At 67.3% G+C, this 57,671-nt stretch carries 45 protein-coding genes and 1 pseudogene (1 of these 46 cut by a window edge); 6 read left to right on the top strand and 40 right to left on the bottom strand.

The features are described from left to right. From rpsC to ABD260_RS09550, 13 genes and pseudogenes are all read right to left on the bottom strand, one after another. Positions 1 to 111 carry the beginning of a 30S ribosomal protein S3 gene (gene rpsC / locus ABD260_RS09610; RefSeq protein WP_344233042.1) on the bottom strand. Its footprint begins 753 nt before the window's first position, so only the first 111 of its 864 coding nucleotides appear in the window; the start codon lies at positions 109 to 111; its stop codon lies beyond the left edge, outside the window. A gap of 112 nt (positions 112 to 223) precedes the next feature. After that, positions 224 to 709, bottom strand: a pseudogene (gene rplV, locus ABD260_RS09605) (50S ribosomal protein L22); the annotation flags it as partial. 55 nt (positions 710 to 764) lie between these two features. Continuing rightward, the gene (rpsS, locus tag ABD260_RS09600; RefSeq protein WP_131361012.1) at positions 765 to 1,046 is read right to left on the bottom strand and encodes a 30S ribosomal protein S19; all 282 of its coding nucleotides are present in this window, start codon (positions 1,044 to 1,046) and stop codon (positions 765 to 767) included. 18 nt (positions 1,047 to 1,064) lie between these two features. Then, entirely contained in the window at positions 1,065 to 1,898 is an 834-nt protein-coding gene (gene rplB, locus ABD260_RS09595) for a 50S ribosomal protein L2 (RefSeq protein WP_344233041.1), read from the bottom strand. Further along, on the bottom strand, positions 1,898 to 2,203 hold the full coding sequence (rplW, locus tag ABD260_RS09590; RefSeq protein WP_130384643.1) for a 50S ribosomal protein L23: 306 nt from the start codon (positions 2,201 to 2,203) through the stop codon (positions 1,898 to 1,900). The genes rplB and rplW overlap by 1 nt, the downstream gene beginning before the upstream one ends. Then, a complete protein-coding gene (gene rplD, locus ABD260_RS09585; RefSeq protein ID WP_344233040.1) occupies positions 2,200 to 2,913 on the bottom strand; it encodes a 50S ribosomal protein L4 in 714 nt (237 codons plus the stop codon). The genes rplW and rplD overlap by 4 nt, the downstream gene beginning before the upstream one ends. Continuing rightward, on the bottom strand, positions 2,910 to 3,569 hold the full coding sequence (gene rplC, locus ABD260_RS09580) for a 50S ribosomal protein L3 (protein WP_184840559.1): 660 nt from the start codon (positions 3,567 to 3,569) through the stop codon (positions 2,910 to 2,912). The genes rplD and rplC overlap by 4 nt, the downstream gene beginning before the upstream one ends. A gap of 16 nt (positions 3,570 to 3,585) precedes the next feature. Then, positions 3,586 to 3,894 carry a 30S ribosomal protein S10 gene (gene rpsJ / locus ABD260_RS09575; protein WP_012923688.1) on the bottom strand — a complete coding sequence of 103 codons (309 nt, stop codon included), beginning with the start codon at positions 3,892 to 3,894 and terminating at the stop codon, positions 3,586 to 3,588. A gap of 361 nt (positions 3,895 to 4,255) precedes the next feature. Next, positions 4,256 to 5,449, bottom strand: coding sequence for an elongation factor Tu (tuf, locus tag ABD260_RS09570; protein WP_344233039.1), 1,194 nt, complete (start codon positions 5,447 to 5,449; stop codon positions 4,256 to 4,258). Positions 5,450 to 5,524: 75 nt separating this feature from the next. Next, on the bottom strand, positions 5,525 to 7,636 hold the full coding sequence (gene fusA, locus ABD260_RS09565) for an elongation factor G (RefSeq protein ID WP_344233229.1): 2,112 nt from the start codon (positions 7,634 to 7,636) through the stop codon (positions 5,525 to 5,527). 70 nt (positions 7,637 to 7,706) lie between these two features. After that, positions 7,707 to 8,177 (bottom strand): 30S ribosomal protein S7, encoded by a 471-nt coding sequence (gene rpsG, locus ABD260_RS09560; protein ID WP_184840555.1) that lies wholly within the window; start codon positions 8,175 to 8,177, stop codon positions 7,707 to 7,709. After that, positions 8,177 to 8,551 carry a 30S ribosomal protein S12 gene (gene rpsL, locus ABD260_RS09555; RefSeq protein ID WP_141854829.1) on the bottom strand — a complete coding sequence of 125 codons (375 nt, stop codon included), beginning with the start codon at positions 8,549 to 8,551 and terminating at the stop codon, positions 8,177 to 8,179. The genes rpsG and rpsL overlap by 1 nt, the downstream gene beginning before the upstream one ends. A gap of 337 nt (positions 8,552 to 8,888) precedes the next feature. Then, positions 8,889 to 10,256 (bottom strand): nuclear transport factor 2 family protein, encoded by a 1,368-nt coding sequence (locus ABD260_RS09550; protein WP_344233038.1) that lies wholly within the window; start codon positions 10,254 to 10,256, stop codon positions 8,889 to 8,891. 406 nt (positions 10,257 to 10,662) lie between these two features. Here ABD260_RS09550 and ABD260_RS09545 point away from each other — a divergent pair, with 406 nt between their 5' ends. Then, complete coding sequence (locus ABD260_RS09545) at positions 10,663 to 11,688, top strand: type IV toxin-antitoxin system AbiEi family antitoxin domain-containing protein (RefSeq protein ID WP_344233037.1); 1,026 nt, start codon at positions 10,663 to 10,665, stop codon at positions 11,686 to 11,688. Positions 11,689 to 11,898: 210 nt separating this feature from the next. Here the strand turns inward: ABD260_RS09545 and ABD260_RS09540 are convergent, their stop codons facing one another. From ABD260_RS09540 to ABD260_RS09460, 17 genes are all read right to left on the bottom strand, one after another. Beyond that, complete coding sequence (locus tag ABD260_RS09540; RefSeq protein WP_344233036.1) at positions 11,899 to 15,759, bottom strand: DNA-directed RNA polymerase subunit beta'; 3,861 nt, start codon at positions 15,757 to 15,759, stop codon at positions 11,899 to 11,901. 68 nt (positions 15,760 to 15,827) lie between these two features. Then, positions 15,828 to 19,310 (bottom strand): DNA-directed RNA polymerase subunit beta, encoded by a 3,483-nt coding sequence (gene rpoB, locus ABD260_RS09535; RefSeq protein WP_344233035.1) that lies wholly within the window; start codon positions 19,308 to 19,310, stop codon positions 15,828 to 15,830. 265 nt (positions 19,311 to 19,575) lie between these two features. Beyond that, a complete protein-coding gene (locus tag ABD260_RS09530) occupies positions 19,576 to 20,313 on the bottom strand; it encodes a hypothetical protein (RefSeq protein ID WP_344233034.1) in 738 nt (245 codons plus the stop codon). After that, positions 20,313 to 20,813 carry a hypothetical protein gene (locus ABD260_RS09525; RefSeq protein WP_344233033.1) on the bottom strand — a complete coding sequence of 167 codons (501 nt, stop codon included), beginning with the start codon at positions 20,811 to 20,813 and terminating at the stop codon, positions 20,313 to 20,315. Before ABD260_RS09525 ends, ABD260_RS09530 begins: the two co-directional genes overlap by 1 nt. After that, entirely contained in the window at positions 20,810 to 22,099 is a 1,290-nt protein-coding gene (locus tag ABD260_RS09520) for an MCE family protein (protein WP_344233032.1), read from the bottom strand. Before ABD260_RS09520 ends, ABD260_RS09525 begins: the two co-directional genes overlap by 4 nt. After that, a complete protein-coding gene (locus ABD260_RS09515) occupies positions 22,096 to 23,325 on the bottom strand; it encodes an MCE family protein (protein ID WP_344233031.1) in 1,230 nt (409 codons plus the stop codon). Before ABD260_RS09515 ends, ABD260_RS09520 begins: the two co-directional genes overlap by 4 nt. Further along, complete coding sequence (locus ABD260_RS09510) at positions 23,322 to 24,509, bottom strand: MCE family protein (RefSeq protein WP_344233030.1); 1,188 nt, start codon at positions 24,507 to 24,509, stop codon at positions 23,322 to 23,324. The genes ABD260_RS09515 and ABD260_RS09510 overlap by 4 nt, the downstream gene beginning before the upstream one ends. After that, a complete protein-coding gene (locus tag ABD260_RS09505; RefSeq protein WP_344233029.1) occupies positions 24,509 to 25,522 on the bottom strand; it encodes an MCE family protein in 1,014 nt (337 codons plus the stop codon). Before ABD260_RS09505 ends, ABD260_RS09510 begins: the two co-directional genes overlap by 1 nt. Then, positions 25,519 to 26,550, bottom strand: a complete 1,032-nt coding sequence (locus ABD260_RS09500) for an MCE family protein (protein WP_344233028.1) — start codon at positions 26,548 to 26,550, stop codon at positions 25,519 to 25,521. The genes ABD260_RS09505 and ABD260_RS09500 overlap by 4 nt, the downstream gene beginning before the upstream one ends. A gap of 160 nt (positions 26,551 to 26,710) precedes the next feature. Then, on the bottom strand, positions 26,711 to 28,039 hold the full coding sequence (locus ABD260_RS09495) for an MCE family protein (protein ID WP_344233027.1): 1,329 nt from the start codon (positions 28,037 to 28,039) through the stop codon (positions 26,711 to 26,713). Continuing rightward, entirely contained in the window at positions 28,036 to 28,866 is an 831-nt protein-coding gene (locus ABD260_RS09490; RefSeq protein WP_344233026.1) for an MlaE family ABC transporter permease, read from the bottom strand. The genes ABD260_RS09495 and ABD260_RS09490 overlap by 4 nt, the downstream gene beginning before the upstream one ends. Position 28,867: 1 nt before the next feature. Then, positions 28,868 to 29,641, bottom strand: a complete 774-nt coding sequence (locus ABD260_RS09485; RefSeq protein ID WP_344233025.1) for an MlaE family ABC transporter permease — start codon at positions 29,639 to 29,641, stop codon at positions 28,868 to 28,870. Further along, positions 29,638 to 30,585, bottom strand: coding sequence for an ABC transporter ATP-binding protein (locus tag ABD260_RS09480; RefSeq protein WP_344233024.1), 948 nt, complete (start codon positions 30,583 to 30,585; stop codon positions 29,638 to 29,640). The genes ABD260_RS09485 and ABD260_RS09480 overlap by 4 nt, the downstream gene beginning before the upstream one ends. Positions 30,586 to 30,785: 200 nt before the next feature. Next, positions 30,786 to 31,175 (bottom strand): 50S ribosomal protein L7/L12, encoded by a 390-nt coding sequence (rplL, locus tag ABD260_RS09475; protein WP_184840526.1) that lies wholly within the window; start codon positions 31,173 to 31,175, stop codon positions 30,786 to 30,788. A 63-nt stretch (positions 31,176 to 31,238) separates the two neighbouring features. Next, on the bottom strand, positions 31,239 to 31,847 hold the full coding sequence (gene rplJ / locus ABD260_RS09470) for a 50S ribosomal protein L10 (RefSeq protein ID WP_344233022.1): 609 nt from the start codon (positions 31,845 to 31,847) through the stop codon (positions 31,239 to 31,241). Between the two features lie 243 nt (positions 31,848 to 32,090). Beyond that, positions 32,091 to 32,405, bottom strand: a complete 315-nt coding sequence (locus ABD260_RS09465) for a hypothetical protein (protein WP_344233021.1) — start codon at positions 32,403 to 32,405, stop codon at positions 32,091 to 32,093. A 1-nt stretch (position 32,406) separates the two neighbouring features. Beyond that, positions 32,407 to 38,670, bottom strand: coding sequence for an RHS repeat domain-containing protein (locus ABD260_RS09460; protein ID WP_344233020.1), 6,264 nt, complete (start codon positions 38,668 to 38,670; stop codon positions 32,407 to 32,409). Positions 38,671 to 38,900: 230 nt separating this feature from the next. On the opposite strand from ABD260_RS09460, the gene ABD260_RS09455 reads away from it, so the two are divergent. Beyond that, a complete protein-coding gene (locus ABD260_RS09455; protein ID WP_344233019.1) occupies positions 38,901 to 43,007 on the top strand; it encodes an RICIN domain-containing protein in 4,107 nt (1,368 codons plus the stop codon). On the opposite strand, the gene ABD260_RS09450 is transcribed toward ABD260_RS09455, so the two are convergent. The 5 genes from ABD260_RS09450 to ABD260_RS09425 form a co-directional block, all read right to left on the bottom strand. Next, positions 42,994 to 44,178 carry an MFS transporter gene (locus ABD260_RS09450; protein ID WP_344233018.1) on the bottom strand — a complete coding sequence of 395 codons (1,185 nt, stop codon included), beginning with the start codon at positions 44,176 to 44,178 and terminating at the stop codon, positions 42,994 to 42,996. The genes ABD260_RS09455 and ABD260_RS09450 overlap by 14 nt on opposite strands. Further along, positions 44,178 to 44,987 carry an IclR family transcriptional regulator gene (locus tag ABD260_RS09445; protein ID WP_344233017.1) on the bottom strand — a complete coding sequence of 270 codons (810 nt, stop codon included), beginning with the start codon at positions 44,985 to 44,987 and terminating at the stop codon, positions 44,178 to 44,180. The genes ABD260_RS09450 and ABD260_RS09445 overlap by 1 nt, the downstream gene beginning before the upstream one ends. 823 nt (positions 44,988 to 45,810) lie before the next feature. Then, a complete protein-coding gene (locus tag ABD260_RS09435; RefSeq protein WP_344233015.1) occupies positions 45,811 to 46,215 on the bottom strand; it encodes a RidA family protein in 405 nt (134 codons plus the stop codon). 15 nt (positions 46,216 to 46,230) lie between these two features. Further along, complete coding sequence (locus ABD260_RS09430) at positions 46,231 to 46,965, bottom strand: IclR family transcriptional regulator (protein WP_344233014.1); 735 nt, start codon at positions 46,963 to 46,965, stop codon at positions 46,231 to 46,233. Next, a complete protein-coding gene (locus ABD260_RS09425) occupies positions 46,962 to 47,948 on the bottom strand; it encodes a sugar kinase (protein WP_344233012.1) in 987 nt (328 codons plus the stop codon). Before ABD260_RS09425 ends, ABD260_RS09430 begins: the two co-directional genes overlap by 4 nt. A 132-nt stretch (positions 47,949 to 48,080) precedes the next feature. On the opposite strand from ABD260_RS09425, the gene ABD260_RS09420 reads away from it, so the two are divergent. The 3 genes from ABD260_RS09420 to ABD260_RS09410 are packed head-to-tail and all read left to right on the top strand — an operon-like array spanning position 48,081 to position 51,674. Then, entirely contained in the window at positions 48,081 to 49,385 is a 1,305-nt protein-coding gene (locus tag ABD260_RS09420) for a type III PLP-dependent enzyme domain-containing protein (protein WP_344233010.1), read from the top strand. A 1-nt stretch (position 49,386) separates the two neighbouring features. After that, positions 49,387 to 51,018 carry an N-acyl-D-amino-acid deacylase family protein gene (locus tag ABD260_RS09415; RefSeq protein ID WP_344233009.1) on the top strand — a complete coding sequence of 544 codons (1,632 nt, stop codon included), beginning with the start codon at positions 49,387 to 49,389 and terminating at the stop codon, positions 51,016 to 51,018. A gap of 23 nt (positions 51,019 to 51,041) precedes the next feature. Beyond that, positions 51,042 to 51,674: a bifunctional 4-hydroxy-2-oxoglutarate aldolase/2-dehydro-3-deoxy-phosphogluconate aldolase gene (locus ABD260_RS09410; protein WP_344233008.1), complete on the top strand. Its 633-nt coding sequence runs from the start codon at positions 51,042 to 51,044 to the stop codon at positions 51,672 to 51,674. Positions 51,675 to 51,938: 264 nt separating this feature from the next. Here ABD260_RS09410 and ABD260_RS09405 read toward each other — a convergent pair whose 3' ends face one another. The 3 genes from ABD260_RS09405 to ABD260_RS09395 are packed head-to-tail and all read right to left on the bottom strand — an operon-like array spanning position 51,939 to position 54,620. Beyond that, on the bottom strand, positions 51,939 to 52,658 hold the full coding sequence (locus tag ABD260_RS09405; RefSeq protein WP_344233007.1) for a DUF4097 family beta strand repeat-containing protein: 720 nt from the start codon (positions 52,656 to 52,658) through the stop codon (positions 51,939 to 51,941). Further along, positions 52,658 to 53,302 (bottom strand): response regulator transcription factor, encoded by a 645-nt coding sequence (locus tag ABD260_RS09400; RefSeq protein WP_344233006.1) that lies wholly within the window; start codon positions 53,300 to 53,302, stop codon positions 52,658 to 52,660. Before ABD260_RS09400 ends, ABD260_RS09405 begins: the two co-directional genes overlap by 1 nt. A 40-nt stretch (positions 53,303 to 53,342) precedes the next feature. Further along, on the bottom strand, positions 53,343 to 54,620 hold the full coding sequence (locus ABD260_RS09395) for a sensor histidine kinase (RefSeq protein WP_344233005.1): 1,278 nt from the start codon (positions 54,618 to 54,620) through the stop codon (positions 53,343 to 53,345). A 165-nt stretch (positions 54,621 to 54,785) separates the two neighbouring features. Here ABD260_RS09395 and ABD260_RS09390 point away from each other — a divergent pair, with 165 nt between their 5' ends. Further along, a complete protein-coding gene (locus ABD260_RS09390; RefSeq protein ID WP_344233004.1) occupies positions 54,786 to 55,310 on the top strand; it encodes a hypothetical protein in 525 nt (174 codons plus the stop codon). A 12-nt stretch (positions 55,311 to 55,322) separates the two neighbouring features. Here ABD260_RS09390 and srmL read toward each other — a convergent pair whose 3' ends face one another. Together srmL and ABD260_RS09380 are read right to left on the bottom strand one after the other, a co-directional pair. Then, complete coding sequence (srmL, locus tag ABD260_RS09385) at positions 55,323 to 56,417, bottom strand: PheS-related mystery ligase SrmL (RefSeq protein ID WP_486327067.1); 1,095 nt, start codon at positions 56,415 to 56,417, stop codon at positions 55,323 to 55,325. A 772-nt stretch (positions 56,418 to 57,189) separates the two neighbouring features. After that, positions 57,190 to 57,671 (bottom strand): hypothetical protein (locus ABD260_RS09380; protein WP_344233002.1); only part of this gene is annotated, 482 nt, incomplete at its 5' end.

The following is a 57,671-nucleotide window of genomic DNA, read 5'->3' as shown; positions in this document are numbered from 1 at the left end:
CTTGACGTCCTCGCCCACGTAGTCCTTGTACAGCTTGTCGGCGTACCAGCGGCTCTTGTGGTCGGTGCTGATGCCGAGACGGAACCCGTGCGGGTTTACCTTCTGTCCCACGTCAGGACTCCTTCTTCTCAGCGGTGGCCTTCTTGGCGGCCTTCTTCGCGGTCGCCTTCTTGGCCGGCTTCTCCGCGGCCTCGTCCTTGGCCGGCTTGTCGGCAGCCTTCTTGGCCGCCTTCTTCGCCGGGGACTTCGCCGCCGAGTCAGCGGTCTTCTTGGCCGCGGCCTTCTTGGCCGGTGCCTTCGGAGCCGCCTCCTCGGTGACCCGCGGCTCGACCACGACGGTGATGTGGCTGGTCCGCTTGTCGATCCGGGTGGCCCGGCCCTGGGCGCGGGGACGGTGACGCTTCAGCGTCGGTCCCTCGTCGACCAGAACCTTGGACACGACCAGGTCGGTCCGGCTCAGGTGCTCGGTGCCCTCGGCGTTCGCCGCGGCGCTGTCGACGACCTTGTACACGGTCGCGGCAGCGGCCTGCGGGGCGAACTTCAGAGTGGCGAGTGCGTCGTCGACGCCCAGACCGCGCACCAGATCACCCACGCGGCGCGCCTTCATCGGCGTCACGCGGACGAAGCGCGCGACCGCGAAGGCCCCGGGCTGCTCGCCCAGCAGGCTCTCGCGACGGGCGCTGACCGCCCTACGCTCTTGAACGCTCATGATGTTCGAATCTCTCCGTAGGTTGCTTTCGCTTCGTCACTGTCCCTCATCGGGATCAGCGACGCCGTGACTTCCGGTCGTCCTTCTCGTGACCCTTGAACGTGCGGGTCGGAGCGAACTCGCCGAGCTTGTGCCCGACCATCGCGTCCGTCACGAACACCGGTACGTGCTTGCGGCCGTCGTGCACCGCCAGCGTGTGGCCGATCATGTCCGGCACGATCATCGATCGGCGGGACCAGGTCTTGATGACGTTCTTGGTGCCCTTCTCGTTCTGCACCTCCACCTTCTTCATCAGGTGGTGGTCGACGAACGGGCCCTTCTTCAGGCTGCGTGGCATTCTGGCCGGCTCTCCCTATCAGCGCTTCTTGCCGGCCTTGCGGCGCCGGACGATCATGCGGTCGCTTTCCTTGCGGGTGCGGGTCCGGCCTTCCGGCTGGCCCCACGGGGACACCGGGTGGCGTCCACCCGAGGTCTTGCCCTCACCACCACCGTGCGGGTGGTCGACCGGGTTCATCGCGACACCGCGGACGGTCGGGCGCTTGCCCTTCCAGCGCATCCGGCCCGCCTTGCCCCAGTTGATGTTCGACTGCTCGCCGTTGCCGACCTCACCGAGGGTGGCGCGGCAGCGGACGTCGACCATCCGGACCTCGCCGGACGGCATCCGCAGGGTGGCCATCCGGCCTTCCTTCGCGACCAGCTGGATGCTGGCACCGGCGGAGCGGCCCATCTTGGCGCCACCGCCCGGCCGCAGCTCGACCGCGTGGACGGTGGAACCGACCGGGATGTTGCGCAGCGGCAGGTTGTTGCCGACCTTGATGTCCGCGGCCGGACCGTTCTCGACGATCGTGCCCTGCTTCAGGTTGGCCGGAGCGAGGATGTAGCGCTTCTCGCCGTCCACGTAGTGCAGCAGCGCGATCCGGGCGGTGCGGTTCGGGTCGTACTCGATGTGCGCGACCTTGGCCGGCACGCCGTCCTTGTCGTACCGCTTGAAGTCGATCAGCCGGTACGCCCTCTTGTGACCGCCACCGTGGTGCCGGGTGGTGATCTTGCCCGAGCTGTTCCGGCCGCCCTTCTTCGGCAGCGGACGCAGCAGCGACTTCTCCGGGGTCGAACGGGTGAGCTCGACGAAGTCGGCCACGCTGGAGCCACGGCGGCCCGGCGTCGTCGGCTTGTACTTGCGGATTCCCATTACGACTGGCCTCCGAAGATGTCGATGCGGTCGTCACCCTTGAGGGTCACGATCGCCCGCTTGGTGTCCGGGCGCTTGCCGAAACCGGACCGGGTCCGGCGGCGCTTGCCCTTGCGGTTGAGAGTGTTGACGTCGCTGACCTTGACCTTGAACACCTTCTCGACCGCGAGCTTGATCTCGGTCTTGTTGGCGTCCGGCGCGACCTCGAACGTGTACTTCTGCTCGTCCAGCAGGCCGTAGCTCTTCTCGCTCACGACCGGCCGGAGCAGCACGTCGCGAGGATCCTTGTTGACTCCGTGGCTCATGCTCCCGCCTCTTCCTTCAACGCCGTCTCCTCGGCTTCAGTCGACGTGGCGACAGCCTTCACGGACTTGCGGCGCGAAGCGCCGGCCGCGACGAACGAGTCGAGGGCGGCCTGGGTGAACACGACCGCGTCGCTGCAGAGAACGTCGTACGCGTTCAGCTGGTCGGCGGCGATCAGGTGCACGTGCTGCACGTTGCGCAGGCTCAGCCAGGTGAGCTCGTCCGCGCGGTCGACGACGACCAGTGCCTTGCCCGGGTCGGTGACCTGGCCGAGCACGTTCAGCGCCGACTTGGTGGACGGCTTGTCGCCCTCGACGAAGCTCTCGACCACGAACACGTGGCCGTCGCGGGCCCGGTCGGACAGCGCGCCGCGGAGCGCGGCGGCGATCATCTTCTTCGGGGTGCGCTGGCTGTAATCCCGCGGCACCGGGCCGTGGACGACGCCACCACCGGTGAACTGCGGCGCCCGGGTCGAACCCTGACGGGCCCGGCCGGTGCCCTTCTGGCGGTACGGCTTGGCGCCACCGCCGGACACCTCGCCCCGGCTCTTCGCCTTGTGCGTACCCTGGCGGGCCGCGGCCAGCTGGGCCACCACTACCTGGTGGATCAGCGGGATGTTGACCTGGACGTCGAACAGCTCGGCCGGAAGCTCGGCGGAACCCTTCTTGGTGACCTTGTCGCCCTTCACGGCGACGACGTCGACGGTGCTCACTTCTGGGCTCCCTTCGCGGCGTTGCGGATCAGCACCAGACCGCCCTTGGGGCCGGGGACCGCACCCTTCAGCAGGATCAGGCCGCGCTCGGTGTCCACCGCGTGCACGCTGATGTTCTGCGTGGTGACCTGCTCGGCGCCCATCCGGCCCGCCATCCGCAGGCCCTTGAAGACCCGGCCCGGGGTGGCGCAGCCGCCGATGGAACCCGGCGAGCGGTGCTTCTTGTGCACACCGTGGGTCGCGCGCAGGCCGTGGAAGCCGTGCCGCTTCATCACACCGGCGAAGCCCTTGCCCTTGCTGGTGGCGGAAACGTCGACCCGCTCACCGGCCTCGAACGCCTCGGCCTTGATCTCCTGGCCCAGCGTGTACTCGCTGGCGTCGGCGGTGCGCAGCTCCAGCAGGTGCCGCCGCGGGGTCACGCCGGCCTTGTCGAAGTGGCCGCGCAGGGGCTTGGTCACCTTGCGCGGGTCGATGTCGCCGAAGGCGATCTGGACGCCGTCGTAGCCGTCCCGGTCCGCGGTGCGGACACCGGTGACGACGCAGGGCCCGGCCTGGATCACGGTGACGGGGACGACACGGTTGTTCTCGTCCCAGGTCTGGGTCATGCCGAGCTTGGTGCCCAGCAGACCGCGCGTGTTCTTGGTAGCAGTGCTCATTGGCTGTACGCGTCCCTCAGAGCTTGATCTCGATGTCGACACCGGCCGGCAGGTCGAGACGCATCAGCGAGTCGACGGTCTTCGGCGTGGGGTCGATGATGTCGATGAGCCGCTTGTGGGTGCGCATCTCGAAGTGCTCGCGGCTGTCCTTGTACTTGTGCGGCGAGCGGATGACGCAGAACACGTTCTTTTCCGTCGGCAACGGCACCGGGCCAGCAACCTTCGCACCAGTACGCGTCACCGTGTCGACAATCTTGCGTGCCGAGCTGTCGATGACCTCGTGGTCGTAGGCCTTCAGCCGGATGCGGATCTTCTGTCCCGCCATCGCTTCGCTTCGTCCTTCTCTATCGTCTTCGTCTTGTCGCTCCGACCCCCGCGGTCGGGTGTGTCGCGTGCGCGGCACGCGCGTGACTCACCGCTTCGTCGACCTGGGGTGGAGATCGGGGCCCGGTCTCGGACCGGAACCTCGGCAAGGTCTCCGGTCCGGCGCACCAGCCAGATCAAGAAGATCTGGGGCGCACCCCGGCGGCCTCGCCTGAGCAACCTGAATAGTGTGCCAGAGATTGACGCCGAAACGCCAATCGGGGCCTTACGACCCGGTCCGGCACCACCTGAGCGCCGGACCGGGGCGCAAAGCAGAGGTCCGCGGGGGCTCGCTGTGCTGAGCCCTCGCGGACCTCGTCAGATCACTTGATGATCTTGGTGACCCGGCCGGCGCCGACGGTGCGGCCACCTTCACGGATCGCGAACTTCAGACCGTCCTCCATCGCGATCGGCTGGATCAGCTCGACCGCCATGTCGGTGTTGTCGCCCGGCATGACCATCTCGGTGCCCTCGGGCAGCGTGACGACACCGGTGACATCGGTGGTACGGAAGTAGAACTGCGGGCGGTAGTTCTGGAAGAACGGCGTGTGACGGCCGCCCTCCTCCTTGGACAGGATGTAGACCGACGCCTCGAAGTTCGTGTGCGGGGTGGTCGTACCCGGCTTGATCACGACCATGCCGCGCTCGACGTCCTCGCGCTTCGTACCACGCAGCAGCAGACCGACGTTCTCACCGGCCTGACCCTCGTCCAGCAGCTTCCGGAACATCTCGATACCGGTGACCGTGGTGGTCTGCTTCTCCGGACGGATGCCGACGATGTCCACGGTCTCGTTGACCTTGATGACACCGCGCTCGATCCGGCCGGTGATGACCGTACCGCGACCCGTGATGGTGAAGACGTCCTCCACCGGCATCAGGAACGGCTTGTCGATCTCGCGCTCCGGCTGCGGGATGTACTCGTCGACCGCGTTCATCAGCTCGAGGATCGACTCGCCCCACTTGGCGTCGCCGGTCAGGGCCGGGTGCGCCGCGACGCGGACGATCGGCGCGTTGTCGCCGTCGAACTCCTGCTCCGAGAGCAGCTCCCGGACCTCGAGCTCGACGAGCTCCAGGATCTCCTCGTCGTCGACCATGTCGCACTTGTTCAGGGCGACGACCATCGCCGGCACGCCGACCTGACGGGCGAGCAGCACGTGCTCACGCGTCTGCGGCATCGGGCCGTCGGTGGCGGCGACGACCAGGATCGCGCCGTCCATCTGGGCCGCACCGGTGATCATGTTCTTGATGTAGTCCGCGTGACCCGGGCAGTCGACGTGGGCGTAGTGCCGGGCCTCGGTCTGGTACTCGACGTGCGCGATCGAGATGGTGATACCGCGCTGGCGCTCTTCCGGCGCCTTGTCGATCTGATCGAAGGCCGATGCCTCGTTCAGGTCCGGGTACTTGTCGTGCAGCACCTTGGTGATCGCCGCGGTAAGCGTGGTCTTACCGTGGTCGATGTGACCGATGGTACCGATGTTGACGTGCGGCTTGGTCCGCTCGAACTTCGCCTTCGCCACTGGGGCCCTCCTGGATAAATGTTGACTACGCCGTACGCCGACGCGCTTTGGGTGTGGTGGCCAGAAACGAGTGGGTTACTCGCCCCGGGCCTTCTTGATGATCTCTTCCGCCACGTTCTTCGGAACCTCGGCGTAGGAATCGAACTGCATCGAGTAGGACGCGCGGCCCTGCGTCTTGGAACGCAGGTCACCGACATACCCGAACATCTCCGACAGCGGCACCAGGGCCTTCACAACCCGGCTGCCACCGGGGCCTTCGTCCATCGACTGGATCTGGCCACGGCGTGAGTTGAGGTCGCCGATCACTTCACCCATGTAGTCCTCGGGGGTGGTGACCTCGACCGCGAACATCGGCTCGAGGATGACCGGAGTCGCCCGGCGGGCGGCGTCCTTGAAGGCCATCGAACCGGCGATCTTGAAGGCGAGCTCGGAGGAGTCGACGTCGTGGTACGCGCCGTCGGTCAGCGTGACCTTGACGTCCACCATCGGGTAGCCGGCCAGGACGCCGAACTCCATCGCCTCCTGGGCGCCCTCGTCCACCGACGGGATGTACTCCCGGGGGATGCGGCCACCGGTGACGGCGTTGACGAACTCGTAGCCACCCTCGCCACCGGCCTCGACCGAAGTCGGCTCGATGTTGATGATCACACGCGCGAACTGACCCGAACCACCGGTCTGCTTCTTGTGCGTGTAGTCGACCTTCTCGACCTTCTTCTTGATCGTCTCGCGGTACGCGACCTGCGGCTTGCCGACGTTCGCCTCGACCCGGAACTCACGCTTCATCCGGTCGACCAGCACCTCGAGGTGCAGCTCGCCCATACCGGCGATGATGGTCTGGCCGGTGTCCTCGTCGGTCCGGACCTGGAAGGTCGGGTCCTCCTCGGCCAGCCGCTGGATCGCGACACCCAGCTTCTCCTGGTCGGCCTTCGACTTCGGCTCGATCGCGACCGAGATCACCGGGGCCGGGAACTGCATCGACTCCAGTACGACCTGCTTGACCGGGTCGCACAGGGTCTCACCGGTGGTGGTGTCCTTCAGGCCCATCACCGCGACGATGTGACCGGCGCCGATCGAGGCGATCTCCTCACGCTTGTTCGCGTGCATCCGGTAGATCTTGCCGATCCGCTCCTTGCGGCCCTTGGTCGGGTTCAGCACCTGGGTGCCGGTCTCGAGCTTGCCCGAGTACACCCGGATGAAGGTCAGCTTGCCCAGGTGCGGGTCGGCCGCGATCTTGAACGCCAGCGCCGAGAACGGCTCGTCGTCGGCCGGCTTGCGCAGCACGACCTGCTCCGGGTCCTTGACGTCGTGGCCCTCGATGGCCGGGACGTCGATCGGGCTCGGCAGGTAGGCGTTGATCGCGTCCAGCAGCGGCTGGACACCCTTGTTCTTGAACGCCGTGCCGGTCAGTACCGGGGTCAGCTTGCTGGCCAGGGTGGCGCGCCGGATACCGGCGACCAGCTGCTCCTGGGTCGGCTGCTCGCCCTCGAGGTACTGCTCCATGATCTCGTCGTCGGCCTCGGCCAGCGTCTCGATCAGCTTGTCGCGCCACTCGGCGGCGATCTCGGTGTGCGACGCCGGGATCTCCTCGACGGTGTAGTCCTCACCCATCGTGGTCTCGCCGCGCCAGGTCAGCGCGCGCATCCCGATCAGGTCGACGACACCGATGAAGTCGGCCTCGGAGCCGATCGGCAGCTGCAGCACCAGCGGCACCGCGGCCAGCCGGTCGACGATCATGTCGACACAGCGCATGAACTCGGCACCGGTCCGGTCCAGCTTGTTCACGAAGCAGATCCGGGGCACGCCGTACCGGTCGGCCTGACGCCACACGGTCTCGGACTGCGGCTCCACGCCGGCCACGCCGTCGAACACCGCGACCGCGCCGTCCAGCACGCGCAGCGAGCGCTCCACCTCGACGGTGAAGTCGACGTGTCCGGGGGTGTCGATGATGTTGATGGTGTGGTCTTTCCAGGTGCAGGTCGTCGCGGCGGACGTGATCGTGATGCCGCGCTCCTGCTCCTGCTCCATCCAGTCCATCGTGGCGGCGCCGTCGTGGACCTCACCGATCTTGTAAGTGATACCGGTGTAGAAGAGGATCCGCTCGGTCGTCGTCGTCTTACCGGCGTCGATGTGGGCCATGATCCCGATGTTGCGGACCTTGGCCAGGTCGGTGGTGATTTGTACGGCCACCTCGGTGGTCTGCCTCTCGATTCTGTACTGCGTCAAAGGGGTGAACGCTGGGTCCGGATCGGACCCGGGATCACCAGCGGTAGTGGGCGAAAGCCTTGTTGGCTTCGGCCATCTTGTGCGTGTCCTCGCGGCGCTTCACCGACGCACCGAGACCGTTGGACGCGTCCAGGATCTCGTTCATCAGGCGCTCGGACATGGTCTTCTCGCGACGGGCCCGCGAGTACGACGTCAGCCAGCGCAGCGCCAGCGTGGTCGACCGGCCCGGCTTGACCTCGATCGGCACCTGGTAGGTGGCACCACCGACGCGGCGGCTCTTCACCTCGATGCTCGGCTTCACGTTGTCCAGCGCACGCTTCAGCGTGATCACCGGGTCGGTGCCGGTCTTGGTACGGGTGCCCTCGAGCGCGCTGTAGACGATGCTCTGCGCGATCTGCTTCTTGCCGTCGACCAGGATCTTCGAGATCAACTGGGTGACGAGCGGCGAACTGTAGACCGGGTCGATGATGACCGGGCGCTTCGGGGCCGGGCCCTTGCGCGGCATTAGCTCTTCTCCTTCTTCGCGCCGTAGAGGCTGCGAGCCTGCTTCCGGTTCTTCACACCCTGGGTGTCGAGCGAACCGCGGATGATCTTGTACCGGACACCCGGGAGGTCCTTCACCCGGCCACCGCGAACGAGCACGATCGAGTGCTCCTGCAGGTTGTGGCCGACACCGGGGATGTACGCGGTGACCTCGATGCCACTGGTCAGGCGGACACGTGCAACCTTCCGAAGGGCCGAGTTCGGCTTCTTCGGCGTGGTCGTGTAGACGCGCGTGCACACACCACGACGCTGAGGAGAACCCTTCAGGGCCGGCGTCTTGTTCTTCGACACCTTGTCCTGGCGGCCCTTGCGGACCAGCTGCTGAATGGTGGGCACCGCGTAGCTCTTTCTGTCGTCCGGCTGGGTTTGCTGCTGTTACCTGACCCCCGCGGTCGGGTGTGTCGCGTGCGCACGAGCAGACCGAAGCCGTAATCTTCCAGACTGTCGGCAGGAGTCCCGTGCCACGCGGCCCGACCCGTGGACGAGGGGCACGCATGACGGCCCAGGAAAGACCCCGGGCACGATCGTTAAGACTAGCGGCTGCCTCAAGCACGGTCAAAATGACTGATCGACCGGGACCGAGACCTTCCCGCGATCTCAGTGTACAGGGCCTCCGGCGGAGCGCTCGGCAAGCGCTTCCAGAGGCCCTCGACAGGTACCGCCCGACACCCCGTCAGGCGCGGAACTCGACGTCGGTGATCTGGCCGTCGACGACCCGGTACAGCGCCAGCTGCGGCACCGCTTCGCCGTCGTCGTGGCTGATCACGTGCTCGACCACCCACTCCCCCAGCATCAGCCGCTCGACGATCTCGGTCTTGCAGCGGCCGGCCTCGAAGCGCGGCCGGTGGTACTCGCGCAGGAACCGGCGGCCCTTCAGTTCGGACCCGTCGGCGCGCTGAATCCGGGCCGTCGGCGAGTACGTCGCGAGGAACGCTTCCAGGTCGTGCGCCGCGTACGCCGCGTGCTCCCGGGCGACGATCCGCGCCGCCGGGGTCTCGGTGCTGACGGCAGCCGCCGTGGCCAGGCCCAGATCGGCCAGTGTGGGCTGTGCGGGCGCCGGGACGACGGTTGGGGTGACCGGCTCCGGAGCGGCCGCAGGAACGGCTGTGGGAGCTGCCACGGGAGCTGTCGCGGGGGCCTGCTGAGTAGCGGGTTCAGCAGGAGCCGCCGGCTTGACCGTGACCGCGGTCTTCACTGCCGCGGGCGTACGCCGGGTGGTGGTCGTCGTGGTCGTCGCGGCCGTCGTGGCCGTCTTCCGGGCTGCGGCCGGCTTCTTGGCCGGGGGTGGTGGGACGAGGAGCTTGCCTTCGTCACCGGGCTCCTCGCCGAGGTGGGCGATCGCCCAATCCAGAGCCTTGGTGACGGCGGCGCGTGATTCTTCGGTGTGGTCGAGCATGTCGAACCCGTGGTGCCCTTTCGGTACGTCGATGATGTCCAGCGCGGCGCCTCCCGCGGAAACGAACTCCGCGACCGGACCGTCGAGCTCCTCAGACTCGAGTCCGGCTCTGGTCAGCAAGACCGGCAGGTCCTTGTGTTTGCCGACTACTTCAGCGGCATTAACCAACTCGTCGACACCGGGCGGGGTGGCGAGCCGGGGGTAGGTCAGGGCGACGAACCGCAACCAGTCGGGGCGGCTGTCCAGCCACTCCCCGGCCAGCAGGCCCGCGCCCGAGAAGAACCACAACCCGACCCGATCGGGGTCGACCCGTGGATCGGAACGCAGCACGCCGACCGCGGCCTCCACCTCGTCCGCGGCCGTGACCAGCCGGTCCAGACCGCGAATCAGGCTGTGGTCGACCACCGCTGTCACCACGCCAAGCCTGGCGGCAGCGGTCGCATAACCCTTGTAGACCGGCCAGTCCCGAGGCAGCACCTCGAGTCCGTCCGGGCCTGGTCCCCCGTGCACGAAAAGAATCGCGCCGCCTCGGGCGGTACCGGGCGGGCGATACAGGTCGAGCTCCCCCAAGCGATCGACCCTTACATCGGAACCTTCCAGAACCCCCAAGACGAAAGGCCGCAAGTAGGCCGGCAGATCCGTCATGCACCAATCTTGGCGCATCCCGCCCCCACTTTCAGCCGCCACCCCGAGTGTCTCGTCCAGACCGCACCTGCACCACGAGACCGGACCCCCCTCACCTCACCTCACACTCCGACCCTTTCCCTCATACACCCCCACCCCCGGCCCCTTCCCCGCAACGACAGATCCTCCCCAAATCGGTTTGGGGAAGACCTCGCCTCGAACCGGGGAAGCCCGTCCCCCCATCCCAGGGTGCGCATCTCCCCAAACCGGTTTGGGGAGATGCGGTTGGAGCAGTTGGGTGGGGGTGCAGGTGGGCGAGAGCGGGCGGGGATGTGCACAGGGTGTGAATTCGTGGCTGGGAGGAGGGGCCGGCGGGTGCATGTTCCCTCGTAGTGGGTCGGCGGGCGGCCCATCGAGAGGAGTTGCGATGCGGAACGTTGCGTGGGCCTCAGCCGCTGGTCCACCGATTGAGGCAGCCGAGGGGCCGAGCCGGTCGTTCGGGGAGCTGTGCGCGCGGCAACAGGGCGCCTTCAGCAGATCTCAGGCGATCGCGCACGGGATCACGGACAAGGTGCTTGCCCGCCGGTCGCGAGTGCGGCAGATCCAGCAGATCCATCGCGGTGTGTACGCCGAATTCACCGGACCACTGCCATGGGCGACCAGGGTCTGGGCGGCCTGGCTCGTGTACGGCCCGGATGCCGCTCTCACCGGCGCGACGGCTTTGCAGTGGTACGGCGTCGATGGCGCTGCGGGCGATGATCGCATCCACCTCGCGCTACCGCATTCACACCGGGCCATCCAGCGGCCTGGAATTCTCGTTACCCGGCATCGCGGTTACGAGACACAATTGCACGGCGCCCGGACACCACCGATCGTACGGCTGGAAGTCGCGGCCCTCGTGCGTGCGAGCGCCGACCCGAGCACGTCCCGGCAAGCTGCCCTGCTACTCGATGTCTGCCGGCAACGCGCCACCACTCCCGAGCGTCTGCTCGCCGAACTCGACCTGCTCACCAGGCTGCCCGCTCGCCAAGTGCTTCGGCGGATTGTGCTGGACGCGGCGGACGGGGTGCAGTCGTTCCTGGAACGGATCTACCTGCGCGATGTCGAACGAGCCCACGCCCTGCCACCGGGTCGGCGTCAAGTCCGTGCTGCTTCAAAGGACGGATCTGGCGTACACGTCAGCTATCGCGATGTCGAATACGTGCGGTATGGGCTCTTGGTCGAGATCGACGGCCAGGCCGGACATTCGGACTCCGCGTCACGATGGCGCGACATGCATCGCGACAACATCTCAGCGATCAGCGGCAAGCTGACTCTGCGGCTCGGCTACCAACTGGTGACCGAGCCCTGTGTTGCCGCCGCACAGGTAGCTAGCGCGCTCCACCGCAGCGGCTGGTCAGGTACCGCTCGTGCTTGCTCTCCCGGTTGTACTGCCGCCAGCATCGCCGTCTAGCCCAGTCCGGGGATGTTTGTTTCCCAAGTTGGACAGTTGCCTGCCCCAAACCGGTTTGGGGCAGTGCACTGCGGGCGGGGTGGGCGGGGGGTCGGCGCGGGGAGGGGGAGGGGTGGGCAGGCGAGGGGCGCGTGGGGTGTGGCGGCTGGTAAAAGCCGCAAGGGCGGCACTTCCGGGGTGGAAGTGCCGCCCTTGGCGGGTGACTCGGGCTCAGTTCTGGTACGAACCGAGGTCGAAGTCGTCGAGCGGGACCGACTGGCCGGACGACGGACCGAAGTCGTAGTCGTACGACTCGTAGCCGACCATCGAGTACATCGCGGCCTTCGCCTCCTCGGTGGGCTCCACCCGGATGTTGCGGTACCGGTCCATGCCCGTACCGGCCGGGATCAGCTTGCCGATGATGACGTTCTCCTTCAGACCGACCAGCGAGTCGGACTTGCCGTGGATCGCGGCCTCGGTGAGGACGCGGGTCGTCTCCTGGAAGGAGGCGGCCGACAGCCACGACTCGGTCGCCAGCGACGCCTTGGTGATACCCATCAGCACCGGACGGCCGGAAGCCGGCGTCCCGCCCTCGGCCACGACGCGGCGGTTCTCCGCCTCGAACATGATCCGGTCCGCGAGCTCACCCGGCAGCAGGTTCGCCTCGCCGGACTCGATCACCGTGACCCGGCGCAGCATCTGCCGGACGATGATCTCGATGTGCTTGTCGTGGATGGCCACACCCTGCGACCGGTACACCTCCTGGACCTCGTCCACCAGGTGCTCCTGCGCCTTCCGGACACCCAGGATCCGCAGTACCTCCTGCGGGTCCGGCGTACCCTGCGTCAGCTGCTGACCGACCTCGACGTGCTGACCTTCCTCGATCAGCAGGCGGCCCCGCTTGGAGACCGGGTAGGCGACCTCCTCGGACCCGTCGTCCGGCGTCAGCACCAGCTTCCGGGTCTTGTCGGTGTCCTCGATCGAGATCCGGCCGGCCGCCTCCGAGATCGGCGCCTTGCCCTTGGGCTGGCGGGCCTCGAAGAGCTCGACCACACGCGGCAGACCGTGGGTGATGTCATCACCCGCGACACCACCGGTGTGGAAGGTACGCATCGTCAGCTGCGTACCCGGCTCACCGATGGACTGGGCCGCGATGATGCCGACCGCCTCGCCGATGTCGACCGGCTTGCCGGTCGCCAGCGAACGGCCGTAGCACTTCGCGCAGGTACCGGTCTTGGCGTCACAGGTGAGCACCGACCGGACCTTGACCTCTTCGATCCCGGCCGCGACCAGCTGCGCGATCGACACGTCGCCCAGGTCGGCGCCGCCGGCCAGCACCACGTTGCCGTCGGCGTCGACGGCGTCGGTCGCCAGCGTCCGCGCGTACGCGCTGGTCTCCACGTTCTCGGCGTGGACGACCTTGCCGGACGGGTCCTTCTCGCCGATCTGCTTCGGCAGGCCACGCTCGGTGCCGCAGTCCTCCTCGCGGATGATCACGTCCTGCGAGACGTCCACCAGACGACGGGTCAGGTACCCGGAGTCGGCGGTCCGCAGCGCGGTGTCGGCCAGGCCCTTCCGGGCACCGTGGGTGGCGATGAAGTACTCGACCACCGACAGGCCCTCACGGAAGTTGGACTTGATCGGCCGGGCGATGATCTCGCCCTTCGGGTTCGCCACCAGGCCACGCATACCGGAGATCTGCCGGATCTGCATCATGTTGCCGCGGGCACCGGAGTGCACCATCATCCAGATCGGGTTGTCCTTGGCGAAGTTCTCCTCCATCGCCTTGCCGACCTCGGCGTTGGCGCCGGTCCAGATCTCGATCAGCTCCTGCCGCCGCTCGGACGAGGTGATCAGGCCCCGCTCGAACTGCTTCTGGACCTTCTCGGCCTGGGACTCGTACCGGGCCATGATCTCGGGCTTGCTCGGCGGCGTGCTGAAGTCGTCGATCGACACCGTGACACCGGACCGGGTGGACCAGTAGTAGCCCAGGTCCTTCAGCGCGTCCAGCGCGTGCGCGACCTCGACCTTGGTGTACCGCTCGGCCAGGTCGTTGACGATCCCACCGAGCTGCTTCTTGCCCACCTCGGTGTCGACGAACGTGTAGTCCGCCGGCAGCGCCTCGTTGAACAGCGCCCGGCCCAGCGTGGTCTCCAGCGCGAAACCGCCGTCGGCCAGCTCGATCGCGTTCGCCGGAGCGCCGGAGCCACTCAGCCGGATGGTGATCTTGGCCTGCAGCGACAGCTCCTTGCGGTCGAAGGCCATCAGCGCCTCCGCCACCGAGCTGAACGCCCGGCCCTCGCCGTTGGCGCCTTCCTTCAGCATGGTCAGGAAGTAGATGCCGATGATCATGTCCTGGGTCGGCATCGTGACCGGACGGCCGTCAGCGGGCTTCAGGATGTTGTTCGTCGACAGCATCAGGATCCGGGCCTCGGCCTGCGCCTCGGCCGACAGCGGCAGGTGCACCGCCATCTGGTCGCCGTCGAAGTCCGCGTTGAACGCGGAGCAGACGAGCGGGTGGATCTGGATCGCCTTGCCCTCGATCAGCTGCGGCTCGAAGGCCTGGATACCGAGCCGGTGCAGGGTTGGTGCCCGGTTCAGCAGCACCGGGTGCTCGGTGATGACCTCTTCCAGTACGTCCCAGACCTGGGCGCGCTGGCGCTCGACCATCCGCTTGGCGGACTTGATGTTCTGCGCGTGGTTGAGGTCGACCAGCCGCTTCATCACGAACGGCTTGAACAGCTCCAGCGCCATCGCCTTCGGCAGACCGCACTGGTGCAGCTTCAGCTGCGGGCCGACCACGATGACCGAACGGCCGGAGTAGTCGACGCGCTTGCCGAGCAGGTTCTGCCGGAAGCGGCCCTGCTTGCCCTTGAGCATGTCGGACAGCGACTTCAGCGGCCGGTTGCCTGGGCCGGTGACCGGACGGCCACGGCGGCCGTTGTCGAACAGCGCGTCGACGGCCTCCTGCAGCATCCGCTTCTCGTTGTTGACGATGATCTCCGGGGCGCCCAGGTCGAGCAGCCGCTTGAGCCGGTTGTTCCGGTTGATCACCCGGCGGTACAGGTCGTTCAGGTCCGAGGTGGCGAACCGGCCACCGTCGAGCTGAACCATCGGGCGCAGGTCCGGCGGGATCACCGGGACGCAGTCCAGCACCATGCCCATCGGGCTGTTGTTGGTGGCCAGGAACGCGGTCACGACCTTGAGCCGCTTCAGGGCGCGGGTCTTGCGCTGCCCCTTGCCGGTCTTGATCGTCTCGCGCAGGTTGGCGGCCTCGGCCTTCAGGTCGAAGGTCTCCAGCCGGCGCTGGATCGCGGCCGCGCCCATCGCACCCTTGAAGTACTTGCCGAACCGCTCGTTCATCGCGCGGTAGAGGATCTCGTCGCCCTCGAGGTCCTGGACCTTCAGGTTCTTGAACCTGCTCCAGACCTCGTCGAGGCGGTCGATCTCGCGCTGCGCGCGGTCGCGCAGCTGCTTGACCTCACGCTCGGCGCCTTCCTTCACCTTGCGGCGGACGTCGGCCTTGGCGCCCTCGGCCTCGAGCTGCGCCAGGTCCTCCTCGAGCTTCTTCATCCGCGTCTCGATGTCGTTGTCACGACGGTTCTCGAGCTGCTTGCGCTCCACGTCCACCCGGCCCTCGAGCGAGGACAGGTCGCGGTGCCGCGACTCCTCGTCGACGTCGGTGATCATGTACGCCGCGAAGTAGATGACCTTCTCCAGGTCCTTCGGGGCGAGGTCGAGCAGGTAGCCGAGCCGCGACGGGACACCCTTGAAGTACCAGATGTGGGTGACCGGCGCGGCCAGCTCGATGTGGCCCATCCGCTCCCGGCGTACCTTCGACCGGGTGACCTCGACGCCACACCGCTCGCAGATGATGCCCTTGAAGCGGACCCGCTTGTACTTGCCGCAGTAGCACTCCCAGTCCCGGGTGGGACCGAAGATCTTCTCGCAGAACAGACCGTCACGCTCGGGCTTGAGCGTCCGGTAGTTGATCGTCTCCGGCTTCTTGACCTCGCCGTGGGACCACTGGCGGATCTCGTCCGCGGTGGCCAGGCCGATCCGAAGCTCGTCGAAGAAGTTCACGTCGAGCACGATGTGTTATCTCCCGTTGCTAAGAGTGGTCTGAGTGAGTTGGTTGTTGATGTCGAACGGCAACCCGCTCAGACCTCCTCGACGCTGTTCGGCTCGCGCCGGGACAGGTCGATTCCCAGTTCCTCCGCCGCCCGGAAGACGTCCTCCTCGCTGTCGCGCATCTCGACCCGGCTTCCGTCGGACGAGAGCACCTCGACATTGAGGCAGAGGGACTGCATTTCCTTGACCAGAACCTTGAACGACTCCGGGATACCCGGCTCCGGGATGTTCTCGCCCTTGACGATCGCCTCGTACACCTTGACCCGCCCGACGACGTCGTCGGACTTGATCGTCAGCAGTTCCTGCAGCGCGAAGGCGGCACCGTAGGCCTCCAGGGCCCACACCTCCATCTCGCCGAACCGCTGACCACCGAACTGCGCCTTACCACCCAGCGGCTGCTGCGTGATCATCGAGTACGGGCCGGTCGAACGCGCGTGGATCTTGTCGTCGACCAGGTGGTGCAGCTTCAGGATGTACATGTAGCCGACCCCGATCGGGTCCGGGAACGGCTCACCCGAACGGCCGTCGAACAGCTTGGCCTTGCCCTGGCCGTTGACCATCCGGACGCCGTCCCGGTTCGGCAGCGTGGAGCTGAGCAGACCGGTGACCTCGTCCTCGGTCGCGCCGTCGAACACCGGGGTGGCGACGTTCGTCATCGGCTCGGCCGAACCGGCGCCGATCTTGATCAGCCGCTGCGCCCAGTCCTCTTCGTTCTCCGGGTCGACCTCCCAGCCGCGGGAGGCGATCCAGCCGAGGTGGGTCTCCAGCACCTGGCCGACGTTCATCCGGCCGGGCACGCCCAGCGGGTTCAGGATCACGTCGACGTGGGTGCCGTCCTCGAGGAACGGCATGTCCTCGACCGGCAGGATCTTCGAGATGACGCCCTTGTTGCCGTGCCGGCCGGCCAGCTTGTCGCCGACCGAGATCTTCCGCTTCTGGGCCACGTACACCCGGACCAGCTGGTTGACGCCCGGCGGCAGCTCGTCGCCGTTGTCGCGGTCGAAGACGCGGACACCGATCACGGTGCCCTCCTCGCCGTGCGGCACCTTCAGCGAGGTGTCGCGCACCTCGCGCGCCTTCTCACCGAAGATCGCGCGCAGCAGCCGCTCCTCCGGGGTCAGCTCGGTCTCGCCCTTCGGGGTGACCTTGCCGACCAGGATGTCACCGGTGGTGACCTCGGCGCCGATCCGGATGATGCCGCGCTCGTCCAGGTCGGACAGCATCTCGTCGGAGACGTTCGGGATGTCCCGGGTGATCTCCTCCGGGCCCAGCTTGGTGTCGCGGGCGTCGACCTCGTGCTCCTCGATGTGGATCGAGGTCAGCAGGTCCTGCTGCACGACGCGCTGGCTGAGGATGATCGCGTCCTCGTAGTTGTAGCCCTCCCACGTCATGAACGCGACCAGCATGTTCCGGCCGAGGGCCATCTCGCCCTCGTCGGTGCACGGACCGTCGGCCAGCGGCGTCCCGATCTCGACCCGCTGCCCGGCGTCGACCAGCGGGCGCTGGTTGATGCAGGTGCCCTGGTTCGAGCGGCGGAACTTCGCCATCCGGTAGGTCTGGTACGTGCCGTCGTCGGCGGCGATCTCGATCAGGTCGGCCGAGACCTCCTTGACCACACCCGCCTTGTCGGACACCACCACGTCGCCGGCGTCGACCGCGCCGCGGAACTCCATGCCGGTACCGACCAGCGGGGCGTCCGAGGTGATCAGCGGCACCGCCTGGCGCTGCATGTTCGAACCCATCAGCGCGCGGTTCGCGTCGTCGTGCTCGAGGAACGGGATCAGCGCGGTCGCGACCGACACCATCTGCCGCGGCGAGACGTCCATGTAGTCGACGTCGTCGACCGGGACCAGCTCGACCTCGCCGTGGCGCCGGCGGACCAGCACCCGCTCCTCGGCGAACCGGTTGTCGCCGGTCAGCGCGGCGTTCGCCTGCGCGATGACGAACCGGTCCTCCTCGTCGGCGGTCAGGTAGTCCACCTGGTCGGTGACCTGGCCGTCGACGACCTTGCGGTACGGAGTCTCGACGAAACCGAACGCGTTCACCCGGCCGTACGACGCGAGCGAACCGATCAGGCCGATGTTCGGGCCTTCCGGCGTCTCGATCGGGCACATCCGGCCGTAGTGCGACGGGTGCACGTCCCGGACCTCGAAGCCGGCCCGCTCGCGGCTCAGACCACCCGGGCCGAGCGCGTTCAGCCGGCGCTTGTGGGTCAGGCCCGCGACCGGGTTGGTCTGGTCCATGAACTGGGACAGCTGGGAGGTGCCGAAGAACTCCTTCAGCGCCGCCACCACCGGCCGGATGTTGATCAGGGTCTGCGGCGTGATCGCCTCGACGTCCTGGGTCGTCATCCGCTCCCGGACCACCCGCTCCATCCGGGCCAGGCCGGTGCGGAGCTGGTTCTGGATCAGCTCGCCGACGGTGCGCAGCCGGCGGTTGCCGAAGTGGTCGATGTCGTCCTCTTCGACCACGATCTCGCCGCGCGGAGCCGGCAGCTCGGTCTTGCCCTCGTGCAGCGCGACCAGGTACTTGATCGTGGCGACGATGTCGTCGACGGTCAGCACCGCCTGGTCGTGCGCCTCGTCCCGGCCGAGCTTCTTGTTGATCTTGTAGCGGCCGACCTTGGCCAGGTCGTAGCGCTTGCCGTTGAAGTAGTAGTTCTCCAGCAGCGCCTGCGCGGCCTCGCGGGTCGGCGGTTCACCCGGCCGCAGCTTGCGGTAGATGTCCAGCAGCGCGTCGTCCTGCCCGGAGGTGTGGTCCTTCTCCAGGGTCAGCCGGATCGACTCGTAGTCGCCGAACTCCTCCAGGATCTGCGCGTCGGTCCAGCCCAGCGCCTTCAGCAGCACGGTGACGTTCTGCTTGCGCTTGCGGTCCAGGCGGACGCCGACCATGTCGCGCTTGTCCACCTCGAACTCCAGCCACGCACCGCGGGACGGGATGATCTTGGCGGTGAAGATGTCCTTGTCGGACGTCTTGTCCGGAGTGCGCTCGAAGTACACACCGGGCGAACGGACCAGCTGGGACACGACGACCCGCTCGGTGCCGTTGATCACGAACGTGCCCTTGCGGGTCATCAGCGGGAAGTCGCCCATGAACACGGTCTGGCTCTTGATCTCGCCAGTCTCGTTGTTCATGAACTCGGCCGTGACGAACAGCGGAGCCGAGTACGTGACGTCTCGCTCCTTGCACTCGTCGACCGTGTTCTTCGGCGGCTCGAAGCGGTGGTCGCGGAACGACAGCGACATGGTGCCGCTGAAGTCCTCGATCGGGGAGATCTCCTCGAAAATCTCTTCCAGGCCGCTGGGGCCGGACAGGTCCGACCGCCCCTCGGCTTCAGCGGCGGCCACCCGGGCCTGCCACGTTTCGTTTCCGACCAGCCAGTCGAAACTGTCCACCTGCAGGGCAAGGAGATCCGGAACCTGGAGAGGCTCGGAGATCTTCGCGAAGGAGATGCGGCGGGGGCCGGAGACGTTGGAAATGCTGTCGGACTGGGGGTTGCGCGAGGCGACCAAGGGGCGTCCTTCCACGGGCTCGCAAAAAATCACTTCGGTGCTGGGAGCGCACGCCAAGCCGCCCCAGTCAAGTCGGAGACCCGAGCGAGGGCGAGAGAAAGGCAGCGCAAAGCAATAGGTTACCCGATCCAGGCAAACCTGTCCAATGGGGTCCAACAGTTTGCCGTCGGACCACCCTCTCCGTCAAGGACCGACCCGGAGTCTCCAGTGGGCAGATCACCCACGAGCCCAGCCGGCGTCCTCTTGGTGCGGAGTCACCTAGAGGTTACAGTCCGGCGATCTCCTGGACCAGCCATCGGCCGCCGTTTCGGACCATCGTGAACCGGGTCCGGTTCAGGTCCACCCGGGGCTTACCCTGCGTGATCGTGCTGGTGGTGGTCTGGTTGACGAAGATGATCAGCGTGACCCGGTCGGCGTCGCCGTCGCGGACCCCGACCTCGCGGACATCGGCCTTCACCGTCGCCTTGGTCTTGGTGGCCAGCTCACCGGCCACCTTGGCGGTCTCGTCGAACTTGGCGGCGAAGTCCGGGGTCATCGTCGCCCGGGCGGCGGCGAAGCTCTTGTCCAGGTCACGGTAGTCGTAGCTGAGCGCGGTCTCGGCCGCCTTCCGGCCGGCCGCGGCGGCCTGGCTCCGGGCGTCCTCGGCCTGGTTGCCGTGCCAGGCCTTGATCCCGAGCAGGACCGCGACGCCCAGCGTCAGCACCACCACGATCGCGAGCGCGACGGTGAGCAGGTTCCCGAGGCCCTGCTTACCTTCCCTGGGCACGGCGGCCTCGGCGGGCTCGGTGGCCCCGGCGGGCTCGGCGGGCTTGGCGGGCTCGGTGGGCTCGGATTGCTTACCTTCTGTAGCTGCCGGCGGTTGCTGAGGGACCTTCACTTCAGCCTCGGCAGCCTCCGGTGTGGCTGGCGTCACATCCGCCTCGACCTCGGTTTCCGCGGGCGGTGCGGCCGGCGTACGCCGCTGGCCGGCGATCCGGGGCCGGTTCGGGGTGCGGCCGGGCATCAGCCCACCACCTGGAGGTCGGCGGTCAGCCACTGGTTCTTCTCGCGGACCAGGTCCAGTTTGATCCGGTACCGCCGCTCGACGCCCTGGGCCGAGGCCGTGTTCGTCACCACCGCGTTCACGATCACCAGGACCTGCGCGGAGTCCTTGTCGTTCGAGACCACTCCGGCCTCCTTCACGTCCCCCTTCGAAGTGGCCTTGTTGGTCACCACGTCGGTCTTCACCGCGTCGATCCCGGACTGGAACTCCTGCTTGAACTGCCCGGTGGAGTCGTCCAGGACGCGCTTCGAGTCCGCGTCCCAGGTCTGGTAGTCGTACGTGGTGAAGTCCAGCGCGAGCTGCCGCGCCGCCTTCATCGCGCCGTCGCGCGCCGAGTCCGCGGCCCGCTGCTTGCTCAGCGCGACCACCGAGAGGGTCAGGCCGGCCAGCGCGACCACGAGCAGCACGCTGAGTGCCCAGGCCAGCAGCAGCCGTCCGTTCAGTCGGGACTTGAGAGTCACTTGCTGGTCACCGGTCCGAGGATCAGGGCCTTCCAGGAGTCGCTGCCGAGCAGCTCTTCCTGACCGCCGGTCGAGCCGAGCACCATCTCCGGCATCCCACCGGTCCCGCCGGCCGCGCCGGTGGCCGGGTCATAGCCGATCCCGTAGCCGATCCGGTTCAGGTTGCGCGCGGAGGGCGCGGGCTTGTTCTGCGAGCCGCGGACATTGATCCCGGTCGACGGGTTCGCCGTACACCCGGCCTTGGTGTTGGCCGGGGTGTTGCTGACATCCTGCGGTACGCGCTTGTCGGTGCCGCCGTATCCGGGCCGGCAGGCCGGCGGGGTCAGCCCCAGGACCAGCCCGAAGTGCGCGTCGTAATGCCCGGTGCCCGGGTCCTTGGCCGGTACGACGTACCCGCCCATCGAGACCGCCGGGTACACCACCAGCAACTGCTCGACGGCGTCCAGCCGGACCGCTGTCAGTTCGCTCACCGTCAGCAGGTTACCGAGCAGCACCGCGATGTCCGCACTGTTGTCCTGGATCAGGCCGGTCAGCTGGGTCGACGCGGCCGAGCCCTGGTCGATCACCTTGCGCAGGTTCGCGTCCGAGCTGACCAGGGTGTCGGACAGCAGCGCGAGGTTCTTCGCCCAGGTCTTGATCGCGTCGCCGCTGGCCACCTGGGTGGCGAGCACGGTGTCGCCGTCGTTGATCAGCTTGATCGTCTGCAGGACGTTCGCGTCCGCGTTGTCGATCAGCTTGCCGGAGCTGTCGATGATCTTCTGCAGATCGCCGCCCTTGCCCTTGAGCGCCGCGCCGAGCTCGCGGACGGTGGTCCGCAGGCTGTTCTTGTCGACCGAGTTCACCAGCTGGTCCAGGTTCAGCAGCAGTTCGGTGGTGTCGATCGGGATCGCGGTGTCCTGGCGGGCGATCTTCGAGTTGTTCTGCAGGTACGGCGACCCGTCGCGGCGCGGTTGCAGGTCGACGTACTGCTCGCCGATGGCGGACCGGTTCGCGACCACCGCCATCAGGTCGTTCGGGATCTTGAACTTCTTCTCGATCTCCAGGTCCACGTCGACCCCATCGGGCAGCAGCTTCAGCTCGCCGACCCGCCCGACCGGCTGCCCGCGGTACGTCACCTCGGCGCCGGAGAAGATGCCACCGGACTCGGCGAAGCTGGCGCTGACGGTGTAGTTCTTGTCCACGACCAGCTGGTCCACCTGCGCGTACCGGGCGCCGACGAAGGCCACGCCGACGACGGTGATCAGCAGGAACACCATCAGCTGGATCCGGACCGCTCTGGTGATCATGAGACCGCTCCCGGCATCAGTGCGCGCGCCAGGTCCGGATCGAACCCGGACCGGTTCAGCTTCGGTGTACAGACCGGCAGCCCGAGCAGGGTGATGCAGGTCGTCGCGGTACCGGTGGGAACCGGCAGCGACGGCAGCACACCGCCCGTGCCCCGGCTCGTCGGCAGGTGCAGCGGCAGGCTGATCCGCCCGGTCGGCAGCGCGGTCGGGCCGAGGGTCGGCAGGTCGAGGTTGATCAGGCCCTTGAGCGCCTTCTGGGTGTTCACGTCGAGGGTGATCCCGAGGTTGGTGAAGTCGCCCTTCGCCGCCTTCGCCGCGTTGTCCGGGAACGGGTACGTGAACAGCAGCTCGAGCGACTTCGGCAGATCCGCACCGGCCTTCGCCAGGTTGGTCAGGATCGGGTACAGCGACTGCAGGTTCGCGACCAGGTCCTTCTGCGCCGAGGTGATCACCCGGGTCGCGGTGTTGCCCAGGGTCGCCAGCGCCTGCAGTGTCTTGACCAGCGCGGCCCGCTGCTTGTCCAGTACGGCGATCGACTTCGGCAACGAGTCGATCGCGGTGGCCAGCGTGGCCTTCTGCGCGTTCAGCTTCTTCGCCAACTGGTCGACGGCCGTGATCGCGGTGACGATCCGCTGCTTGTTCTGATCCAGCGTGCCGACGAAGACGTTCAGCTGCGTCAGTACGTCCCGGATGGCCGGTTCGTTGCCGGTCAGGGCCTTGTTCAGCTCTTGGGTGATGATCTGGAGCTGGGCGACGCCACCACCGTTCAGCAGCAGCGACAGGGCGGACAGTACTTCCTCCACCTCGACGTTGCTGGTCGTCCTGGACAGCGGGATGACTTCGCCGTTCTCCAGGTGACCACGCGGCCGCTCCGACCCGGTCGGCCGGGACAGCGAGACGAACTTCTCGCCGAGCAAGCTGGTCTGCCGGATGGTCGCGTGGGTGTTGTCCGGCAGATCGAGGCTCTTCGGCAGCTTGATCCGCACCTTGGCGACGTACCCGTCCAGCCAGACCTTCTCGACCGTACCGACGGTGACGTCGTCGACCTTCACCGACGACTTCGGCACCAGGTCCAGGACGTCGCTGAACTCGACAGTGACCGTGTACGCCGGCCCCTTGATCTTCGCGCCACCCGGCAGCGGCAGCGAGTACACGCTGAAATCGCAGCCGGTGAGCAGCGTCGCCAGCGCGACCACGCCCGCGAGGAGAGAGATCCGCCGTCTCATTTGACCAGCCCCCCGAGCGTCGGGTCGACCGGGTCGGGGCTGTTCAGCGGGGCCTTCGGCGCCGGCGCCCAGGGCGTACCGGCCGGGCCACCGCTGGCCGGTGCGGCTCCGGTCAGCGAGGTCAGCAGCGGCAGCTTGGCCAGGGCGTCCAGGACCGGCTTCAGCGCGGAACAGGACGACATGCCCTGGTTCGCCTGCAGCAGCAGGGAACAGACGAAGGTCGCCGGGTCGTCCAGCTGGCCCAGGTTGAGCCGTTGGTCCAGCGTGCCGAACTGCGGGTTGTAGATCCGCGCCAGGTTGCCGAGACCGAGCGGAGCGGTGTCGAGGATCTCGGCCAGCGCGGCCTTCTCCTTGACCAGGATCTGCGACAGCGCGGCCGCGCTGGTGACGGTCGTCTTCACCAGCGTGCGGTTGTCCTTGACGAACGTCGCGACCTCACCGAGGGCAGTCGCCAGCAAGGACAGCGCCGACGCCAGGTCCTTGCGCTCACCCGCCAAGGTGGTCGAGACGGCCGAGAAGTTGGTGTTGAACTGCCGGACCAGCTGATCGTTCGCGGCCAGCGCGGACACGAACGTCTGCAGCTGCCGGATCGTGTTGAACAGCGCGGACGAGTTCCCCGACAACGTGCTGGTCAGCTTGGACACGTCGGTGATCGTCTGGTTCAGCTTGGCGCCCTGGCCGTTCAGGTTCTTCGCCGAGACGTCCAGCAACCGGGCCAGTGCGCCCTGGTCGTTCGCGCCCTTCGGACCGAGCGCCACCGACAGGTCGTTCAGGCTCTGGTAGATCTGGTCCAGCTCCAGCGGTACGGCGGTGCGCTCGATCGGGATCTGCGCGCCGTCCGCCATCGCGGCACCCTTCGAGTACGCGGGCGTGAGCTGCACGTACCGGTCGGCGACGATCGACGGTGAGGCGATCACGGCCTTCGCGTCGGCCGGCACCTTGTGCTTGGCGTCCCACCAGAACTTCACCCGGACGGTACGACCGGCCGGCGTGATGCTCTCCACCTCGCCGACCTTGATGCCGAGGATCCGGACGTCCGACCCCGGGTACACCGACACCGCGCGCGGGAAGTACGCCGTCGCGGTCACCCGCTCCGGTTTCGGCCACAGCGTGACGAGTCCGACCGCGACGATCACCACGACCACCGCGATCGCGATCAGCCGGGACAGCGCGTTCACCTTCATCAGCCACCACCCCCGAGGATCGGCGGCAGTCCGGGCGGCAACAGCCTCGGCAGCGGAATCTCGGGTACGGGCGCCAGGTTCTGCAGGTACGTGTCGAACCACGGGCCGGTGCCGAGCGTGTTGGTGAAGACCCGGACGAACGGCGCCAGGCCCTTGATGCTGGCGTCCAGGTCGTTCTGGTTCTTCAGCAGCACGGCGAGGACCGCGTTCACCTTCTGCAGGGTCGGCGCGAGGTCCTTGCGGTTCTCCCGGACCAGCGCGGTGATCTGCGCGGACAGCGCCTGCGTCGACACCAGCAGCTGGTGGATCAGTGCGCGCCGCGCCTGCACCGCCTGGAACACGGTGTTGCCGTCCTTCATCAGCTTGATCAGCTGCTGGTTGCGGTCGGCAAGGATCTTGGTGACGACGTTCGAGTTCTGCAGCAGCAGTTTGAGCTGTTCGTCGCGTTTGGCCACGTTCTGCGACAGGCGGGACAGTCCGGTCAGCGAAGCGCGTACCTCGTCCGGCGTGTTCTTGAAGGTCGCCGACAACGTGTCCAGGGCCTTCGCCAGCTGCGCGGTGTTGATCCGGTCGGTGGTGTTGGCCAGGTCGGTGAAGGCGTCCACCACGTCGTACGCCGACGTCGTCCGCGCCAGCGGGATCTCCGCGCCGGGTTTGAGCTGCCCCGAACCGGCCGGGTCCAGCTTCAGGTACTTCTGCCCGAGCAGCGTCTTGATCTTCATCTCCGCGCCGGTCTGGTCACCGAGCTTCACGCCCTGATCGACCACGAAGTCGACCCGGACGTGAGTACCCTCCAGCTCGACGCTGCGCACCTTGCCGACCCGGACACCGGCCACCCGGATCTCGTCGTTCGGCTTCAGCCCGCCCGCCTCGGAGAACTGCGCCGAGTACTTGGTGCCGCCACCGATCAGCGGCAGGTCCTGCGCCTTGAACGCGGCCAGCATGATCAGCCCGATCACGGTCAGCCCGATCACACCGATCGTCACCTGGTTCTGCTCGCGGAAAGGTTTCACTTCTTGCACCTCGCCGAGTTCAGGTCGTACGCGACCGGGATGCGGGTGCCGGTCGGCAGCGTGACGTTGCCGTCGAAGTTGCACAGGTAGAAGTTGAACCAGGAGCCGTACGAGGCGGTCCGGGTCATCGTGTTCAGCTTCCCGGGCAACGTGTTCAGCGTCTTCACCCAGATCGCCTGGGTGTCGTCCAGCGTGGACGCGGTGATCCGCAGCTTGTCCAGGTCGGCCTTGATCGGCACCCGGGTCTGCTGCAGCAGGCCGGCGGTTTTGGTGTTCAGCGAGTTGATCGAGCCGAGCGAGTTCAGGATCGGGGTGACGTCCTGGCTCAGGCCGGTGATGAACTGCTGCAGGTTCACCAGCAACTGGGAGAAGTTCTGCTGCCGCTGCGACACGATCTGCAGGGTCCCGGTCAGGTTGGTGATCAGGTCGCCGATCACCTGGTCGGCGTCGGCCAGCGTGGTGGTCAGCGACGCGGTCTTGGCCAGCAGCGACTCGATCGTGCCGCCTTCGCCCTGCAGCACCTTGATCACCTCGAACGCGAACTGGTTCACGTCCGCCGGGGTGAGCGCGGTGAACAACGGTTTGAACCCGTTGAACAGCACCGACAGATCGAGCGCGGGCGACGTACGCTCCTTCGGGATCAGACCGTTCTTCTGCAGCCGCGGCCCGCCGCCGACCCCGTCGGTGAGCGCGACGTACCGGTTGCCGACCAGGTTCCGGTACCGCAGCGTCGCGTGCGTCGAGGCGTCCAGCACCTGATCGGAGTCGACGCTGAACGTCACCATCGCGTACTTGTCCTGGTACAGCGCGATCTTGTCGACCTGCCCGACCTTCACGCCGGCGATCCGGATGTCGTCACCCTGGTTCAGCCCGACCGCGTCGGTGAACACGGCCCGGTACTTGGTGGTCGTGTTGAAGGTGATGTTCCCGATCGTCACCGCCAGCAACGCGGTCGCGATCGTCGTCACCACCACGAAGATCCCCAGCCGAACGGTGTCGAACGTGGTCTTCCGGTCGAAGAAGCTCATGTGGTGACCCCCCTCGGCTGTTGGTGCGTAGCTCCGGTGTCCAGGCGGGTGCATCGCAAGGCGGAGGAGGTGCTCGATGCGGGTTTCATCGTGCGCCGACGACAACGCGGCGAGGCGCCCGCCTGGGCGCCGGAGATGCGTGCCGAACAGCCGAGGGGGGTCACCTTAGGTTCACCTGCCCGCCGCGGAGCAACGGTCCGACCATCAAGGTGGTCAGGTCCGGTACGTCGTTCGCGGGTACGCCCATGGCCGGGCCGACGACCGAGTCGATCACCTTTTGCTCGGCCGGGGTGCCGACGCCCTGGGTGTCCATCGCATAGCCGGGCATCGCGCGGTTCAGTTTCAGGTTCAGCGGGAAGCGCTGGTTCTTGTTGTGGTCGCCGATCACGCCGTCGTCAGCAGTCACGTACGGCGCCGGGTTCTCCTGGTTGTACGGGCCGGGCTTCTCCCCCGGGACGCTGTAGTTCTTGCCGACACACGTCGGGCCGCGATGGTCCTTGTACGCCGGGAGCTCGTTCGGCTCGTACGGGGTCGGCTGGTTGGTGATCAGCTCGAGGTTGATGTTCAGCCGGCCGTCGCGGAACGTGTCGTTCAGGATCGGAGCCGTGTCGCTCAGCACCTTGAGGAAGCACGGCACCTCCGGCGAGTACCGCTCCAGCAGGTTCAGCACCGGACGGCTGACCTGACCGAGCCGGATCACCCGATCCTCGTTCTGTTGCAGGAAGGTGTTCCCGGTGGTCGACAGCTTCTGCACATCGCCGAAGAAGGTCTGCAGTTGCTGTTCCTTCTCCACCACGGTGTTGCCGGTGATCGTCAGGTTGCGCAGTGCGCGGACCAGGTCGGGGGTCGCGTCGCCGTACAGGTTCGAGACCTGGGTCAGCTTGGCCAGTGCGTCCATCAGCTTCGGGACGCTCGGGTTCAGCTTCTTCAGGTAGCCGTCCAGCTGGGTCAGCGTGCCGGCGATCTCGGCGCCGCGGCCTTCGAGCGCGGTGGCGAGCGTGTTCAGGGTCGCGTTCAGGTCGGCCGGGTCGACCGCCTGGAGCAGCGGCAGCGCGTCGTTCAGCACCTTCTCGATCTCGATGCCGACGGCGGTCTTGTCCCGGCTGATCACGTCACCGGCCTTGATGTGCGCGCCCTCGGGTCCTTTCGGTGGGACCAGCGCCACATACTTCTCGCCGAACAGCGTCTTCGGCAGGATCCGGGCGCTGACCGCGCTGGAGATCTCGCCGATCTGGTCGGGTTTGAGCGCCAGCTGGACGGTCGCCTCGTCACCGTCGGTGGACACCTTGCGCACCTCGCCGACGATGATGCCGCGCAGTTTCACGTCCGCGTGCTCGTTCAGCTGCAGGCCGATGTGGCTGGTCTTCAGCTCGACGTCGACGGTCTTCACGAAGATCTTGGCGTAGAACGCGTACGTCAGCCAGAGCAGGAAGCACAGCACGCCGATGAACGCGACCCCGAGCACCTTGTGCGAGATGAATCTGCTCATCCGGCCAGCCTCACGGTGGTCGTCGTACCCCAGATGGCCATCGACAGCAGCAGGTCGACGACGTTGATCACCACGATCGACGTACGCACCGCGCGCCCGACCGCGACGCCGACGCCCGCGGGACCACCGGTGGCGTGGTACCCGTGGTAGCAGTGCACCAGGATCACCAGCACCGAGAACACCAGCACCTTGCCGAACGACCACAGCACATCGCCTGGTGGCAGGAACAGATGGAAATAATGGTCGTACGTGCCGGTGCTCTGTCCGTAGAACGTGGTGACGGTGAGTCTCGTCGCGAAGTACGAGGCGAGCAGCCCGACCACGTACAGCGGGATGACCGCGACCAGGCCGGCGATGATCCGGGTGGTGACCAGGAACGGCAGCGACGGGATCGCCATCACCTCGAGGGCGTCGATCTCCTCGCTGATCCGCATCGCGCCGAGCTGCGCGGTGAAGCCGCAGCCGACGGTCGCGGCCAGCGCGATGCCGGCGATCAGCGGGCCGATCTCGCGGGTGTTGATGTACGCCGAGACGAAGCCGGCGAACGCCGAGGTGCCGATCTGGTTCAGCGCCGAGTATCCCTGCAGGCCGACCTCGGTGCCGGTGAAGAAGGCCAGGAAGGTGATCACGCCGACGGTGCCGCCGATCACCGCGAGCGCGCCGGTGCCGAGCGTGACCTCGGCCAGCAGCCGCAGGATCTCCTTGCGGTACCGGGTGACGGACTTGCCGGACCAGGCCAGCGCCTTGAGGTAGAAGGCGAGCTGCTCACCGAGCTTGTCCAGCGAGTTCAGCGGCTTCTTGACCAGGGTGTCCACCAGGGCCGACACGTCAGGCCCCCTTCGGCGGGACGAGCTGGAAGTAGATCGCGGTCATCGAGAAGTTCGCGACGAACAGCAGCATGAAGGTGATCACCACGGACTGGTTCACCGCGTCGCCGACGCCCTTCGGGCCACCGCCCGCGTTGACCCCTTTGTACGCGGCAACGACCGCCGCGATGAAGCCGAAGACCAGCGCCTTCGCCTGGCCCTGCCACAGGTCGGGAAGATGCGCGAGCGCGGTGAACGACGCGATGTAACTGCCCGGGGTGCCGTCCTGCAGGACGACGTTGAAGATGTAGCCGCCCATCACGCCGACCACGCTGACGAATCCGTTCAGGAAGAACGCGACCAGCATGGTGGCCAGTACGCGCGGAACCACCAGGCGCTGGATCGGGTCGATGCCCAGCACCATCATCGCGTCCAGTTCCTCGCGGATCTTCCGGGAGCCGAGGTCCGCGCAGATCGCCGAACCGCCGGCGCCGGCGATCAGCAGCGCGGTCGCGATCGGCGACGCCTCCCGCACCACCGCCAGGACGGCCGCCGAACCGGTGAAGGCCTGCGCGCCGAACTGCTTGATCAGCCCACCGACCTGCAGCGCGATCACCGCACCGAACGGGATCGCGACCAGCGCAGTCGGGATGATCGTCACGCTCGCCACGAACCAGGCCTGCTGCAGGAACTCCTTCAGCTGGAACGGCCGCCGGAAGGTGGCCCGGCCGGTGTCCAGGGCGAAGGCGAACAACGAGCCCGCGTGCTTGAGCGGCGCGGTTGCCGAGACGGTCACCGCGCGCCCACCGTGTTGGTTTGGAAGGAGCCTGGGGGCGGGACGACGCCGTGTTCGCGGCACCATTCGCCCGGCGGGCGCTGGGTCGGGCGGAGCATGCCGCTGCTGGGCAGCTGCTGGATCGGGATCGGCGGCAGCGGCGGCAGTTCCTGGCCGGCCTCGGCGGCGAGTTCCTCGGCGTCCTTCTCCTCGGACATCCCGATCGGGCCGATCATCTGCGCGTTCAGGAACTGGCGGATCACCGGTTCCTCACTGGACAGCAGCATCTCCCGCGGGCCGAACATGGCCAGGTGCCGGTGGTACAGCATGCCGATGTTGTCCGGTACGGTCCGCGCGGTGTTGACGTCGTGCGTGACGATCAGGAAGGTCGCGCCGAACGCCTCGTTCAGGTCGATCATCACCTGGTTCAGGAACGACGTACGCACCGGGTCCAGGCCGGAGTCGGGCTCGTCGACCAGCAGGATCTGCGGGTCCAGCACCAGCGCCCGGGCCAGGCCGGCTCTTTTGCGCATGCCGCCGGAGATCTCGCCGGGCAGCTTCTTCTCCGCGCCGACCAGGCCGACCATCTCCATCTTCTCCATCACGATGGAGCGGATGTCGGACTCGGACTTCTTGGTGTGCTCGCGGAGCGGGAAGGCGACGTTGTCGTAGAGGTTCATCGAACCGAACATCGCGCCGTCCTGGAACAGTACGCCGAACAGCCGGCGTACTTCGTACAGCTCCCGCTCGCTGCAGGTGGCGATGTCCGTGCCTTCGATCCAGACATGCCCGCGCTCGGGTTTGATCAGCCCGATCAGCGTCTTCAGGAACACCGACTTCCCGGTACCGGACGGGCCGAGCATCACGCAGATCTCACCGGCGGGCAGGGTGAGGGACACGTCACCCCAGATGAGCTGGCTGCCGAAGGACTTGGTCAGACCCTCGACGCGGACCTCTACGCCCACCGGCCCTCCTCACGGATATGTCTGCTGCTGCCCAACGACAGGGCAGTGGCCTAGGTTACGCACGAGTACGGTTTGCGTAAACCCTTGGAAGTCAAGCGGTTGAGATACTAGCCAGGGTGAAATGCAAGAAGGGCGGTCCCTGTGCGGGGACCGCCCTTCTCAACACATTCGTTACGTCCCGTGGCGGAACGTCACCGGGGTCACTTCAGGGTGACGGTGGCGCCGGCGCCCTCGAGGGCCTCCTTGGCCTTCTCCGCGGCAGCCTTGTCGACCTTCTCCAGGATCGGCTTCGGGGCCGACTCCACCAGGTCCTTGGCCTCCTTCAGCCCAAGGCTGGTGAGACCGCGCACCTCCTTGATGACCTGGATCTTCTTGTCGCCGGCGCTCTCGAGGACGACGTCGAACTCGTCCTGCTCGGCGGCTTCCTCGGCGGCCGGGGCACCCGGCGCGCCCGCGGCGGCGGCAACGGCGACCGGGGCGGCGGCGGTGACGCCGAACTCCTCCTCGAACGCCTTAACGAACTCCGACAGCTCCAGCAGGGTCAGTTCCTTGAACTGGCCGAGGAGCTCTTCGGTGCTGAGCTTCGCCATGATGGCGGTCCTTCCTGACAGATGGTGCTTGTGATCACTGATGGGGTGTTGCGGTGAGATGCCTCAGCTGTCCGCTGCGGCAGTCTCCTCGGTGCTCGCCTCGGCAGGTGCCTCGACCGCGTCCTGGACCTCTGCCGGAGCAGCGGTCCCGGAAGCGTCGGCCGGCAGCTTGTCCTGCAGCGCCGCGAACAGGCGCGCGGCCTGCGACAGCGGAGCAGCGAACAGCGACACCGCTTGCTGCGGGGCCGCCTTCATCGCACCTGCGAGCTTCGCGAGGAGAACCTCACGCGACTCCAGGTCAGCGAGCTTGCTGATCTCGTCAGAGCTGAGCGACTTGCCCTCGAGCACGCCGCCCTTGATGACGAGAAGGGGATTCGCCTTGGCGAAGTCACGCAGACCCTTGGCCGCAACCACCGCGTCGCCCTTGATGAAGGCGATAGCGGAGGGGCCTTCGAGCAGGCTGTCGAACGAGTCGACGCCGGCGTCCTTGGCCGCGATCTTGGTCAGCGTGTTCTTCACCACGGCGTAGTTCACGTCGTCACCGAGCGAAACTCGAAGTTGCTTGAGCTGCGCGACGGTGAGACCGCGGTACTCGGTCAGCACGGCGCCGTTGGAGCTACGGAACTCGTCCGTCAGCTCCGCGACAGCGGCTGCCTTGTCCGGCCTCGCCATGGGGGTCTCCTTCTCTCGGCTTCCACGCCTAGACCCCTGAAAAGGAGAAACGCCCCTGCGCAGGCGCAAGGGCGTGAACATACAATCTGTCACTGTCCAAGTCACCTGCGCGGGCCGCCCACCTTGCGATGGGACCTTCAGCTACCTAGGGCAGCAACCAGCGGTCTTCGGCAGTCAACAGTGTGCCTGAGCCTGCCCCGGAAACCAAATCGGTTCCCGGGGCAGGTCCCGGTCAGGTCTCGCTCAGCGTTCCGGCAGCCCCAGCAGCCAGTCGAACTCGCCGTTGCGGGCCAGCCGCTCCACCGCTGCCTCCACGGCCGTCCTGGACAGTGCGGGCAGCATGATCACGTTCGGTTCGTAGTACGGCTCGCCGGCCTCGGTTCCGATCGCGGCCGCGCTCCGGATCCGCTCCGGGTCGAAGAAGATCACCGGGAACTGCCGCCCGGCCCGCTCGAGCCGGGCGTTCAGCAGCACGCCGCGGCTCTCGGCCTCGGCCCAGTCGTAGTCGTCCATCTCCTGGGCCAGGACCAGCACCCAGCCGGCCTCGTCGGCTGCCATCTCATCTCCTCGCCGGTGGTCCGAACCTGATCTGGCCGAGCAGGTCCGAGAACTCCTGCGGTCTCAGCTTGACCCCCTCCGCCGGCACCACTTCGTAATGGGTGCCGCTGGTCCGCATGATCCGCAGCTGCGGCGGCACGCTTTCCACGATGACTTCCCACGGTATCCGGTTGTACTTGCGGATCTGGTTCGGATCGGTGTTGGTCGACGGCCCGAACTGCGGCTTGACGTACCCCTCCTTGTCCACCTGGTAGTCCTTGGCGTCCGGCCGCAAAGTCGGTGCGTCGCCCGGCTTCGCGCCGCGGTAGAGCTTGCCCTCGTCCTCGTCGTACTTGTCCTTCAGCCGGCCCTTCGGTTCCTGCTTCGGGGTCGGCGCGGGTTTCGGTATCCGCGGCGTCGGGTCCTTCTTCGGCGGGGCCGGCTTCGGCGGCGGCGCGGGTTTCGGTGGGTCCTTCCGCGGCGGTGGCTGCCGCGGCACCGCCTTGTCCGGCACCTGTCTGATGATCGTCCTCAGGATCGTCTGGGTCTGCTGGATCACGTACGTGACCAGGACCTGGATCAGGCGCCAGAGGATCACGATCGCGGTCCAGACGAAGGTGACGAACTTGACGATCTGTTTCCACAGGAAGGCGAAGAAGTCCCAGACCGATTCGCGGACCTCGCGGGTGTCGACCATCGTCACCGGCTGGCTGTACGCCTGCTGGTACGCGTAGTAGAACGCCACCACGATCAGGACGATCAGCACCACCGGTACCACGACCACCTGCGCGAACTTGCCGTCCGAGTCGTCGAAGCTGACCGGGTTGTTGTTCGCGTACGAGTAGCCGTTCATCTGTTGTGGATCGGTGTTGTCCACCACCGGATCGACCGACAAGAACCTTCCGGTCGACTTGTCGTACTCGCGGGCACCCATGTGCACGAGCCCGGTGTCCGGATCACTCGTACCGCCGTGGAAGTCCCGCTGCCCCGGCCAGTTGGCTGCCGCGGTACCACGTGACTCCCCGTACGGAGTGTTCCGGCGGCGCTGTACTGCCTGCGTGGTCGCGTCGATGGCTGTGGTCGGACTGCCGTGCAGGTCCGAGAACAGCCACGTCAGCTTGCCACCGGTGCGGACACCGACCAGCCGGTCGCCAAAGGTGTAGTAGCGCGTACCTGTGACGGTGTTGCCGGCCTTGTCGAGGTGGAGCTCCGTCTCACCGAGGTACAACGTGGTGCCGGAGCTGTCCCGGCGGATCAGCCGGTTGCCCTCGGTGTCATAGACAGCTGCCGTCTTGACTCCGCCCTTGGTGGTGTCAGCCAGTTGTCCTTCGGCGTTCCAGTTGAGGATCTCGTCCACGCCGTCAGCGGTGCGCTTGTTGGTATTGCCGATGGCGTCATAGCCGTACGTCTTGCTGGTCGTACCGGCCGGTCCGGTGGTGTTGACCGCAGTCAGCGCGTGCGGCTTCGTACTGCCGTACTCGTAGGTGCTGGTCGTCGTACCGGCTGCTGAGATCGTCTGCTCGCTCTTGCGATTACCTGTCTTGTCGAACGTCCACTGCTGCCAGTACGGCGCCGGACCACCCAGGCCGGCCACTGACGGCGCCCCTGTGCAGTCACCGGCGGTGTTGTCCGCACCCGGCTTCGGTGTCCACGCCTTTGTCAGTCGGCGCAGGTAGTCGTAGTTGAAGCACTGGGTGTCAGTAGCTTCACCAGAAGCAGCCGGAGCGATGTCCGTTGCCTTGGTGATGTTGCCGCCCGGGTCGTACTGGTACTGCGTGTCGGACACCCGGGTCGGCGACAGCTGCTTGTCGATGACGATCCGGTTGACTCGGCGGGTCACCGGGTCGTACTCGAACTTCTGCTGGACGAACGGACCGGACGCGGTGCCGAGCGTCAGTACGTCGGCGTCCTCGAACGGCGTGTAGGACAGCTGCCGTACGTACGTGTCCTGACCGCGCAGCGACTTCAGCAAGCCCTGGTCGTTGTAGTCGTACGTCAGCGTCTCGGCGTCGAGTCCACCGGCAGCGGAGTCACCGACCTTCGGCAGCGTCCGCGTCGCCAGTTCACCGTCGTCGTTGAAGGTCTGGCCGACCGTGTACGTACCGGCCAGCTTCCCCTCCGACGCCGGCAGTGTCAGCGACGTACCAGTCGGCTGACCGGACGGGTCGTACCCGGTGATCGCAGTGGTGTACTCGTCGGTCCCCACGTACTTGGTAGCGGACGTGGGCCGCCCCGGCGCGACGGTGTCGTACTTCCACGAGCTGAGCAACGGACCGTCCGCCGCGCCCTGGTGGATCGCCGTTTTGCGTCCGACGTTGTCGTAGTCGTAGAAGAGCTGCACGCCACGCGCATCGGTCGACGAGGTGATCTGGTCACCCACGTCGTACGTGAACTTGGTGATGCCCTTGTCCGGGTCGTTCTCCTCGATCTTGCGGCCCTGGACGTCGTACTTGTAGCTCCAGACGTTGCCGGCCGGGTCGGTGGTCGTCTTGAGCTGTCCGGACGGCCAGTACGTGTAGGTGGTCTTGTCGTACGCACCGCTCGGGCTGTTGCCCTGGTACTGACGCAGCTCGATCAACCGGCCCTGCGAGTCGGTGATGCGGGTAGTAGGTGTCTGCCCGTCCGGCGGGTCGATGGTCTGGACGTTCGTACCGACTTCGTGGTCGATGGACCACTTGGTCTGGCCGAGCGACTTGAACAGCTGCTGCTTCGGCCGGGCCGCCTCGTCGTACACGTTGACGGTCTGCTTCGGCAGCGTCGCCTCGTCGACCAGGTTGAGCTCCTTCTCGGCCAGCACCCGGGTGAAGTACGGACCGTTGATCTTCACCTCGTTGTTGCGCGAGTCGTACCGGTGGTCCGTGACCAGCCAGCCGCCGTTCGGTGCCTTCTCCTGGGTCTGCCGCAGTCGCTGCAGACCGTCGTACAGCTCGTAGCTGGTGTCGTACACACCTGGCTTGAGCAGGCGCTTGGTGGTGCGTACGGACGGTCCGTCGTCGCGGACCGAGTACTCGGTCTCGATGTCCGGCGGTCCGCTCTTCGGGTGGCCGGGGCTCCAGGTCTTGGTCACCCGTCCGAATGCGTCCAGCTCCTTGTCGGACCGGCGGCCGTCCGGTGTGGTCATCCCGATCGCCGCACCGAAGGCCGGCTCGTAGTCCGTGACGCTTTCCATCCCGTTCGCGGCGACTTCGGTGATCTTGGTGATCGGTCCGTAGTCCGGGTTGTAGATGTTGCGTACGGTGCGGTTCAGCCCGTCCGTCTTGCGGATCTGGCGGCCGATCGAGTCGTACGCCGCGGTGAACGCCAGCTCGTACGTCGGCTTGCCGGCCGCGTCGAAACCGGACAGCCGCTCGGCCCGGGTCAGCAGGCCCTTGGTGGGCGGCGTACTGACATCGGTGGCGCCGTCGTAGTACATCCGGTCGTCCCGGATCACGTCGGCGTTGGTGAAGGCAGCACCGCAGCTCTTGTCGACGAGCTGTTGCCGTGACGGCAGCTCCCGCAGGTTCGCGGCGCTGTTCTCGTTGTAGTAGTACCGCGTACAGGTGTCGTCGGCCGGCGTGGAGATGTCGTTCGACTCGTCCTTTCTGGTCAGTCGTCCCTGCGTGTCGTACGTGTTCGCAGTACCCAGCTTCAGGTCACCGGTAGGAGTCGGCAGGTACTGCGTGACCTGCTTCTGACCGGATCGCCTTGCGGTCAGCGTGCCCCACGGCTGCGTCATGGAGGCCGTCGGATCACCGAGGTAGTAGTCGGAGATGCTCCGGTTCACTACAGCAGTGCCGTTGAACGTGGTCTGCTCGCGGGACTGACCGGCCAGCTCGTTGGTGTCCTTGACCTGTGTACCGGTGGAGTCCGTGATCTTGACGTCCTTGACCGGTCCGGCGGTGGTGCGGTCGCCGTCCATGCCGCGGTAGTACAGCGTCTCGGTGACGGACTGCGGCTCGTCCGCACGTCCTTTGGCCACCTTGATGTCGCTGTAGCCGCGCCACTGCGACCAGGTCGACTCCTTCAGGTCGGTACCGGCGTCCTGCTCCGAGAACCGCCAGGCCGGCTTGTCCTGGTACGACACCGTCGTCACGTTCGGGACCGGTGCCTGCCACGGGTCGTTCGCCGCAGCGGTCCGGTCCGTCTCGACGACCTGCTTCACGACGTACTTGTGGTACCAGTCCTGACGCTCGGCTGATCCCTCCGGAGTCCACTTCTGCGGCCGGCACCTGCGGTCGTTGTGGTCCGGCTGGGGCAGGTCCGTCGGAGTGCAGTCCACCCCGTCGTACGCGACTGTGAGGTCACCGCCGGAGCCGTTGTGCACTGCACTGATCCGGAACCACTCCAACGGCGGCACCGCATCGCTTCCGGTGTCGACGCGGTTTCCCATCGCGACGCCGTCGAAGCTGGTTGTCTGCAGCTGCTGTGGGTTCGGACCGACCAGGCCGGTTGGAGTGACCTCGCGCAACCACAAGGACGGACTGCTGTTGTCACCACGCAGGTACTCCTGCCGGAACGCGACGGACTGCACGTCCTCGAACTTGCTGCTGGCAGCTCGCCACACCTGTGAGGTGATCTTGGTCAGCCGGCGCTGGCTCCAGTACGTCGGCGTGTAGTGGTTCTCGCAGTTGGTAGTACTCGCACAGTTCAGGTCCCACGGGGTGTCCGGGTAGGTACTGGTCTGACTCGGACCACATGGTTCCGGCGTACACCGCTCGGCCGTGGTGAACAGCACCTGCGCGACCGGCTTCTGGTTGTACACCTGCCCATCGACCTGTCCGTACTCGATCCGCTTCAAGTTGCCGGCGCGTACGTACGGGCTGACAGCGCTCTTCGTCACCATCCGGGCGTAATTGCCCAGCTCGGTGTCGTAGTACAGGCTCATCGTGTTGCCGAACCGGTCCACGACGTAGTCCAGGTTCCACTGGTACGCCTGCTGGCACCACGAGTCGGCGAAGGCGGTCTTGTTGCACTGCTCGCCGGGGTTGTTGCCGTACGCGGGCACGGTCCAGGCCGACTTGGTCTCGTCCTTGCCGCTGGTCCAGCCCGGCAGCCGGTTCAGGCCGAAGTAGTACTTCGTCCCCTCCGGCGACGTCATCCGCCAGTACTCGCCCTTGTCGGCGGCCAGGACACCCTCGTCGCCGTTGGCCGCGCCGCTCAGCCGCTCGATCACCGAGCCGTCGTCCCCGCGCATCCGCCAGACCTCGCCGCTCGCGTCCTTGTGGTCGAGGACGAGCGAGCCGGACTTGCCGTTCACGGCGATGTTCAAGCTGTCGCCGGCGAAGCAGAGGTCACCGGTGTTCTTGTCGCCGTTGTTGCCGGACTTGTCCTTGGAGCACGACCGGAACCGGCGCTCGATCGAACCGCCACCGCTCAGCGAGAAGCCTTGGCCGATCAGCGACGTCTGGTTGTTCGTCGCGGAGGACAGGCCGTCCAGGGCACCCGAGGAGTACTGCAGGCCGACCGACGGGGCCGGGCCACCGATCGAGGGCGGCGTCGTGATCGGCAGCGACCACTCGAAGTCGCCCGACGATCCGCCGATGCTCCAGGTCGCCGCACCGGCACTCTGGTCCGACTTCTTGTAGTCGCCGGCGCCGCTGCTGTCGCCGGCCGCCACCATCAACGTCTGCGGCTGCGCGCCGACCGGGACGTCGGCGATCACCTCACCCGATCCGTTGTTCAGGCTCGGGACGACGGTTCGGCGGTCGCCGTTCTGGGTGGTGAACCGCAACCGGGTCGCCCAGTCACCGCCGAAGGCATCGCGGAAGGCCCGGTAGTCCAGGCCGAGCGTGACCTTGCCGGACTTGGCCACGCCGTCGGCGCGGCTGACCTTCAGCTCGAGCGCGTCACCGCGCCGGCCGACCAGGTCGACCTTCACCTTCGCCGGTGACGTTGCCGCGACGCCGGTCTGGAGCCGTTCCTTGGCGGCCGCGGCGGTCGGCGCCACCCAGACCGGCAGGTTGCCGGCCTTGGCGCGCTGTGCCACCCGGCCGCCGTTCAGGCCGAGCGCCCAGGCGTTGCTGCCGCCGGGGGCCGGGACCGCGACCTCGGCGCTTCCGGCCGCGGGCCAGGTCACCGTCGGCGTACCGGTCAGCACCTTGCCGGCCGACGGATCGGCCGGGCGCGCGTCCGCCTTGGCGGTCCGGCCGCCGAGCGACTTGAACTCGGTCGGGTTGAACTTCGGGTCGCGCTTGGTGGCCGCGGCGGCGGACAGACCGCTCTGCTGGTCACCGAGGAGCATCGCGGCCGCGACCAGGGCCGCGGTCAGCGTTCGGAAGATAGTTGCTCTACGCAACCGTGAGGACATCACGTGGTACCTCCTGGGCGGGGAGATCGGCGAGCCGAGTGTCACACGCCGGAAAATCCCGTGGAAGCCCTTCAGACACCGTCGAATGGCCTGCCCGGCTGCCTGTTTTGAGCAGCGATCTGGGCAGGTTTCCAGGCAGGTTTCGACGGTGGTGGAAAGGTGCGCGGAGACCGGCCGGGGCGTGCGATCGTGCTCGCGTACTCCGCCCGTCCGACGGTGAGGTGACCAGCATGTGGGGTGTCAGGAGGCGGTTCACGGCGTACGTGTCGGCGTTCGCGCTGGCCGTACCGCTCGCAACAGCCGCGACCGCGTCCGCCGATTCCGCCGGAGCCGACGCCGGAACCAGCGCTGGAGCCAGCGCCGCCGGTGTCGTCGTGGACCAGCAGCAGAGCGCTGCCGAGCAAGCTTTGATGGCATCGCCGGACACTCGCGCGGTCCTGACCGCCCGGCGGACCGGGAAGCCGCAGGAACTCGTGTCGATGCGCACCGAGACTGGCCAGGTGTTCGCGAATCCGGACGGCAGCAAGACCATGGAACAACACGCGATGCCGGTACGGGTCCGGAAGGGATCTGGTTGGACACACCCCGATCCGACCTTGCGGCAGCTGCCTGACGGAACAGTACGACCTGTCGCGACAGTCTCCCCGATCATCCTCTCCGGCGGTGGCTCGACTGATCTGCTGACGATCGGCAAGCCGGGCGCCCGCGTATACCTCGGCTGGCCGGGCACGCTGCCGAAACCAGTGCTTTCCGGCGACACGGCTACGTACCCGGAAGTCCTGCCAGGAGTCGATCTGCAGATCAAGGTCGGAGTGGACCGCTTCTCGCACCTCCTGGTCGTGAAGAACCGCGCCGCCGCGGCCAACCCCGCGCTCCGCCGCCTGCGCTACCCGATCCGAGGCGAGGGCGTCACCCTGCGAGTCGCCACCGACGGATCAACAGTTGCTACTGACAACGATGGCAAGGTCGTGTACTCGGCCGATCCGCCGACGATGTGGGACGCGTCCAGCGCGACGAAGCCCCGGCAGGCCCGGCTCGGTATCCGGAAGACCGCGCGGGAGCTCGTCCTGACTCCGGATCTGAAGCTGCTCGGCGATCCGGCCGCGAAGTTCCCGGTGTCGATCGACCCGTCGATGTCCGGCACGCTGGTCAACTGGTTGCACGTCAACGAGCGCTCCGGCGGCGTCGACGGCTGGACGTACGACCGCAACGACGAAGGCGCGAAGGTCGGCCGCGCGTACCAGGACACCGCCAACCTGTACCGCTCGATGTTCCTGCTCAACACCACCAGCGGCGCGATGACGATCGGCGGCAGTACGATCCTCAGCGCCCAGTTCCGGATCACGCTGAACAAGACCCCGCACGGTACGCCCGAGCCGGTCGAACTGTGGCACGTGAACGACCTGAACACCGCCGACCACAACCTGAACTGGAACACCACTGCCGGTTTCTGGAAGACCCGGCTGGACACGCGCTCCGGCGAGGCGTACCCGTGGACCGAGGACAACCCGATGGAGTTCGGCGACCCGAACGGCCCAAGCGCTTTGAGTGCGGTGGTGCAGGGCGTTGCCGACGCGCGGCGGACCACCTTGTCACTCGGGCTGAAGGCACCGGACGAGAGCACCAGCGCCGCGGCCCAGTGGCAGTGGAAGAAGTTCCACCCGAACACTGCCGTGCTCGCGATCCGCTACAACACCACCCCGCGGGTGCCGAAGGGTTTGACGATGACCCGGCCGCGCCCGTGCGGTACGGCGGCGGCACCGACCCGTATCCCGACCACGACGCCGCAGTGGGCCGCGGTCGCGAACGATCCGGACATCGGCGACTCCGTCACCACAACGCTGCAGATCCGCAACGCGGCCGGTGCGGTGGCGTACGAGAGCAAGGTCGGCCCGACTGTCAGCGGTGCGGCGTTCTCCTGGCCGGAGGTACCGGCTGGGAAGCTCGCGGCCGGTGTGGTGTACAGCTACCGCGCATTCGCCGACGACAGCATCGCGACCAGTCCGAGTACGCCCGATTGCTACTTCGTCATCGACTCCACTCCCCCGAACGTGCCGGTGATCGTCTCGACCGACTTCCCGGACGGGCAGGACCCGGTGACCGAGGCGCGGGTCGCGGGCAACGTCACGTTCAAGCCGGGTGGTACGCCGGCCGACACGGACGTGGCCGAGTACAACTACGGGTTCCAGGGCGACACACTGACCGCGCGGGTGAAGGCGAACGCGGATGGCACCGCCACGATCCCGATCACTGTGCATCCCGATCCGGAGACCGGCGTACCAGCGCTGCGGTTGTATGTGCGTGCTGTGGACAAGGCGGGGAACTACAGCCAGATCAGGCAGGCGTGGGAGTTGTCGGCGAAGTTCCCAGCGCCCGGTACGACACCGCCGCACGTACGGGCGGATGCGAACGGGGACGGGAAGGCCGATGTGACCGCCGTGCTCGACCATGGTTTCGGCCGGACCGCGATCTGGAACATCACCTCGAAGGACAACAGCTTCGCGTCCGGGGTGATGGCGCTGGACACCGGTGAGGGCACTGGGTTCGCGTTGTCGAACATCAAGCCGGTACAGGGCGATCTGGACGGCGACGGGCGTACCGACATGGCTGTCTTCCGCGAAGGCGCCGGGCGGCAGCTCTGGCTGTACCCGTTCCCGTCGGACGGCAACGAGTACGTGGCACCGGCTGCCGCATGGACCAGTGGACCGAACGGCTGGCCGTTGAACACTGCTCGGCCGATCGCCGCTGATGTCGACGGTGACGGGAAGGACGACATCGTCGTACAGAAGGCAGGTACTGGAGACAACTGGCAGGCACTGGTGTTCCTGGCCGCTAATGGGTTCAAGACTCCGGTGAATTGGGTGCAGGCTACTGCGGGCAACACGTGGTCGCAGAGCACGCCGCTGCTCGCTGACATCGACGGTGATGGCAAAGCGGACCTGTTGAGCATGCGGAACCAGACTGGTTGCCGGACCACGGTTGACCTCTACAAGTCGACAGGTACTGCGTTTGCGGCACCGACGACGATCTACGACTCCGGTGCGGGTGGTTACTGCTGGGACAAGAGCAGGGCAGTAGTGGCTGACCCGGATGGTGACGGGCGTGACGACATCGTCGCGCTGTACGAGAACACACCAACCGACGGCAGCCTGCTCGTACTGAAGTCGAGTGGCACTGCACTCACCAAGACGGACTGGGGCCGTACGACCGGTCTGGAGCTGGCCAAGGCCACGCTGGTTGCCGGTGACTACGACGGCGACCACAAGGAGGACGCCGCGATCCTGTACGCCGGCGACAACGGCAGCCGGCAGGTGTACGAGTTCCGCTCTACCGGTACGGCGTTCGCGGACAGGTCACTGGCCTGGAGTGGAGCAGTGGATGCGGTCACTGGTCCAAAGTTCAGTCTGGAGCACCGGCAGTACGAGCTGGTGAACAAGAACAGCGGTAAGTGCCTCAACGTCCACTTCGCTGATCCCAGTGATGGGCAGGAGTTCATCCAGTACCAGTGCTTGCCGCTCGACCTGAATGCACGGTTCCGGTTGATGCCTGTTCCAGGGACCGATCAGTACAGCGTGCGGCCGGCGCACACTGCGGTGGGAGATGGTCCGGTCAAGTGCCTCGACACGTTGAACGGTAGTACCGAAGACAACACCAAGATGATCCAGTACGCGTGCGGCGGTGGTACTGGTGATCCGTTCGCCTGGCAGCAGGTTACTTTCACGTACGTGGATGGGGCGGCGTACGACACTGTCGTACAGCTGAAGCTGGCGCACAGCGGGAAGTGCGTGGCGGTTGCGGATGCACGGTTGGACGACACAGCGCCGGTAGTGCAGCAGACCTGTGGTCAGAGCACCAACCAGCAGTGGATTCTGCGGCCCGCGTTCAACGCTGATCAGTTGGGTGCCGGTGGCGCGGGGCGGTACCGGACCGAGGCGGCGACGAGCAACCGGGTACTGGACATCACCGATTGCCACAAGGAGCCAGGATCGCAAGTACGGATGTGGGACTGGGTGACCGGTAGTCCATGCCAGAAGTGGAAGCTGGAGAGCCTGGGCGACGACGTGTACAAGATCATCGACCCGAACTCCGGGAACGCACTGGAGATCCAGGGCTGCTCCAAGCTGCCGCGTGCGACGGTCTTCATGTTCCCCAGCAACGCCTCGCCTTGTGAACGGTGGCGGATCGAGCCGACGCCCGGCGGGAGCTACAGCGTGACCGCGGTGAGCTCTGGACTCTCACTGGACGTTGCCGGGTGCAGCTCGGCGGCCGGTGCGGAAGTGATCACGTGGTTCTACCACGGTGGCCCTTGCCAGCGGTGGTACTTCAAGCAGCAGTAGTTGTCCGCGGGTGTGGTGGTATCCAGCGGTGCATCGCGGTGGCAGCGGCCCAGCCGGTGCCGGCCATGATGACGATTGCTGGACCCAACCCGAGCAGCGCGGTGGCGCCGGCCAGCAACAGCGGGCCGGCGCCGTTGCCAGTGTCAGCGAAGAGGCGGAACGCTCCTAGGAACTGTGCTCGTCCGACTGCGGGCGACGCATCAGCTCCGAGTGTCATGATCACCCCGGCGCCCAGACCGTTCCCGATGCCCATCAGCAGTGCTACAGCGGTCAGCGTGGCAGTCGTGTGGGTGAGCGGCAGCAGCAAGTGCGCCAACCCCAGTACGAACATGGATGGTACGGCGACCCACTTCCGGCCGAGGCGATCCATCACTGAGCCTGCTGGATAGAACAGCAGCATGTCGACCGCACCGGAGAGTCCGAAGATGATGCTGGTCGTCTGTGCATCCAGACCGATGTGCAGTGCCCACAGCGGAATCACCACCTGCCGCGAGGCACGTACTGCTCCGACTAGAAGTGCGCCGACACCGAGCGTACGTAGTACTGGCAGGTGGTCGCGGATGACGCCCCAGGTGGATTGCGCAGCGACCGGTCCGCGGCCGCGGGCGTGGGCGACATCGGGCAGGCTGATCAGGACGCCGCAGGCGAGTAGTGCGGCTACCAGGTGCACCCAGTACGCGCCGTCCGTACCGAGGAACTTCATGACGCCGGCACCGAGGAACGGGCCGATGAAGGAGCCGATGCGCCCTACGCCGCCCAGTGTGGACAGGGCGCGGGCGCGCAGCTCGATTGGTACCGCCTCACTCAGGTACGCCTGCCGGGCGAGGCCCCAGACCGCACCGGCCAGTCCGGTGCAGCCGATCGCGATGGCCAGGCCCCAGACGTTCGGTACTACCAAGCACGCAGCCAGTGCGAGTGAGACAAGCACAGTGGCGGACAGCATCGCGCTGCGCTCGCCGATCCGGTTCGTCAGCGCACCTGCGGGGATGTCACCGATCACCTGGCCCAGCCCGGCAGCTGCGACGACCAGACCGGCCACAGCAACGGATGCTCCTCGGTGCGTAGCCGACAACGCCACTACTGGAGCTATAGCGCCTTGGCCGATGCCGTAGAGCAGGGCAGGCAGGTAGACGGCTGGTGCGATCTTCCACAGACTGCGCGCCTGCGACATCACCGGCCGCCGGCCAGCGCCGTACCGCGATCCCGGGCGGCTGGAGTGGCTCCCAGCAACTCGGACACTGACCAGGCACCAGCAGCGACCCGCATCCCGTACTCCTCCATCTGCTCCACCGGCATCCGCATCTCGGGGCCGGACACACTCAGACAGCCGGCGACCTGGCCGGTGTAGCCGAACACCGGTGCCGCGACACTGCAGATCCCCGGCGTCCGCTCGGTCCGCGACATCGCGTACCCACACCGGCGGATCTCCGCGAACTGCTCCGCGAGCACTACCGGATCGGTGATCGTGGCCGGCAGCACCTGCTCCAGCGGTCCCTTCAGCACCTCTTGCTGCTGCTCGAACGGCAGGAACGCGAGCAGCACCTTCCCCGGCGCACCAAGCGGCAACGCAACCGGCAGCCCGAACTCGGTGTACGTGCGGCGCAGCTGGTGGTGACTCTCGACCTGATCCAGCACGACCCGCTGCCCCGACGGCAGCAACTCATGCACCGCCGCGGTCTCCCCCGTGTCGTCCCGCAGCCCCTTCAGCACCGGCATCGCGGCATCCCGAAGCCCCGCCGGTATCCCACCACTGTGCGCCAGCTGCGCAACCAGCGGACCGATCGCATACCGCCGGTGCGCCGTCTGCCGAACCAGCCCGTTCTCCTGCATCGCCAGCAACAACCGATGCACCGTACTGGTCGACAGCCCGGTCGCCCGCGCCAAGTCACTGATCCCCAGCTCCGGCGTCCGCACATCGAAACACCGCAAGATCGCCACAGCCCGGTCAATCGACTGCACAGACCCCCTGACTTCCTGCATAGCGGAACCCTATCCCGCTCTCCGGGAAAGCACCCAGACAGTCCAAAGCCCGGACCCCATCCAGGGATCCGGGCTCCGGAAGACTCAGCTCAGGACGGGCGCCGCACCGGGACGACGATCAGAAGGTCTTCCAGTCCTTTGAAGTCATCCACGTTGGTGGTGAACAGCGGGAGCTGCTCTGCGACCGCGATGCTCGCGATCATCAGATCGGCGACTCTCCGTCGCGGCGTCCTGCCCGCGGCCACCACCGCCGCGCAGATCCGTCCGTAGATCCGCGCCGCATCGGCGCCGAACGGGATCGGGTCGAACTCATTCTCGGCCCTCTGCAGCAGGTCCACCCGCCGGGCGCGCTCGACGTTCGGGTCGTACCCCATCTGGTCCAGCACCTGGTGTGGGCCGGCCGACAGCTCGGCCAGCGTGATCGCGCTGATCGCCATCTCAGAAGTCGGATCGTAGCCATGTCGTTCTGTGAGCCAAGGAGTTGGTCTTGTGAGTTGTCTTCCTAAGACCGCTTGGCCTCCGACTTCCAGCTCCTGTTCGGCGTGCGCTTCCTGATCCGCCCGGAACGCGTCCAGCCCAACTTCCGGTGCGGTCAGCGACAACGCCGAGAACTCCGCCCGGGGCACGAACTTCCGCTTGCGGCGCAGCGGAACCAGCTCACCGATCTGGTGACCGTCGCGCGTCACGACGAACGTTTGCCCGCCTTGAACAGCGTCCATGATCTCCCGGGACCGCATCCGCAGGTCCCGCTGAGTGATCTCCGGCAGCCCATTCATGGCGCCATGATAGCACCGGGTGCTACCAGGTAGCACCCGGTGCTCCATCAGCTCAGGACGGCGAGGGCGTCGATTTCCACCAGCATGTCGGGGAGCGGGAGACCGGTGAAGACGGTGGTGCGGGACGGGAGGACGCCGCTCGGGGTGCGGGTCGAGACGAAGTCGGCGTAGGCCTCGTTCATCAGGGTGAAGTCCTCGCGCTTGGTCAGGTAGACGCGGAGCATCACCACGTCGTCCAGGCTCGCGCCGCCGGCCTTCAGGATCGCCTCGATGTTCTGCAGGACGCGGGTGGTCTGCGCCTTCACGTCACCGGTGCCGACGAACTCGCCGCTGGCCGGGTCGACCGAGCCCTGGCCGGACACCTGCAGGATGTTGCCCTTCCGGACGCCCTGCGAGAACACGGGCATCGGCGGCGGCGCGTCGGTGGTGGAGACTGCGGTCTTGTCGGACATCAGGTCTGACACCTCTCAGTTGTAGTCGGTTGTGATCGCGGCTGCGGTGGCGAGCAGGTCAGGGAGCAACTCGAGCACCTGCTCATAGTTCAGCAGTACGTCCGGAACGGACAACGACACGGCCCCCACGACCCGGCCGGTGCGGTCCTTCAGCGGCGCACCGATGCAGTTGATGAACGCCTCGTGCTCCGCCTTGTCCTGCGCCCAGCCACGCTCTTTGGTCGTCGCCAGCTCAGTCCGGAGCCGGTCCGCGTCGGTGATCGTGTTCGGCGTGTACGAGCGGTAATCCAGCGATGCCAGCACCGCCTCCTGCAAGCGCCTCGGCTGAGCGGCGAGCAGTACCTTGCCAACGGCTGTGCAGTGCAATGCGGCAGGTACGCCGACCTGCGAGTACATCCGTACCGAACGCACGCTGTCGAGCTTGTCGACGTAGATGACCTCACCGTTCTCCCACGCCGCGAGGTGGACCGTCTGACCGGTCTTCTGGTTCAGCTCGCGCAGATGCGGCGCGGCGACCTCGCGTACGACGTACTGCTCGCGCGCCACGTCCGCGAGGGCGAACAGCCGCGAGCCCAGCCGGTACCGGTGCGAGTCGTCGCGCCGTACGAACCGGTCTGCTTCCATCGTGCGCAGCAACCGCAGCACCGTCGTCTTGTGCACGCTCAGCTCAGCTGCGAGCTGGTCAAGCGACCTGTCACCCTCCCCAAGACTGGTGAGGATCTGCAGCGCCCTGGCCAGGCTCTGACTCATGCCGGACCGATCTTTGTCGCGGCCCACTCCTCATCAGTCGCTGCGAGCAGCCGCTCCCGCACCTCGACTGCCGGCGGTGGCGCATGGTCCTCCGGCGCAGTCAGCACAGCCGCAGCAGTCAGATGCCCCAGCCGGAGCCGCTGCACCATCGGCAGGTCCTGCAGTGTCGCCGCCAGGAAGCCGGCCGCAAACGCGTCCCCGGCGCCGACTGTCTCAACTACTTCAACAGACAATGCTGGAACCTCAGTACGACCACCGGGCTCAAGTACTAGCGCAGTATGCGCGTCGTCCTTCACAACCAACGTCTTGGCGCCCAGTCGCTCGTAGAGCTCATCAGGGTTCCTGGTCCCGGCAAAGACCTCCGCCTCGTCCGCACCGATCAGCACAATGTCGGCCGCCTTCAACAGCCGCCACAGTGACTCCGGGTCCATGTCACGCCACAGCGCCGGCCGCCAGTTCAGGTCGACGCTCAGCAGGAACTCACGCGGCTCAGTGGCCAGGCGCTCCAGCATGTCCGCACTGGTCGTGGAAATCGCGGCCGTGATGCCAGTCGTGTGTACTAGTCGCGCCTGCGCAAGCCGATCACGTACTTCAGGCCGCTCGAGGTACTGCTCGTCCATCGCGGCAGCTGCCGAACCGGATCGGTAGTAGTGCATCCGCGAGCGCCCGTCGTGCGACTCCTTGACGTAGAGCGCGGTCGGTCGTACCTGATCCAGCTCCACACCGCCGACCTCCACGCCACGCGCCTGCAGGTCCCGCAGCACGTGCTGACCGAAGCCGTCGTCGCCGAGCCGGGAGAGCCAGCCGGTCGGCACGCCCAGCGCCGCCAGCCCACCAGCCACGTTGCACTCGGCCCCACCGACCGACCGCGTGAACACCTCGACGTCCGCCAGCGGTCCCGGCCCGCCGGCGAACATGATCATCGCCTCACCCAGACAGAGCGCTTCCGTCGCGGCGGGTGTCTCGGGGAGCGGTTCGGGCATCGCGACTCCTCGGCTGGGTGGTGATGAGATAGGCGTACGTTGACGCGACTTCGGCCGTGATGTTACAACCGACGCGTCAGAATGCGCAATGAGCGTTGCGCATTCTGCAATCTCCGAGACCCAGGGGGTCAGATGCCCGGATACGATGCCAACGCCGTCGCCAAACTCGCCGATGAGCCGGTGAGCTGGCAGGACAAGGCGCTGCCGCCGGCGTTCTGGGGCCGCACGGTCGCCGACGTGCTGGCCTCGCGGCCGCGGCTGTCGCAGCTGCCGACGCCGCTGATGACGCTGTCCGCGCCCGGCCTGCGGCACAACGTCGACACCCTCGCGACCTGGTGCACCCGCCACGGCGTCGAGCTCGCGCCGCACGGCAAGACCACGATGGCGCCCGCGCTCTGGGCGATGCAGCTCGACGCCGGCGCCTGGGCGATCACGCTGGCCAACGCGTTCCAGCTCGGCGTCGCCCGCGCGTACGGCGTGCAACGAGTGCTGCTCGCGAACGCGGTGATCTCCCCGCTGCAACTGCGCTGGATCGCCGACGAGCTCGCCGCCGATCCGTCCTTCGAGGTGATGGTCTGGGCGGACTCGGTTCGTACCGTCGAGCTGATGGAGGCGGCCCGGTCGGCGTACGTCGCCCCGGACGCGCGCCCACTGGACGTGATGGTCGAGGTCGGCGGGATCGGTGGCCGGACCGGCGCCCGCGACGCCGAGACCGCGCTGGCCGTCGGCGCGGCGATCGCCGAGGCGTCAACGCTCCGGCTCGTCGGCGTCGCCGGGTACGAAGGCGCGATCGGGCATGGCGTCGACGAGGCCGACCTCGAGGAGGTTCGCGCGTACCTGCGGGACCTGGCCGCGGTGCATCACCGGCTGCGTGACCGGTACGACGCGGACGTCCAGCCGATCGTCAGCGCGGGCGGAAGCCAGTACTTCGAGCAGGTCGCGAAGGTCCTTGCCGCCGAGGCGGGCGCCGGTGCGCGGGTCGTGCTGCGGTCCGGCGCGTACGTCACGCACGACGACGGGCTGTACCGCCGGGTGTCACCGCTCGGCGCTCATCCGCGGACCGATGGCGAGCAACTCGTACCGGCGATGCACGGCTGGATGCGGATCACCTCCCAGCCCGAGCCCGGCCTGGCGATCTTCGATGCGGGCCGCCGCGACTTCCCGTTCGACCAGGACCTGCCCGAGCCGCAGCTGATCCGGCCGCGGACCGACGGCTCGCCGATCCTGCCGGCCACCGGGATGACGGTGACCAAGCTGAACGACCAGCACGGGTACCTGGAGTTCGGCGACGAGCAGTCCGTGGTGATCGGCGACGAGCTGCGCGTCGGCCTGTCGCACCCGTGCACCGCCTTCGACAAGTGGGGGCTGATCCCGGTCATCGACGACCCGGACGCCGCCGATCCGGTCGTCGTCGATCTGGTCCGGACGTTCTTCTGAGATGCCTGCGCCCACCTCTTCGGCCCGCGCGTCGACGACCAGTGCCGACCTCCTGATCACCGATGCGCTGGTCGTCGACGGGACCGGCGCGCCCGGGTACCACGCCGACGTCGCGATCGACGCCGGCCGGATCGTCGCCATCGGCAACGATCTCCCGGCCGCGTACCGGACGATCGCCGCCGACGGGCTGGTGCTGTCGCCCGGCTTCATCGACATGCACTCGCACTCCGACCTGCAGATCCTGGTGAACCCGGAGCACACCGCGAAGGTGAGTCAGGGCGTCACGCTCGAGGTGCTCGGGCAGGACGGTCTCTCGTTCGCGCCGATCGACGAGCCGGCGCGGGCCGTCGTACGCCGCCAGATCGCCGGCTGGAACGGTGAGCCGGACGACTTCGACTTCTCCTGGTCGACCGTCGCCGGGTACCTGGACCGGCTTGGGCAGGGCATCGCGTGCAACGCCGCGTACCTGGTCCCGCAGGGCACGCTGCGGATGATGGTTGTTGGTACGTCCAACCGTCCGGCGACAGCTGCCGAACTGGGCCGAATGAAAGAACTGCTCGCCGATGGGCTGCGGGACGGCGCGGTCGGGATGAGCAGCGGGCTGACGTACACGCCGGGCATGTTCGCAAGCACGGACGAGCTGGTCGCGTTGTGCGAGGTCGTCGCGTCGTACGGCGGGTACTACGCGCCGCATCAACGCTCGTACGGGAAGGGCGCGCTCGAGGCGTACGCGGAAATGATCGACGTGGCGCGCCGGTCCGGCTGCCCGCTGCACCTCACGCACGCGGTGATGAACTTCCGGCCGAACGCCGGCCGCGGCACGGACCTGGTCGCGATGATCGACGCGGGGCTGGCGTCCGGCGTGGACATCACCACCGACACGTACCCCTATTTGCCTGGAGCAACGACCTTGGCGGCGATCCTGCCGAGCTGGACCGCCGAGGGCGGCCCGGACGCGCAGCTCGACCGGTTGCGCGATCCGTCCGCGCGGGCCCGGATCACGCACGAGCTGGAGCAGGTCGGTACCGATGGGTGCCACGGATGCGTCGTCGAATGGGAAACGATCGAGATCGGCGGCGTACGCAATCCGGCGCTGTCCGACTTTGTGGGACACACTGTCGCAGCGCTCGCGGCCCGCTCTGGCCGGCCGGCTGCTGAGATCTTCTTCGATCTTTTGCTGGCCGACGATCTCGCCACGTCGATCCTGCAGCACGTCGGGCACGAGGAGAACGTCCGCGAGATCATGCGGCATCGGAGCCACACCGGCGGGACCGACGGGATCCTGGTCGGCGGCAAACCGCATCCGCGGTCGTGGGGCACGTTCCCGCGGTACCTGGCCCAGTACGTGCGCGAACTCGGCGTACTCGACCTCCCCGACTGCATCCACCACTTGACCGGCCGCCCGGCCCGCCGCCTCCGGCTGACCGATCGCGGGCAGATCCAGCTCGGCTACGCCGCCGACCTGGTCCTCTTCGACCCCACCACGATCCAGGACACCGCCACCTTCGCCGACCCCCGCCGGCAAGCCACCGGCATCCCGTACGTCCTGGTCAACGGCACCCCGGTCATCGACGAAACCCACCGAACCCCAGCCCTGCCCGGCCGCCCCATCCACCGCACTCCCCGCGCTTGACCATCGTTTGAGAGGAACCTGTTGTGAACACCCTGGAGCTACTTCGTGCCGACCGTGTACTGACCGTCGTCCGGGCACCGGAGATCTCCGACGCCCGCGACCTCTGCGCCGCGCTGGTGGCAGGCGGTATCCACGTCGTCGAACTCACCTACACGACGCCCGACCTCCCCCGGCACCTGGAACGCGCCGCCTCCACCGCCGGCGAAACCGGCGCGGTCGTCGGCGCCGGCACCGTCCAGACCGCCGATCAAGCCACCCAGGCGATCAACGCCGGCGCCCAGTTCCTCGTCACCCCCGGCCAGGGCCCCGAAGCCGCCGCGATCGCCGAGGCGGCACATGCGGCCGGCATCCCGGTCGTCCTCGGCGCCTTCACCCCGTCCGAGGTGATGACCGCCCTCGCCCTCGGTTCCACCGCGGTGAAGGTCTTCCCCGCCCACCACCTCGGCCCGAAGTACTTCAAGGACCTGAACGGCCCGTTCCCCGGCGTACCCCTGATCCCGTCCGGCGGCGTCAACGTCACCAACGCCCACGACTTCCTCGCCGCCGGCGCCCTGGCCGTCAGCGCCGGCACCGACGTCGTCTCGCCCGCCGACGTAGCAGCCGCCAACTGGCCCACCATCACCACCAAAGCCAAAACCTTCTGCGCCGCCCTCTGACCGACGCCCCGCCCGATCAGGTGCCGCCCGATCAGGTGCCGCCCGACCAGGTCCCGCCCGATCAGGTCCCGCTGGCGTGCACTCCCCAAACCGGTTTGGGGCCGCTAACCGCCCGCTCCAGGGGTACAACCCTCCCCGCTCCACGCACACAACCACCCCCAAACCGGTTTGGGGCGCCCAACACCCCGCTTCGACGAAACCCGTAGGGACAACCCCCGACACAGAGCTGTCGTGGAGTGGGTGGAGTGCTCAGTTGCAGGCGGACTACTGGACGGTGATGCTGCCGTAGCTGGAGCGCAGGTAGAGGTGGTTGGTGGCGGTCATGTCGTTCGGAACGCTCACGTTGGTTGAGCCCTGGGCCGCGACCGCATCGATGGTGTACGGCTCCGTACGTGGCACCTGCACCCAGATGGAGCCATCGCTCGAGGTGGCCGACACCTGCTTGGGCGGATTGTCGAAGCTCATCCCCACCGACCCGCCCTGCGCATCCACCGACACCTGGGGGCTGCGGATGCGCGCCATGTCGACCGACCCGTCCTTGGCATCCAAGGACAACGGCGACGTCAACCCGACCACGTTGATCGATGACCCGTCGACCTTCGCCTTGACCATCTTCACCGCCGGCACCTCGACGGTCAGATCGACCGCACAATGCACATCGGGGCAGGACGTCTGCACCACCAGCTCCTGCCCCGTCGTGCCGATCCGCACATCCGGCTTCGCCGCGGCGTACGTCCCGTCGATCGTGACGTGCACCTGCCCATCGATGCTCGCCTCCACCTGCGTCGCCACATCGGCCACGATCCGCACCCCAGCCGGCCCCGGCGTGAACGCGGCGGAATAGTTGTACGGCAGCTTGCCCCGAATCACCCCGACCGTGACCAACCCACCGCCGACCAGCAACGCCAGCAACGGGACCACCCCGACGAGCAGCATCGCCACCCGCCCTCTGGTCATCCGCACGCCGGACACCGTCCTGGCCATCAGGTCTCCAGGTACTTCAGGACGGCGAGCACGCGACGATGCTCACCATCGGTCGGCGCCAGCTGCAGTTTCATGAAGATGTTGCTGATGTGCTTCTCCACGGCACCTTCGCCGACGACCAGCGCCTGCGCGATGCCGGCGTTGGACTTCCCTTCCGCCATCGATCGGAGAACGTCCTGTTCCCGCGGGCTCAGCACGGCCAGCGGATCGCTCTGCCGGGACCGCACCAGCAGCTGCGAGATCACCTCCGGGTCCAGCGCCGCGCCACCGCCCGCCACCCGGCGCAGTCCGTCGATGAACTGATCCACATCCGCGACCCGGTCCTTCAGCAAGTACCCGACTCCGCCCGGGTTCCCACCGATCAGCTCGCTCGCATACCGCTCTTCGACATACTGCGACAGCACCAGTACGCCAACCTCCGCGTACTGCTCGCGGATCACCAGCGCCGCCCGCAACCCCTCGTCGGTGAACGTCGGCGGCATCCGTACGTCGACGACGCACACCTCCGGCCGGTGCAGCTCGACGGCCTTCAGCAGGCTGTCGCCGTCCCCGACCGCGGCGACGACCGTGCAGTGCTGTTCCTCCAGCAACCGCACGATGCCTTCCCGCAGCAGTACCGAGTCCTCGGCGATCACAACCCGCATCCGCTCAGTCTCCCCTGTCACACCGTTCAGCTCGGCCGATTCATCCACAGGGCACCTCCGCGATCAGCGTGGTGCCGCCACCTGGTGGGCTGTCCACCGTGAGCCGTCCGTCGACACCGGACACCCGGTCGGTCAGCCCCCGCAAACCACTCCCGCGAACCGGATCCGCGCCGCCCTGCCCGTTGTCGCGCACCTCGACCCGCAGCACATCGCCCTTCCGCGTCACCCGTACCTCGGCCTGCGCGGCTTCCGCGTGTTTGGCCACGTTCGTCAGCGCTTCGGTGACGACGAAGTACGCGATCGACTCGATCGTCAGCGACGGCCGTGGCTGGACGTCGACACTCAGGCGGACCGGCACCGGTGACCGGGCCGCGACCGCCGACAGCGCAGCGTCCAGCCCGCGGTCGGTCAGCACCGGTGGATGCAAGCCCCGGGTCAGGTCGCGGATCTCGGCGATCGCCTGCATCGCCTCCGAATGCGCCTCCTCGATCAGCGTCCGCACCGCCGGTTCACGATCGCCGAGCCGGTTCTTCGCCCGCCCGAGGGTCATCGCCAGCGACACCAGCCGCTGCTGAGCACCGTCGTGCAGGTCGCGCTCCATCCGGCGCCGCTCGACCTCCACCGAGTCGACCACCTGCTGCCGGCTCGCGACCAGCTGGCTGACCCGCTCCGCCAGCACACCGGTCTCGGACGGGCCGAGCAGCATCTTCGCCAGCCAGCCGTCGAACGCGGAGGACCAGCGCATGATCAGCGGCGACACCAGCACCAGGAACACCGCGGCCAGTACGGACACCACGACTGCCTTCGTCGTGCTGTCGATGGTGAACGGGCCGAGCTGGGCCTGCGCCGCGGCGAACCGCGAGTAGTACAGCGGCAGGGCCATCAGCACCGGCGGGATCGACCACGCCAGCACGACCGCGAAGATCCAGACGAAGGACAGCGGAAACAACATCAAGTAGTAGGTGAACTGGCGCCAGACGCCCGGGTCGCCGAGCGCGAGCAGCGCGTCCTCGGCCCACAAGCCGGTCCGCGGCGGCGGCACCAGCGCCTGCACTTCCTGCCCGCGGGTGAGCCGGGCCCTGGCCCGCTCCCACGAGGCGATCCCGTACACCGCGCGGTTGGACCAGACGGAGAGCGGAATGCGGATCATCGCGAGCGGGAACGCCAGAAGCATCAGCACGACCGCCGCCAGCACCAGTACGCCGGAGGTCAGCACAACCACCGCGTCACCGAGCAGATGGATCGTTGCCAGCCACAAGTACGGCGAGCGCCAGAGCCGCCACGGTGCCCGGGGAACCGGAGTCGCAGCAACCGTCATCCGGATCACCTCCCCGTGTCAGCGCCTGCTTGCCGTCACAACTTACGTCGTCCGCGCGCCGGGCGGCATGGGGACATCCCACGGAGCCCACCGGGGGTTATCCCCACCCCCGTTCGTGGGCTGACCGGACTGTGCCGGACGCCCGCGCCCGGGATGCTCGATGACATGACGACGACAGCGATCGGCAACAGAATGACCGGCGATCTCGGCCGGGTGATGGACGGGCAGCTCGGGGACGCGATCGACGATCGCGTGGCCGACGCGCTGGAGGACTACATCGCCGAGGGGCGCCTCGACGGGCGGGTCCGGGCCCGCCGGTCGCCCGGTGGCATCGCGGCGATCGTCGCCGCCGGTGTCGCCGCGGTGCTGCTGCCCTGGTGCCTGATCCTCGCGGCCACCCTGCCGAGTACGTATGAGGCAGGCAACTGGAAGCTGACCTGGATCGGCTTGGACTGCGCGACGGCGGTGGCCGCCGGCATCACGGCGTACCTGCTGCACAAGGGCAACAAGTACGCCGCTCTGACCGCGATGGCGGCCGGCACGCTGCTGATCGCCGACGCCTGGTTCGACGTCAGTACGGCGGGAGCCGGCTTCGACCGGACGCTCTCGATGACCGAAGCCCTGCTGCTCGAGCTCCCGCTGGCGGTGTGCGCGTTCGTCGTCGCCACCCGCGAGCTCGGCCGGCGCTGACCGATCAGCTCGTTAACCGATCAGCTCCAGGACAGGACCCTCGTGCAACGCTCGGTAGACCTGGTCCCGCAAGGTGTTGGCCTCGGCGTCGGTGAGAGTACGATCCACCGGCCGCAGGATCAGCCTGACCAGGACGTTCCGTTGCCCCGGGGTCAGTTGGAGACGCTCCCGGGCGGCCGTCGGCAAGTCGTCGTACGACGTTTCGCCCAGCACCTCCAGCGACTCCGCGGCATCGGCCGCCGGACCGAGCGCGGCCCGCGCCTTGTCACCCAGCACCTCGGCCGACACGTCCGCGTCCGGACCGACCACCACCGACAGGTCGCGCCGGACCGGTGGCATCGCCGACACCGGCTTGTAGGGCGACAGATCCAGCATCTGACCCGCCACCCGCGGCTCCGGCGATCGGAGCAGCCGGATGTCGTGGATCCCCTTCCGCAGCATCAGCAGCCGGTCGAGCCCGGACCCCATCGCCAGTCCGGTCCAGCTGTCGTCCAGACCGGCCAGGCGGAGTACGTCCGGCGCCGCGACCCCGCACTCCCCGATCTCGATCCACTGATCGTCGAGCAGCACATCGACCTGGCGCCCATGAATCGTGTACGGATGAACCGCGGGCACTGTCCGATACGTCTGCCCCGGCAGAACCGTGTCGACCAGCCGAGCGATCATGTCCTCCAGCTCGGCCTCGCCCAACGTGACGTTGCGGCTGATCCGCCAAAGGTCGAGCTGATGCGGAGTGCCCGTGTGCTGCCAGTCGACCGAATCCCGGCGATAGCAGATCCCGGCGCAGATCATCAGTACATCCGACGAGTCCGACCGCGCGAGCTCCCGAAGCGCCGGCGGAATCATCGCCGAGGTGTGACTCCGCAGCACCTCGTTGTCCGAGACGTATCGCGTGTAGCGGGCTTCCCGAGTCACCGCACCCGCGGCGTACCCAAGATTGTCGTAGTTGTCCGCCAGCGATACGACCGGATGATCCCGCCGAGTCCAAACCTCCGTATACGGCCACGCCGCCCCCAACGCCCCCCGAACCGAATCAACAATGAGCTGAAGCGCATGCGCCCCCTGCCCCGGATCACTAAGATCCCGAATCCCCAACGCCCCCTGCACCTCCCCCACCGAAAGCACAGCAACACCCCCCACCCCAGACCCCGCTGGCAGCACGGAACCGCTCGGCAGCACCGAACCACCCGCCGACACGGACACAGCCGACTCCACGGGACCACCCGCCGACATGGACGCAGCCGACTCCACTGAAGAACCTGCCGACATGGAGGCAGCCGACTCCACTGAAGAACCTGCCGACGTGGAGGCAGTCGGCTCCACTGAAGTACCTGGCAGCGTGGAGGCAGTCGGCAGTGCAGAGGTCTTCATCCGCGCGGAAGTCATCGGCGCCACAGAGATGGTGGGCGGCGCAGAACTCGTCGGCTGCGCGGAGGTGGCCGGTGCCGCGGAAGTGGTGGGCGGCGCAGAGCTGGTGGGCGCCGCGGAAGTGGTCGCCGCGGGGCTGGCAGGAAGTGCGGAGCTGCTCGGCTTTGCGGAGTTGGTGGGCCGTGCGGAAGGGGCAGGAACTGCAGACATGATCTTCTCCAGGATGACGGTCTCGACGGGGGTCCACCCCGGTCGGCCGCGGTCACCTCAGGAGAGAGCGCAGCAGCAGCTCACCCCGTCGGCACCGTCGTGCCGGCCGGGGCGCAGAAATCGCCGCCCGTACTGCGTCATACCCCCAGCGTACCCGCTCACCACCTCCCCACCCCAGCCGCACTGCCCTGCCTCCCACCCAGCTGAACACGGCCCACCTCCCACCCAGCTGCACACGGCCCATCTCCCACCCAGCTGCCCACGACCCGCCTCCCACCCAGCCAAGCGCGATCGCTTCTCGTCACGGTCGACTACCCGCCGTCCTACCCCAGCCGAATGTCTCGCAGGCGGCTCCGGCCGGCGCCATTTGAGTGGTGAACCTCTCGGGTTGCCCGTTCACCCCCTGCATGCGGATGGTGAACGGACCATTTGAGGGGTTCACCACCCAAACGGCTGGAAACTGAACCGGCACGCACCGCAGTCGAGCGTCAGCAGCACGCACCCCGGGGAGCGCCAGTCGGCTCGTGCCGTGGATGGGCGTGAGGTGGTAGGCGCCGCCGGCGAACATCAACTGGTACGCGCCGCGCGTGGGCATCAGCAGGTACGCGCCGTGGGCGGGCGTGAGCTGGTACACGCCGCGGGCGGACGTCAGCCGGTGCGCGCCGTGGATCGGCGTGAGCTGGTACACGCCGCGGGCGGACGTCAGCCGGTACGCGCCGTGCATGGACGTGAGCTGGTACACGCCGCGGGCGGACGTCAGCCGGTGCGCGCCGTGGATCGGCG

Origin of the sequence: Kribbella hippodromi, assembly GCF_039531045.1 — a bacterium.
Lineage (GTDB): Bacteria > Actinomycetota > Actinomycetes > Propionibacteriales > Kribbellaceae > Kribbella > Kribbella hippodromi.
Note: the sequence above shows the minus strand (reverse complement) of the source record. Positions and strands in the feature narration are given on the sequence as shown.

Bases quoted from the DNA above. Each gene is read 5' to 3' on its own strand.
- rpsS (WP_131361012.1), bottom strand. From the start codon at position 1,046: ATGCCACGCAGCCTGAAGAAGGGCCCGTTCGTCGACCACCACCTGATG.
- rplB (WP_344233041.1), bottom strand. From the start codon at position 1,898: ATGGGAATCCGCAAGTACAAGCCGACGACGCCGGGCCGCCGTGGCTCC.
- rplW (WP_130384643.1), bottom strand. From the start codon at position 2,203: ATGAGCCACGGAGTCAACAAGGATCCTCGCGACGTGCTGCTCCGGCCG.
- rplC (WP_184840559.1), bottom strand. From the start codon at position 3,569: ATGAGCACTGCTACCAAGAACACGCGCGGTCTGCTGGGCACCAAGCTC.
- rpsJ (WP_012923688.1), bottom strand. From the start codon at position 3,894: ATGGCGGGACAGAAGATCCGCATCCGGCTGAAGGCCTACGACCACGAG.
- rpsG (WP_184840555.1), bottom strand. From the start codon at position 8,177: ATGCCGCGCAAGGGCCCGGCCCCGAAGCGCCCGGTCATCATCGACCCG.
- ABD260_RS09550 (WP_344233038.1), bottom strand. From the start codon at position 10,256: ATGACGGATCTGCCGGCCTACTTGCGGCCTTTCGTCTTGGGGGTTCTG.
- ABD260_RS09545 (WP_344233037.1), top strand. From the start codon at position 10,663: ATGCGGAACGTTGCGTGGGCCTCAGCCGCTGGTCCACCGATTGAGGCA.
- ABD260_RS09530 (WP_344233034.1), bottom strand. From the start codon at position 20,313: ATGCCCGGCCGCACCCCGAACCGGCCCCGGATCGCCGGCCAGCGGCGT.
- ABD260_RS09520 (WP_344233032.1), bottom strand. From the start codon at position 22,099: ATGATCACCAGAGCGGTCCGGATCCAGCTGATGGTGTTCCTGCTGATC.
- ABD260_RS09515 (WP_344233031.1), bottom strand. From the start codon at position 23,325: ATGAGACGGCGGATCTCTCTCCTCGCGGGCGTGGTCGCGCTGGCGACG.
- ABD260_RS09510 (WP_344233030.1), bottom strand. From the start codon at position 24,509: ATGAAGGTGAACGCGCTGTCCCGGCTGATCGCGATCGCGGTGGTCGTG.
- ABD260_RS09500 (WP_344233028.1), bottom strand. From the start codon at position 26,550: ATGAGCTTCTTCGACCGGAAGACCACGTTCGACACCGTTCGGCTGGGG.
- ABD260_RS09495 (WP_344233027.1), bottom strand. From the start codon at position 28,039: ATGAGCAGATTCATCTCGCACAAGGTGCTCGGGGTCGCGTTCATCGGC.
- rplL (WP_184840526.1), bottom strand. From the start codon at position 31,175: ATGGCGAAGCTCAGCACCGAAGAGCTCCTCGGCCAGTTCAAGGAACTG.
- rplJ (WP_344233022.1), bottom strand. From the start codon at position 31,847: ATGGCGAGGCCGGACAAGGCAGCCGCTGTCGCGGAGCTGACGGACGAG.
- ABD260_RS09465 (WP_344233021.1), bottom strand. From the start codon at position 32,405: ATGGCAGCCGACGAGGCCGGCTGGGTGCTGGTCCTGGCCCAGGAGATG.
- ABD260_RS09460 (WP_344233020.1), bottom strand. From the start codon at position 38,670: ATGTCCTCACGGTTGCGTAGAGCAACTATCTTCCGAACGCTGACCGCG.
- ABD260_RS09455 (WP_344233019.1), top strand. From the start codon at position 38,901: ATGTGGGGTGTCAGGAGGCGGTTCACGGCGTACGTGTCGGCGTTCGCG.
- ABD260_RS09450 (WP_344233018.1), bottom strand. From the start codon at position 44,178: ATGTCGCAGGCGCGCAGTCTGTGGAAGATCGCACCAGCCGTCTACCTG.
- ABD260_RS09445 (WP_344233017.1), bottom strand. From the start codon at position 44,987: ATGCAGGAAGTCAGGGGGTCTGTGCAGTCGATTGACCGGGCTGTGGCG.
- ABD260_RS09435 (WP_344233015.1), bottom strand. From the start codon at position 46,215: ATGTCCGACAAGACCGCAGTCTCCACCACCGACGCGCCGCCGCCGATG.
- ABD260_RS09430 (WP_344233014.1), bottom strand. From the start codon at position 46,965: ATGAGTCAGAGCCTGGCCAGGGCGCTGCAGATCCTCACCAGTCTTGGG.
- ABD260_RS09425 (WP_344233012.1), bottom strand. From the start codon at position 47,948: ATGCCCGAACCGCTCCCCGAGACACCCGCCGCGACGGAAGCGCTCTGT.
- ABD260_RS09420 (WP_344233010.1), top strand. From the start codon at position 48,081: ATGCCCGGATACGATGCCAACGCCGTCGCCAAACTCGCCGATGAGCCG.
- ABD260_RS09415 (WP_344233009.1), top strand. From the start codon at position 49,387: ATGCCTGCGCCCACCTCTTCGGCCCGCGCGTCGACGACCAGTGCCGAC.
- ABD260_RS09405 (WP_344233007.1), bottom strand. From the start codon at position 52,658: ATGGCCAGGACGGTGTCCGGCGTGCGGATGACCAGAGGGCGGGTGGCG.
- ABD260_RS09400 (WP_344233006.1), bottom strand. From the start codon at position 53,302: ATGCGGGTTGTGATCGCCGAGGACTCGGTACTGCTGCGGGAAGGCATC.
- ABD260_RS09395 (WP_344233005.1), bottom strand. From the start codon at position 54,620: ATGACGGTTGCTGCGACTCCGGTTCCCCGGGCACCGTGGCGGCTCTGG.
- ABD260_RS09390 (WP_344233004.1), top strand. From the start codon at position 54,786: ATGACGACGACAGCGATCGGCAACAGAATGACCGGCGATCTCGGCCGG.